Here is a 56,245-nt window from a genome sequence, read left to right as displayed (position 1 = left end):
AGCGACCGGTTCCGCTCACCCTCGCCGGCCGTGGTCACCCGCTGAACCTCGCGGTTCACGGCCGCACGAACGTAGGCGCCGGTGCGGTCGGTGGGCAGGTCGACCACCACCACCGGCCGCTGCGGTGGCAGCGGTGCCGGCGTCAACCGGTCTGCCAGCCACCGGGGCAGCGGCGCCGTATCGGTGTCCAGGTCGACCATGTACGGCCGTCCGGCGATAGTCGAGCCGGCGGCGACGACGTAGCCGCCGTGGGCGCGCGTGTCGACCATCGGCCCGAGGGTGCCGGCTGTGTTGCGCAGGTCGCGGCCGCCGGTCGGGTGGCGGTAGTAGAGGTGGGTGCCGCCTCGGCCGGTGGTCACGGTGTAGGTGGTCTCGATGCTGGTCCCGTGCCGGGCGGCGAGGTCGGCGAGGGTGTCCAGCCCGGTTGGGCCGGTGGTGTCGTCCTTGGGCACGTCTAGGTCGACCACCACCAGCCGCGATGGTCCGCAGGCGATGCCGATCCCGTAGGGGCGGGTCGACCATGCGCGGCGGATGCGGTCGGGGTCGGTGGTGGCGCGCGCCTCCCACCCCAGGTGGTGACCGGCGTTGCGGCACCGGGGGTCGCGGCCGGCGCAGCTGTCGGCGGGGTGGTCGGGGAACGCGGGTCGCTTGTCGTCGGGGCGCAGAGGGAAGACGTGCCATCCGCGTTCGGCTTGGGCGAGCGCGGTGGCGAGTCGGTCGGTGGTCGGCACGGGGTGCCTCTCTTCCGTGGAGATCAGCGGGTGAATCGGTGTTGACGGGGGTTCGGGCCGCCCCGCCACTGCGGCGGGCGTGTGGGCGGGGCAGCGCAGCCCTTGCAGGTAGGGGCGGAGGTTGTCCGGGGTGTGGCAGTAGCGGCCGGCGGTGCCGTCCCAGTGGCCGCACCACCGGGCGGTCAACGCCCGGCCCGCCTCGGCCGGGGCCTGGCCGCGATCGCGGCAGCGGTGACGGCGTGGCGCATGTCGCCGAGCAACCCCACCAACTGACGGCGCGCCGCCAACTCGGTCGGGGCGAGCGCCACGCGCACTCGCACCTCGGCGTGTTCGCGCCCGGCAGCGGTGCGCACCCTGACGAGGACGGCGCGGGCGTGGCCGGCGTCGACCACGATTTCGTCGGATCGGTGCTCGCCGAGGTTGCAGCGGTGGTCCCGCCCGCACCACGCGGTGTGCCCGGTGCGGCGGGTCATCGGTTGGCCTCAGCGCGCAGCCGGTGGAAGTAGTTGGCGATGCGCCGCCCAGTGCGCAGCCTGAGTCCCCGGTCGCAGCGGCGGCAGGCACGCGGCCGACGTAGGACGCGGGTAGTGGTGTGGCCGCTCCCGGCGCACCGCTGGCACTTCTTGAACGGGCTGATCCAGCACAGCCCCGCGTAACCGAGGGTGATCGTGGCGGGGATGCCGGTGAGGACGATAGCGGCGGTGAGGTGGGGGTTCACAAGGGCCTCCCAAGCCGGTTTTCGGGTGCACGAGGCCGTGAGCTGCTAGCTACTAGCGCGCAGCTCAGGTTTCGGATGGGGTGCTAGCGAGGGTGCTAGCGCTAGCAGATCGGGCCGCTCGCGCTAGCACCCTCCGGGTTGTCAGCCGGCGGACCGCTTGCGGTCACGCTCCGCGATCGCCGACAGGAGGTCGGCGTGCTTGATGCCCCGCCGGGTGGTGGCCTTGCCGTCGATCCGCCGACCCACGTCGCCGACCTTCACCGCCGGGTGCGGCTTGAGGGCGGTGGTGAGCTGCGCGGCCTCCCACCCGCCGTACAGGTCGGGCCGCAGCTCGGCCAGCAGCGCGCACAGCGTCTCGTTCCACGCCGCCTTCTCGTCACCCGGCCACACGCGCGCCAGGTCCCCGAGGACGTCGGCGACCGGGGCCACGTCGCGGGTCTGCTCGTCCAGCTTCGGCAGGGTTCCCGCCGTGGTCCGCAGCGCCACCGCGCGGGCCACGATGCGGCCGGCGGCGGTCGTGTCGACGTAGAACGACCGCACCGCCGACGCCTTCGGCCCGAAGCCGCGCAGGATGCCCCACCCGGCCTCCACCACCGGCTGAAAGACGGTCGCCCGGTAGCCGTTCTTGTACGCCGACGTCCCGAGGATCATGTCGTTCGCCGTCTGGTCAGCGACGCTGAGGCAGAAGCGACTGTTGACGTTGCGGGTGATGCCGGTCGGCAAGCTGTCCTTGTCGGGGATCTGCGTACCGATCAGGATGATCACCCCGAGCGCTCGGCCGAGCTTGATGACCTTTTCCAGGATTTCGCCGGCTTCCTTGCCGTACTTGCTGGTCATCAGCTCTTGCAGCTCATCGAACCAGGCAACGAGGGGATGCAGGCCGGACCCCTTGAGCGACGCCAGTTCCGGCGTGACCTTGTTCTCCGGAGCCTTGCCCAACCTCGCGTAGTGCTCGATCCGCTTGGACCGGCGGCGGCACTCCTCGTACAGCCACTCGATGAACGCGAAGCACCGGGCAAGGGTGTCGTCATCGAAGCCGTTGCCGTACTCGGCCATCACCGGCTCAAGGACGGCGAAGTCCCCGACACCCTTGAGCTCATACCCGCGGATCTCGGCGCGGGCGTCCAGGGCAGCGGCCAGGATTAGATCCCGCAACGCGAACGTCTTCCCCGAGCCAGGCTGACCACCGAACAGGTAGTTCCGGAACATCAGGTCAACGCTCACGGTGTCGAGCCGGGGGGTGGTGGCGAACGGCAACGGCTTGAACACGTCCACCTTCGCGGCGCTGCCCAGCAGCGGCCACGCGGGTTGCTTCATCTGCCCCGCCGGCTCATACCCCACCCACAACGCGAGGCGTCCGGTGTGGCCGGGGGCGGGCTCGGGCCACACCTGATCCAGCGGCAGCCGCATCGCCGAGGCCAGCTTGCCCCGCCGGGCCACAACGTCGGCGGCCTCCACCCCGTACGGGAGGTCGACCACGGCCAGGTGGCCGGGGCCGTCGCGGTGAATGTCGACCGGGAAGCTGATCGCCTTCGGGTCCTTGGCAACCGCGCTGTTGATGCCGGCCATTTGCAGCGAGGTCAGCGCCCGGCGCACGAGGTCGGCGGTGAGCTTGCGGTAGCGGGTGCCCTCCGACACCCGGTCGGTGATCGGCTTGTCCGCCGGTCGGCCGAGCGTGGCCAGCAGCGGCACCGCGACGGCGAACGTGGCGTAGCGCCACCACACCGGGCCGGCGGCCAGCACGATCAGGCCCGCCACGGTGCCGGCCGCGCCCGCTCCGAGGACCCACCACCGCCACACGCTCTGGCGCTGGCGGCGAGCGTCGAGCTTGAGCCAGGTGTCGGCGTCACCACGGGAGGCGGCGGCCTGCCGCAAGTGCCAGTTGCCCTCTTCGGCAGTGGCCCAGTGCAGCGACCGGCCGAGCCCGCGGAACAGACCGACCGGAGCCCACACGGCCGTCTTCGCGGCGTACTTCGGCAGGCGCACGCCGTGGTAGGCGAGCACATAGCCGAGGTCCTTGCACTGGTGCCGCACGGCGGCGTTGAGGCCGCGCCACGACCGCGCCCACTCGGCCAGAATCGGCCGACGCTCCCGCTGCCGCGCGAGCACGTCACGCGGAATCTCGTCGGCGGTGTCGACGGGGCCGCCGAGGCGTCCCGGCCCGTCCTCGATGCTCTCGGCGTCGCCGGTGTCGTCGTCCTCGGCCGTGTCGTCGACGTTGGCGGGGCGGGGGCGGGGCACGCGGCGGGCGCGGGCGTCGTCCAGGTCGACCACCTCGGCATCCGGGCCGCCGGTGGTGGGGTCGGTCAGGTCGCGCTCGGCGGCCTGCCAGTCGAAACGGTCATCGTCTCGGGGGGACGTCATGATGGGGGTTCCTCCAACGGTCGGCAGATCGGATGGGGACCGGCGGCACGGCGCAGGTTGGGAAGCCAGGGGCCGTGCCGCCGGGCGGGGCTAGTCGTGCGAGCGGACGAGGTGCGCGAGAGCGGCGCCCATGCCGAGCACCGCCACCGGGAGGCAGGCCACGGCGGTGGTGATCCACCACGGGGCCGAGGCCACCCCGGCGGCTTCCAACAGGTGGTAGGCGACCTGACCGAGCGCGCCGACCAGCAGCGACGCGATCGCGGACCACTTGGCGAACCGGCGTGCCCGCTCCGGCATTCGACCGGACAGCCACACGTAGAGCGCGTACGCGCCGTAGGTCTCCACCCCGATCGGCAGGGTGATCGCGCTGTTGATGGAGAAGCTGTCCCAGATCCCCGGTAGCGGGTGGACCACGCCGAATCCGGTGAGTCCGCCGAGTCCGACCCACCCGGACCAGATAGCCACGAACGCCGGCAGCGCGAGCAGCACGACCGGCCACACCACCGCCGGACGGTCCGGCGCGGCCAGCGTGGGCAGGGTGGGCGTGTCCGGGTGACCGACCATGCTGGCCTCGGCAGGCGGGTCGGCCGGAGTGATCTCCGGTTCGGGCGTCGGGTCCGCGATGACCGGCGGCGTGGGCTCGGGTACGACCGGGGCCGGCAGCGGGTTCGGGTCGATCGGCTCGGCGTAGTCCAGCCGAGGCGCTACCGGCTTGGCGGGGGTGGGCAGCAGCAGTGCTCGCAGTTCGGTTGCCTTCGGCGCGCCGATGCGGAACTCGGTCATCAGCTTGTTCCGCGACGGGACCGCGCCGAGGTCGGCGGTGAGCTTGCGGGCGGCGGGCAACAGGTCCTCGACCGGTTGGGGGTAGCGGGTGCCGTTGATGGTGGGGGCAGTCATGTTGCGTCCTCCTGGGGGAAGGCGCACGCGAGGCATTCGCCCAGCGAGCGCGGGATGTAGTAGGGCCGGACCGTGCCGCACGTGGGGCAGGTGCGGCGGGCGGTCAGCGCGGTGGCGATGGCGCGCCGTTGAGCGGGGGTGGCGGTGCGCTTCGAGCGGGCCAGGTCGACCCGGTACAGGTAGGCGGCGCGGGTGCCGCCGACGCCGCGCCAGAGCACCTGAGCGGCGATCGGCTGACCACCGGGCCGTAGGCCGGCGGCGGTCAGTTGGCGGCGGGTGGCGTAGCCGGGCGGGGCACCTCGCCACCAGTAGGTGGGGATGCCGTACCGCGCCCCGTCCGGGTCCCAGTAGGCGGCGCGGATGCGCGACATCAGGCCGCGCGGTGCGGGGTCAGGTGGGCGGCCAGCTCGGCGGCGGCGCGGGTGACTCGGGCCTCGGCCCGGCGCAGCCTCCGCCAGTCCAGCACGGTCGGGCCGCCGTGGTCCTCGGCGTAGATCAGGGTGATTTCGGCGTCGAGTACGTCCAGCTCGGCCGCGATCAGCGGCCACTCCGCCTCGATGGCCGCCAAGTCGGCGGCGGTCGGCTCGGCGGTGACGGGGGCGAGGTGCTTCCGCACGGGGAACCTCCGGGGGAGTCGTTGAAGTCGGAAGCCCCGGGGTGCGACCAGACCGGCCGTACCCGGGACGAACAAGGAAAGGCAGAAGCCCAAGCCGCGCGCCAAGATCCGGCCCGCTCGCCCCGCTCGCCCGGGATCTACCGGGGTCGGCCACCGTGTGGCTCAAGGCGGGGTTGCCGCAGACGGATCTACGCGGCGCTTCTGCTGTGAAGTTCTGAATGAACGACCACACGACCGGCCCGTGGGCGTGCAGCGCATGCGCCACCTTCCCCGGCTTCCGCTCGGCTTGTCGTTCCTGGCTAGCCAGGTTCGACGCCATGAAGGTAGGCCGGCTTGGCTAGTCAGGTCAAGAGAGCGCGGCGAACTTTCCTAACTTGGCTAGTCAGCGCTACCGTGAGCGGGTGAGCGAGAACCTTGACTTCCTCGGTCAGCTAGATCCCGACGACCCCAAACAGGCTTCGCAGCAGATCGCGAACAAGCTGCGGGCGGCCATCCTCACGCGCCGGCTTCTGCCAGGCGACAAGCTGCCCTCACAGCCCGAGCTAGCCGCCCGCTACGGCGTGGCGCGGGAGACGGTCAAGCGGGCATTGGAGCTGCTACGGACAGAGCGGCTGATCGTGACCCGGCAGGGCAGCGGCGCGTTCGTACGGGCGCAGACGCAGCGAGCCGTTGAGCTGCGTCCACACATTGAAGCCGCGTTCGAGCGGCCGCACGTCACGATCGACTTCGCCGGGTTCTCCGGCGAGACACTGCGCGATGCGCTCGCCGAAGCGCTCGACAAGGTGCGCGTCGGCCGCCTCGCGCCGGAGACGATCGCGGTGCGCGTCCTGATCTCCGACATGACGGTCCCGATGGCGCTGCCGTCGCGGGCCGAGACACAGGCCGATGACCCGGCGGTACGCGAGCGTGCGGAGCGCATCACGCGGCGGGCGGCAGACGGCATCATCGACCAGGTCGCCGAGCTGGGCGACCTCGGCCTCATTCGGTCGGCCACGGTTGAGGTGCGGGTGCACCGAGCGTCCCCGCTGTTCAAGCTCTACATCCTGAACAACGAGGAGGTCTTCTACGGCTTCTACCCGGTCGTGGAGCGCACCGTCTCGATCAAGGGCGAGCCCATGGCGATCTACGACCTGATGGGCAAGGACGTGCCGCTGTTCCACTACGCGGTGACCGACGATGACGCCTCGCACGGCACGCAGTTCCTGGAGGCGTCCCGCCAATGGTTCGACTCCGTGTGGTCGACCATCGCCTACCGGTACGACGGATGAGCGCCGACCTCGGCCGGCTGCTCGGCGAGGTGGGCGCGGTGTTGCTCGACTTCGACGGCCCGGTGTGCAGCATCTTCGCCGGATACCCGGCGCCGCAGGTTGCGGCTGAGCTGGTCGACGTGCTGCGGCGGTGCGGGGTCGATGTACCGCCGGACCTCGCCAGCGAGCCGGACCCGCTTGAGGTGCTACGCCGTACCGGGGCGACCGGCGACCAGGGCGTCACTCGGGCGGTAGAGGCTGCTCTTTGTGCGGCCGAGCGCCGCGCCGTCGAGACTGCTGAACCGACGCCGTATGGCCGAGAGGCGGTCGTGGCGGCCCGGCAGGCCGGCTTACCGGTGGCGATGGTCAGCAACAACTCGGCGGGCGCGGTAGATGCCTACTTGTCAGCACGCCGGCTCGCCGCGCATGTGTCTCTGGTAGTTGGCCGGGCTTACGCCGATCCGGCCCGTATGAAGCCGAACCCTGCGCCGATCCTGGAAGCTGTGCAAGCCCTCGCGGAGCCGCCGCACCGGTGCCTCTTAGTTGGTGACTCGATGTCGGACATCGAGGGGGCGCGGGCGGCCGGGACGCGGGTAATTGGATACGCCAACCGGCCGGCCAAGCTTGCCGCATTCCAGGCGGCCGGAGCGGACGTAGTCATTACTAGCATGGGCGAGCTCGCACGCCTGCTGATTGAACGCCCGGGGGGTTAGTGGCAGAACGGTCCAAGGGCAAACGGCATCGCGGGTTACCGGTTGATGACGGCTGGGCGGCGGAGTCGTTCAGGCAGCTGAATCGCCTCGCAAGTAGGAGATACTGCATCACTCTTTAATCAAAGGTCGCCGGGCCGCAAGTTAGAGGCTGATGCATCAATATCCGCAATGGCTGCCTGCTCCTGCGCTTGCTCCTGAAGCTGCTCTCGCCTTTGCCTCGCCCTCGCCTTATCCGAACGAAGGTACTGACCACCTTCAAAAACCCTCAGGTATGCCGAGTACATCCGACGAATTGCCATGATGAACAAGACTAGGACGTAGCTACCAAGCGCCAAAACGACACAGGTTGCGACGCGGTCCAACTTGGCGTCCGGGTTGGGCCTGATGCCCGAGGCGACTACCAGCACGGCAGCCTCTAGTGCTGACGCTAGGGCCCCCGCCATCAGGTGAGCGGCCGTTTCGCGGAAGTGCCTCCTCGTTGTCGCGTCGAACGGCCGTCGACCCTCGATTCGATCACGGAAAGCAGCAAGCTGCGTAAATGCGCCGAACATAATTCCTGCAATCAACGCACTTGCCCCTGAAATGGCGCTCGGGTCCGTGAGACGCCACCCTCTGAGATACGACAGAACACCCACGACTACGGGCACGAGAACCACGATCGACCGTGCTGCCCAGTCGGGCGAAGCATTGGGTAGCTGCATCGATCGGAAATGATCGCGAATTAGCGGGCGAAGGTCGAATCGGTCGAGAATGCTCTCTCGCATGGCGTACCTCCCCAGTGGCCTTCTAGAGCCTACTCTGGGGGTACGACACCTGAGCCCAATGCTAGGTTCGGAAGCAACACTTCGGCCGTATCAATCACTTGCCGATAAAAGTTATCGTCCGATACCGGCGACGCACCTAGATCGTAGATCCACTCCGTGATGTCCTGCGCTGGGCGAAGGCTTTTGCTCCTCTGATTGGCGCCCTCCACTCGTAGGACGCTGTCCTCAAATTCGACCGGTATCCTTCTCCCGACAGCGATTGCCGCTAATTCGTTGGCGAGCTGACCGAGGTCAGATGCTTCGCTGTCTTGGTTTCTACGGCGCTGCCACCAGTCCAAGGCTCTCTGCTGCAAGCTTGTCTGCAGCGACGAGCCTCCAGAAATGCCGACTTTCAGTGTGATGTCTTCCACTACGGGGTCGTCATCGCTTGCCCGCGAGTAGCGGACAACTTCAAGTTCCTTGACGATTCCGTTGCGGATAAAGTCCGCCACGGCGGCTTGATCCGCGATGCCCTCCTCTACCTTGAGCCGGTATCGTCCTTCTCCGATGACGTCGAAACCCTTGATGACCCGCCTGTACGGGCAGGTGCGCCCCCGCACCTCGACCGCGAGCAACGCGACGAAACCAGAATCGGGCGTGACTAGCACGCTGCGATAAGGGTTAGTGACCGCAAGGTTGGTGATGTCTTGATCGCCGTTAACCCCGTCAGGGTCAATTAGGGTGCCGTCCTCGCCATAGGTTCCGTACAGGAACTTAAATTTCAAATTGTTGGACACCCTGTCGACCTGTGTATAACGGATCACATTTCCGCTCGGCGGGACCTGGCTGCCGTCCTCAGTGATTTTGGGCGGATCTGGCAACTTGACGTTCTCACTGAGGCGCGAAGTAAGGTCGGGCTTCAGCACGTCAAGGAAGTGCGATTCTTCCAGGTTACCGAAGTCAAGATCGGCGTGGCGGCTGCCAGCACGTAGCCTGACAGTGAAGAGCCTGTAGCCGTAGCGGGGCACAACAACTCCGATCAAGGCGAGCAGCATCGAGGCCGCGAGGGCATCTACCTTGGGTCTTCGATACGTTACCGGTTGGAGTCAAGAAGGCACTACACCTAGGACGGTCAGCAACGCGTCCAGCCGGGCCAGCGGGAAACGGGGCGGCAAGCGAGCCCGGTTCCGTCTCAACCTCCGTCTCGTTCGGCGCCCTGTGCAGCGACGTCCGCAGCAGACGGCTCAGAGGCCATCCATCCTGTTCACGCCCGCTCTGGAACTGGACTGAACGGACAGGAGCAGACTTGGAAACCGGGTTGGTCCAGCTAGGACCGAGACGCAGAGTGGTGGCGGCCGGCGAGCCAGGCCGGCCGCTCCTAATCGTCCGCCTCGCATATCTCCGCTTGGTCAGTGCCCGTCCGGCCGGTGCTGGCTCCAGTGCTTCTCGATCCAGGCCACTTGTCCGCGGTCCAGCTTCGTCGCGAGCGACTGGCCGTGCAGAGGCGCGTAGCCCGGATAGCTGAGTAGTTCATCCCGCAGGCTGATCGTCAGGGTGCGCGGGTCCACTGCAATGTCCCCTTGGTCAAAAAGCCGGTGGACGTCTCGTCTCAGCAGCAGGCCACCGTCGTCGTGGTGCTGGCCGACGGCTGCGTAGCTGTACAGATGAGCTGCTTCCAGTGCAGCGGCGGGGCCTGGCCCGGTGAATGCACATACCGTCCCCTGCACCGCAAGCAGGCGTTCCCTGAATCCGCCTTGGCCGACGCGGACACGCACCCTGGCCTGTCGGTGCCCGCCTGGCTGCGACTGCACCCAAGGCGCTGCCTCATCGAGGAACGCCGCCCCTCGCGCCCTGCCGACGCTGCGCAGTGCCTCAGAGAATGCGTCCCATCGCAGTGGCCGCATGCTGAGCTGGGACTTCGGGGAGACGCAGAGGCTGCGCAGGGTTGGTCCGTCGAGGCAGCGCCCGAGGTCAACCCAGTTGGCGTCGTGGCGTGACCTGAAGGTCTCAACCCGTTCCACCCGGGTCGAGGCTATGGGGAACGTGTCCGAGCACGGGAAGCACCGGAACGGGGGTGATTCGCGCTTGCGTCTCTTGATGTTCGCCCCGTTGCAGCGTGGGCACCGGTAGAGGATCTTCTCCGCTTGGCCCGTCTCGATTCCCTCGATGACGGATGCGCCGATGACCGCTTCTTTGTCCCACAGGACGATCCGGTCGCCGACAGCTACGGCTCGGGCGTTCGGAACGGTGGCGTCCCAGCTGTAGTGAGCGTCCGGGTCGTCGTCGTACCCGTCGTTACCACCGTGCTGTCGATCCGCACCCACGGCGAGCATCAGCCACGCCTTCGGCTGACCATCAGAGACAGCCACCCTCGGTCACCCCTCCCCGTCCCTAGGAGAGCAATCTAGCGGGAGGGTGCGTCGGAGACATGCCCCGCCGGCGGTCTGCAGGGCCCCGCGCGAGCGGGGCCCTGCAATCAGTGGTGCAGTTACCGGCTGCGCCTGGTCGCCGGCACCAAGTCGGGGTCGACGCCGGCTCGGCGCAACAGCTCCCGCAGGCGCTGCTCGACGTCGACCGTGGCGTCCAGGGACTTCAAGATGGACGTGGACGCCCCGTCCATGAGCTGGTCGAGTTTCTGCTCCTTGTCATGGTCCATGGGTTGCCTCCCTCCGGGGCGACTCACGCTCCATCATGCGGACGAGCTTCTGACGGGCATGGCGCACGTTCGAGCGCACCGTCTCGCGCTGCTGCCCGGTGATCTCCGAGATCTCGGCGTAGCCGTAGCCGTCGTGGTGCAGCTCGAACACCACACGCTGGGCGTGTGGCAGTACCCGCATCATGCGCTGGTACTCCGCCAGGTCCTCGTTGGCATCGAACGCCTCCACGATGGCGTCCTGCGCGACGCGCCTCGCCGCACAGTCCTCACGCTCAGAGACCTTCCAGCTACGGAGCAGGATGCGGTAAGCGGCTTTGCGAGCGAACGCCTTCGGTGACTGGATGGTCAGCCAGCTCGTGAACGTAGCGAGCATCGCCTCCTGGGCGACGTCCTCGGCCTCATGCTGAGAGGCACCCCAACGAATCAGCAGCCCGACCAGGGGCTTGTAGTCGCCCTCGTAGTAGACGGGGAAGTCGGCCAACTGCTGCAGGGTGTGCTGGATGTCGGTCTGCGACGGCATGTCTCGCTCCTCCGTTCTCTCTGGCGAGTCCAGAGAGTTTGCTCCGCTTTGCGCATATAGATCACCTTTCATTTCTGCGACCGGGCCATCCGGTCGCGCAAGCGCCCAGGTCGGCGCCCATCGGTCGTCGTGCGCGACGACGGCCAATGGCCAGCTACCTGGTCTTCGTCAGTTGAGTACCGCGCGAGGGCTCAGCGTGCAACGGCTCGACAAGAAATCTTGGCCGCACTGGAGGTCACCGGACTCGGACCGCGAGCGCGATGACCATGACGACTGCCAACACGGCGGCAACGGCGGTGACGGCCAGCGAGTTCGACACCGCGTAGGCGGACGGCACTCCGACCAACGCCGCGTTCATCACCACCACGAGCTTGCCGGTATCGTCGCGCCCCTCGCGCTGCGACTCGGCCGGCTCGCCCGCCGTCTCCCTGTTGACGAGATCCGTGGAGCCGTTCACCGTCTCGGGCACCTGATTCTCCTACCTGCCACCCGCGCGGGAGGCTCGTAAGTGAAGTGCCAAGTGAGGTCATGACGTGCAACCGCCAAGCGCCCGATCACTAATCGTGGCTCAGAAGCCGCCGAGATGGGCGGTCTCAGCTGCGGTCTCATTCGTTGCCGTACACGGGCGTTCACGACAGTCCGACGGGCGGCCGAACTGCTGGTCATGTGCGCTGTCGAACTGGTCCGGACGTGTGGTCGCAGATCTCGAAAGCGTGTGAGGGTTTACGCCCTCCGCGGGTTCAAATCCCGCCGCCACCGCTCGTGAACGGCGAGAACGCCCGGTGCGATCCGTGAGGATCGCACCGGGCGTTCCGCGTTCCGGGTCAGCTCCCGGTGAAGTCGTCGCCGAGCAGTGTGCGGATCCGTCCCAGTGCCCGGGCGTCGCGCATCTTCACCGCCGAGGCGGAGATCCCCAGGATCCTGGCGACGGTGGCGACGCTCTGGTCCTCCCAGTGCCGCAGCACCACGATCGCCTGGTCCCGGATCGGCAGTGTCGCCAGTGCGGACATCAATGCGACGTGCAGGTCGGTCGTCGCTACGGGTTGCGGCCGTTCGGGCAGGTCGGCGCAGACCACCTCGGTGTCGCTGCGCCGGCTTCGCTGGTCGAAGACGGCGTTCATGAGCACCCGACGGCTGTACGCGTCGAGGTTCGCGGCGTGCCGGATCCGGCCCCAGGAGGCGTACATCTTGACAAACGTGATCTGGGTCAGGTCCTGGGCGAGGTGCCAGTCCCGGCACATGAGGTAGGCGGTCCGTCTCAGCCGGGGTGCGGTCGCGGCGACGAACGCGCTGAAGTCCTCGTCCCGGGTGCTGCGCTCACGACGGCGGGCGGCGCTCCACCGGGCCAGCGGACCGGCCGGCCGTTCGGTGGGTGGCGTGGCGCACACGTCGATGTGCCCGCTGCTCACTCACCCTCCCCGGAACCGGAGCGCCTGGGGCACGGACCGCCCAGGATCTGGTCGACGCCGCCGGTCTCGCGGAAGTTCGCCACGAGCCGGGGGAAGTCCGCGGCTCTGGCCAAGGTGACCTGGAACGACTCAGGTATCTGCTCCGGTTTGACCGCGTTGACGAGGTCCGGACTGTCCTTGTAGATCTCCTTGAACCTGGCGTAGGCCTCGTCGTGGCTCTGGAACGTCACGCTCCGCACGAGCGGATCCGCGCGGAGCGCCTCCTGCAGGTCGATGCGTTGCTGATCGGTGATCTCCTGCCGCAGGAAAACGCGGACGTCGGCCGCCTCGTACCCCCATCGCCGGTCACAGGTGGGCCCCGTGGAGGGCATCAGTGCGCCCGCCGCGACCACCGGCGACACCGGCTCCGTCGACGAGGGCGCAAGGTTCAGGGCGACCAGGGTCGCGGCGACCGCGACGAAGCCGGCTGCCGCACCGCCCGCGAGCAGACCACGCCTGCGCCGCAGCGCGGTTCCCGCCACCATGACCTCCCGGGCCAGTTCCCCGGTCGGGGGCGCGGGTTCGACGCCGAGTGCCCGCTCGAAGAGCACGTGCAGGTTCTGGTCCACAGCTCGCTCCTGGTGTCCGATGGCTTCCCTCTCAAAGGACTGGTCGGGATGCCGAATCGGTCACATCCGGGTCAGCAGGGGCCGTAGCCCTCGTCGAAGAGGCGGCGCGCCCAGTCCGCGTACCCGGCGATGATCTTTCGGACCGTGACGCCGTCGTGCAGGAACAGGTACGCGCGATCGCCGTCGCGGGCGAGCAGCCCGGCGAAGCGGTGACTGCCGGGCGGCGCCGGCAGCGCGTTCGCGCCGGGGTACGCGGACCGGACGTCGGCGACTGGTGTGCCGGCGCTGATCCCCTCCGGCGTGCTCATCGGGTCGTCGAGCCAGAGCAGGACGAGCCGGTCGTCGACGAAGATCGGGCTGACCGAGCCGAGCCCGGTGAGCGTGGGCCCGCAGGCCTCCTCGTCGGTGTGCAGGAGGCCGCGCCGGGTGAGGTCCTCCTCGGTGTCGCCGAACTCCGCGTTGCGCAGGCCGTCCAGGCTGACCACCTCGGTGGCGCCGACCGGCCGGACCGGCCACTGTGGATGGACACCGCTGCCGGCGATGGACGCGGCTGCCGTCAGTGTGGCAATAAAGCCGAATTGTCGTAGTTTCATGCAATCCCCCAGTCCACAACGGGACCGGGGCGTCGAGGTTGCTGGTGCGGGTCGGATTGGCGCAGTTCCCACTCCTCGGCAAGCTCGTCCCAGTAGTCGGCGGAGAGCCCGCGCCGGCCGTGCGCCAGCCAGCCCTCGGTGTCGCGCTCCAGGTGCAGGCCCAGCTCGGCGAACGGGTCGATCCACGCGCCCGGCTCGGCGCCCAGCCGGGCCAGCGCCGTGTTGATCGGCCACTCGACGCGCGGCCGGTCCAGCGCCTGGTCGTAGCGCGGCCCCCAGCTCACGTCGCCGCCCAGCCAGACCACCGCGGACTGGTGGCCGAGCCCGCCGGCGAACTCCGCCTCCAGGTAGGCCACCGGCCCGTTGTTCGACCAGCCGGCCAGCAGTTCCGCCAGCGCGGGCGAGAGGACCAGCCGGAACGGGCGTTCGGCGCACGGGTCGTCGGCGGCGAAGTCCGGCAGCCGGCCGGTCAGCTCCTCGACCAGCTGCGGAGTGACCGGCAGCAGCGCGAAGTCCTGGCGGAGCGCGGCGAGCACCGCGTGGTCCAGGTCGGCGGTCCGCTCGCGGAGCAGCTCGACGTCGGCGACCACGGCGCTGAGCTGGTAACTCATCCGATCCCCTCGGCATCCACAGCCTGTGGATAGAACATGTGTACGACCGCCTCCTTCCGCGTGTCCCGAGACGTTACCGGGGGCGGGGGGTGGAAAACCCCCGGACGGAGTCGGATGGTTTCCGCCTTCTGGCGACCGATGGCGCTGCCTAGCGTCAATGACATGATCGAACTACGTGAGTTGACCAAACGCTACGGGGGCCGGGTCGCCGTGGACGGGCTGACCGTCGAGGTTCGACCGGGGGTCGTCACCGGCTTCCTCGGCCCGAACGGCTCCGGCAAGTCGACGACGATGCGCATGATCCTCGGCCTGGACTCCCCGGACCACGGCGAGGCGTTGATCGGCGGCGTCCGGTACGCGGACCTCACCTGGCCTCTGAGGACCGTCGGTGCGCTGCTCGACGCCGGGGCGTTCCACCCCGGCCGCAGCGGCCGGGCACACCTGGCCGCGCTGGCCGCGAGCAACGACATCCCCGGATCCCGGGTCGAGCGGGTGCTCCGCACGGTCGGTCTGTCCGATGCGGCGGCGCGGCGCACCGGGACGTACTCGCTCGGTATGCGCCAGCGTCTCGGCGTGGCGGTGGCCCTGCTCGGCGACCCGGGTGTGCTCCTGCTCGACGAACCGGTCAACGGGCTGGACCCGGAGGGCATCCGGTGGATCCGGGACCTGCTGCGCGGGCTCGCCGCCGAGGGTCGGACGGTGTTCGTGTCCAGTCACCTGATCGCCGAGATGGCACTGACCGCGGACCGGCTGGTGGTCATCGGCCAGGGCCGGCTGCTGGCCGAGACCACCGTCGCCGCCCTCGCGGCCGGGCACGACAACCTGGAGGACGCGTTCCTCCGGCTCACCTCGCAGACCACCGACTACCGCGGAACGGAGGTGTCATGACCGGCTACGGATTCCGGCACGTGGCCCGGATGGAATGGGTCAAGCTGCGCAGCGTCCGGTCCACGTGGTGGCTGGCGGCGGTGACCGTCGTGGCGATGGCCGCGACCGGGATCGGGGTGGGAGTCGGCTACCGGTCGCACACCCCGGTTGCCACCGCCGCCCAGATCCTGAACAACAGCCTGAGCGGGGCGATCCTGGCCCAACTCCTCCTCGGCGCGCTCGGCGTGCTGACGGTCACCGGTGAATACGGCACCGGGCAGATCCGGTCGACGTTCGCCGCCGTACCCCGGCGTCGGACCGTGCTGGCCGCGAAGGCCGCGGTGTCCGGCGGGGCGGCTCTCGCGGTCGGACTCGCGGCCAGCTTCGCCGGCTACCTGGGCGGGCAACTCGCGATCCGCGGCACCGCCATCCCCGGCGCCCCGCTCAGCGACCCCGACATCCTGGGCGCGGTCCTGCTGACCGGCGGCTACCTGGCCGCCACCGCGCTGATCGGCGTCGGCGTCGGAGCGGTCCTCCGGCACTCCGGCGCGGCGATCGGCGTACTGTTCGGCCTGGTCTTCGTACCGTCGTTCGCGGTCGGGCTGTTCGGCGAGAGCGGGATCGCGGTCGGCAGGTTCGTGCCGCTGCTGATGCTGCTCAACTCCGTCGCGGTCACCTCGCCGACCCCCGGGCTGTTCGCGGGGTGGGTCAGCGTGCTGCTCATGGGCGGCTACGCGGTGGCGGCGGTCGTCTGCGGCGGCGTCGTGCTCCGCCGGCGCGACTCGTGACAGGCGACAATGGGCCGATGACCGCGCTGCGAGCCCCGTTCACCACGCTGGCGCTGCGCCACGCGGTGTTCTGCGTGACCGGCGTGGTCAGCGCGGTCGCGATCCTGGCCGCGCCGGCGCTCGTGCCGGCCCTGGGCGCCCTCGTCCTCTGGGCGACCGGCGGCATGTCCCAGCAGCCCGCACCCACGGTCGCGCCGCTGTTCCTGGTCCTGTTCCCGCTCACCGTCGCGCTCCTGGTCGTGCTGGCCGCCCCGATCGGACGCGCGGCGGGAAACGTGCACCGACGGCTCGCGTACCGGCTGCTCGGCGTGCGGGTGGACGCCCCGCCGCCGCGGCCCTCGAACCGGATCGGCGCCCTGGTCGCCGACGGGCCCGGCTGGCGCGCTGTCGGATACGGCCTGCTCAAGGTGCCGCTGGCCGTCCCCCAGGGGTACGGGGCGTTCTGCTATCTGGTCGGCCCGGTCAACCTCAGCTACCCGCTGTGGTGGCCGCTGTTCCGCAACCACCCGCCCGGCACCCGGCTCGGGCCGGTGTGGGCGCTGACCCCGTTCGGTCCCCTGGGTGCGCGCACGTTCGCCGGCTCGTTCCTCATCGCCGCCGCCGGCCTCGCCATGCTGCTCGTCGCGCCCTGGCTGATGCGGGCGGGCACGGCGGCGGACGTGGCCGCGATGCGGTGGCTGCTCGGCCCGCGCCGGCTCGCCGAGCGGGTACGCGAACTCCAGGCCAGCCGGGCCCGCGCGATCGACGACGCGGCCACGATGATGCGCCGGCTGGAACGCGACCTGCACGACGGCGCGCAGGTCCGGCTGGCCACGCTGGCGATGAACCTCGGCATGGCGACCGAGAAGCTCGGCGCCGACGGCCCACCCCCCGACCTGGCGCAGGCCCGGGAACTGGTCGCGCTGGCCCACCGGGGCGCCAAGGAGGCGCTCGTGGACCTGCGCGACCTGGTACGCGGGATCCACCCGCCGGTGCTCGACAACGGTCTCGGCGACGCGTTGGCGACGCTCGCCACGGGCAGCGCCGTCCCGGTCGAGACGACGGTCGACCTGCCCGAGCGCCCGGCGCCCGCGATCGAGACGATCGCCTACTTCTGCGCCGCCGAACTGCTCGCCAACGCGACCAAGCACAGCCGGGCCAGCCGGGTCGGCCTCGGCGTCGCCGGCTCCGAGGAGCGCCTGCGGCTGACCGTCGTCGACGACGGGGTGGGCGGCGCGGACCCGGAGGGCCCCGGCCTGACCGGCCTGACCCGCCGCATCGCGGTGGTCGACGGCCGGATGCGCGTGCACAGCCCGGCCGGCGGCCCCACCCGGGTCGAGATCGACCTGCCCACACACGCGTGAACGGAGGCGACGGCATGCGGGTGGTGATCGCGGAGGACGCCGCGATGATGCGCGAGGGACTGGTCCGGCTGCTCACCGACCGCGGCTTCGAGGTGTGCGCGGCGGTGGCCGACGCGGAGACGCTGCGGTCCGCGGTCGCCGCGTTCGAGCCGGACGTGGCCGTCGTCGACATCCGGATGCCGCCGACGCACACCGACGAGGGGCTGCGCGCCGCGATCGACGTCCGACGCGACCATCCCCGGGTCGGTGTGCTGGTGTTCTCGCAGTACGTGGAGACGCGGTACGCGACCCGTCTGCTCGCCGACCGGCCGACCGGCGTCGGATACCTGCTCAAGGACCGCGTGGCCGACGTCGCCGACTTCGTCGAGGCGCTGACCCGGGTGGCGTCCGGCGGGACCGCGCTGGACCCGGAGGTGGTCGGCCACCTGATGCGGGCCGGACGGGACACCGTCGGGCTGGCGTCGCTGACCGCGCGCGAACGGGAGGTGCTGTCGCTGATGGCCGAGGGGCGCTCGAATGCCGGGATCGCGGCGGCGCTCGTCATCACGCCGGGCGTGGTGGAGAAACACGTGGCGAACATCTTCGCCAAGCTCGGGCTGCCGTCCTCGGAAGGCGACAACCGCCGGGTCCTGGCCGTCCTCCGCCACCTCGGCGGCTGACGTCACGTCACGTACCCGAGCAGGGGGGCCGGACCCTCGACGGGCCGGCCCCCTGCCGGTCAGGTCGTCACCACGCGGACATGTCGGGAAGCTGGTCGATGGAGATGGTCCTCGGGTTGGCCATCGCGGTGCGCCACAGCCCGGCCACGTCCTTGCCGCTGCCGTTCCAGTCGCGCGAGGCCCAGACCACGAAGTACGGCCACGCCGGGTCGGAGTTCGGGTTGAGCGGGCTGAACGTCTCGGCGACGCCGGTGGTCTTGGCGCCGCTGACCGCCCTGGTGGTGGCGAAGTCGGAGGCGCTCTGGAAGTAGTCGGAGGTGACCAGGTCGACGTAGCCGTCGCCCGGGTACCAGGACGCCAGCGAGGTGCCCTGGCCGCTGGCCATGCCGTTGAACACCCAGACGATGTTGTGCGCGCCGGCGAGCTGGGCCCGCTGGTAGATCAGCCGCCAGAGCTGCTTGTAGGCGTCCTGACCCTTCTTCGCCCACCACATGTAGTTGTTGTTCGCCTCGTGCAGCGGGCGGAACAGCACCGGCACCCCGGCGTCACCCATCTTCTTCAGCTCGCGGACCACCAGGTCGATGTCCTGGTAGAGCTTCGACGACGGGTTGTTCAGGTCGGGCTGGAAGTCGCAGGGCGCGGAGTAGTTGCCGCCGCGCGGGCAGTACCAGTGCCACTGGAACGCGACGATGCCGTTGCGCGTCTTCGCCCAGTCGATGACCTGCTGGGTCTGGATGCTGCCCCGGGTGTACTCCATGAAGTCGAACGCCACCATCGCCGGGTAGCGGCCGGTCAGCTGCTGCACCCGGTCCGCGTCCGGCAGGTCGGTCTGGCCGCTGACGTAGGTGTGCGTCCGCAGGTAGCAGATCAGGTTGCGGGCCTTCGAGTTCGCCTGCGGGTCGGCCGGCGCCTGGCCGCAGTCCGGGCCGGGCGGGGCGGGCGGCTTCACCGCGTAGACCTCGAACTCGTAGAGCGAGTAGCCCCAGGCGGTGCCGCGTGCGGTGCCGGACATCCGGACGTACCGGCCGCTGGCCCCGGCGGGCGTGACGTCGTCGGTGCCGCCGTCGCCCGTCGTGGTGCTGAACACCGGGGTCCAGGTGGCGCCGTCGGTCGAGGTCTGGATCTGGTACGCCCTGCCGTACGCCGCCTCCCAGCGCAGCCGCACCGTGGTGATCGGGTACGTGGCGCCGAGGTCGACCTGGATCCACTGCGGGTCGGCGTAGAGGCTGGACCAGCGGGTGCCGCCGTTGCCGTCGACCGCCTGGCCGGCGGCGTTCGGGCTCTCCGTCGACGAGACGGTGACCGGCCGGTTCAGCGCGAGGTTGCCGGTGGGGGTGGTGGTCGGGTCCGGGTCCACCGTCGGGCTCGGGGTCGGGCCGTCGGTGGGACTCGGCGTGGGGCTGCCGGTCGGGCTGGGCGGCGCGGTGCCGCCGCAGGCCGCGCCGTTGAACGTGAACGCGGTCGGGGTCGGGTTCGACCCGGTGTAGGTGACGTTGAGGCCGAAGCTGACCGTGCCGCCGGCCGGAACGGCCGCGTTGTAGGAGACGTTCGTGGCGGTGGCGTTCGCGCCGGACTGCGTCTTCGTCGCGTTCCACATGTCGCCGATCACCTGGTTGCCGGGGAACGCCCAGCCCAGCGTCCAGCCGTTCACGGCGGCACCGGTGTTGGTGATCGTGACGTTGGTGGTGGCGCCGCCGCCCCAGTCGTTGGTGACCTGCCAGGTCACCGAGCAGGCGCCGGCGGCGGCCCGGGCGGGTGGCGTGGTGACGAGGGCGGTGGCCAGCGCGGTGACGGCTGCCGCCGCCCCGGCCAGGCACGCCCGCGTGCGGGTGCGCTGGTTCATGAGGAACTCCCGTACGGGTGGTGGGTGCGGGGAGTCCTCGCCGCCCGGACGGGCCGGACCGTCGGTTGCCCTTCCGGCGGTCGACCCGGCGAAGATATCAACGATGGTCTTCTTAACCGGTTAATTTTGTCAATGCCTGTCGAACGGTCGTCGAACGGGAAGGTTTGTGAACCGGTCAAGACGCCGTCGCACGGTGGCCGCGCCCGGATACGACGAAGGGCCGGCACCCGAGGTGCCGGCCCTTCGTCGACGGCGGAGGATACGAGATTCGAACTCGTGAGGGTGTGAACCCAACACGCTTTCCAAGCGTGCGCCCTAGGCCTCTAGGCGAATCCTCCGCGAGCCAGGATACAGGTCCCCCGACGGCGGGCCACCCCACCCTCCCGGAAGATCCACACGGCGTCGGGTAGGCTGGTCCCACCTCCCGTGCGGCGGTATCTCGTGAACCTCCCCAGGGCCGGAAGGCAGCAAGGATAAGCGAGCTCTGCCGGGTGCACGGGAGGCCTTTCTGTCTCCGGGTCCCGGTAACGTCGCCTCGGGTCGAGTCACGGGGTGGTGGGTGGTCACCCGGAGCCGACCGGCGCAGAATGGCTCGGTCGAGAGGAGGCGGGACGGGTGGCACTGGCCCTTTACCGCAAGTACCGGCCGCGCACGTTCGCCGAGATGATCGGCCAGGAGCAGGTCACCGAGCCGCTGTCCCAGGCGTTGCGCAGCGGCCGGCTCAACCACGCCTATCTCTTCTCCGGCCCCCGCGGCTGCGGCAAGACCTCCAGCGCCCGGATCCTGGCCCGCTCGCTCAACTGTGAGCAGGGTCCCACACCCGAGCCGTGCGGGCAGTGCGACTCGTGCCGCGGGCTGGCCCCCGACGGCGGCGGGTCGATCGACGTGATCGAGATCGACGCGGCCAGCCACGGCGGTGTCGACGACGCCCGCGAGCTGCGCGAGAAGGCGTTCTTCGCGCCGGCCCGCAGCCGCTTCAAGATCTACATCATCGACGAGGCGCACATGGTCTCGTCGGCCGGCTTCAACGCCCTGCTCAAGCTGGTCGAGGAGCCGCCGGAATACGTCAAGTTCATCTTCGCCACCACCGAGCCGGAGAAGGTCCTCGGCACGATCAGGTCGCGGACGCACCACTACCCGTTCCGGCTCTACCCGCCGAAGGTGGTCCGGCCCTACCTGGAGCAGCTCTGCGAGGCGGAGGGGGTGACCGTCGAGCCGGCGGTCTTCCCCCTGGTGGTGCGCGCCGGTGGCGGCAGCATGCGGGACAGCCTCTCCGTGCTCGATCAGCTCATCGCCGGCGCCGGTCCGGAGGGGGTCGGCTACGCCCGGGCCGCCGCGCTGCTCGGCGTCACCGACTCCGCGCTGATCGACGAGATGTGCGACGCGCTCGCCGCCGGGGACGGCGCGGCCGCGTACGCCACCGTCGACCGGGTCGCCGAGGCCGGCCACGACTCGCGCCGGTTCGCCACCGACCTGCTGGAGCGGCTGCGCGACCTGATCGTGCTCCAGCAGGTGCCGGACGCCGCAGCCAAGGGCCTCATCGACGGCCCGGCCGACCAGATCGAGCGGATGGCCGCGCAGGCCCAACAGCTCGGTCCGGCCACGCTGTCCCGCTGCGCCGACATCGTGCACAACGGCCTGGTCGAGATGCGCGGCACCACCGCGCCCCGGCTGCTGCTGGAGCTGATCTGCGCCCGGATGCTCCTGCCCGGCGTCGACGACTCGTCCGGCGGCCTGCTCCAGCGCCTGGAGCGGATGGAGCGCCGGCTCACCCTGGGCGGCGCCGAGCCGGCCGCCGCGCACGCCACCGGAACCCCGGAGGTACGCCCGGCGACGCCCGCCCCGGGCGCGGCTGCCGCCGCGGTCCACCCGGAGACCGCCGGCGCGCCGGCGGCTGCCGACGCCCCGACCGGTGCGGCCGCCGCCCGTGCCGCCGCCCTGGCCGCCGGCTCCACCCGTGGTGCCGCCGCGGGCGGTGGCCTTCCCGGCGCCTCCGGTGCTCCCTCCGGTGCCGCGGCGGGTGCCCCGGCGGCCGGTGCCGCATCCGGTGGCCCGACGGCCGATGCCGGTGCGCCGGCCGCCCCGGCCCGCCGCCCGGTGCCGCCCTCGTCGGTGATGCCCGACCCGGCCACCCCCGAGCCGCCCCGGCCGGGCGCGGCGAACCCCGGCGCGCTGGACGCGGTCGCGGTGCGCCGGGTCTGGCCGGAGGTCGTCGGCAAGGTCAACCGGAGCAACAAGCGGATCGCCGCGCTGATGCGCGACGCGGTGGTGCGTGACCTGGACGGCGACACGCTGGTGCTGACCGTGAAGTCGACGGTGCTGGCGAAGATGATGGCCGACCACGCCGCCGTGCTCACCGACGCGCTCTACGAGGAGTTGGGCGGCCGCTGGCAGATCCGGTGCGAGGTGGCCGGCGAGCGGGGCGCGTCCTCGCTGGGCGGCCCGTCCCGACCGTCCGGTGCGAGCCGCGCCCCCGCCGACGCCGTCCCGGCCCCCGCCACCTCCGGTCCGGATGACGCCGCCCGCCGGCGCCCCGACTCCGGGACGCCGGACGCCGCCGACGGGCGTCCGGGCCCGGGTGGCCCGCACGGTGCCGGTGGACGTTCCGACTCCGGTGGGTCCGACGGTGCCGGCGGCCGTCCGGACTCCGGAAACGGCGGGGCCGCGCGTCCGGCGTCCGGGCCGGGCGGGGCCGCACCGGCCGGCTCGACCGGTGACTCGGGCACCCGGTCCGCGCACGGCAACCGTGCCGACGACCATGGCACCCGCGCCGGCGGGCCGGCGGGTGCGCCGGGCGCCGGAAAGCAGGACGACGAGGAGGACTGGCCGGAGCCGGTGCGCCCCGGTGGCGCCACCGGGCCGGCGCGTACCCCCGCCGCAACGCCCGCCGTCGACGGGGAGGACTGGCCGGCGGCGGCCCGTCCGGGCGGGGTGACGGCGACCGCGACCGCCGCTCCGGCCGTACCGAAGCCGGCCGCGCCCCCGGCGGCGCCGGCCGGCGGCGGTGGGCCGAAGAACAGCGCCATCGCGGCGGCCCGGGCGGCCGCGGCGGCCGCGGCGGCCGGCGGTGGGCCCGGCAAGGGGACGCGGGCCGCGCAGCCGGCGCGGAAGACCGCAGACGCGGAGTGGGCCGGTGAGCCGCCCTACGACCCGGACTTCGACGGGCCGGTCCGGGGTGGTCGGGCGCCGGCGGCCGCGGCACCGGCGTACGAGGGCTTCGACCCGGGCGACGAGCCGCTGGACGAGGTGATCGACGAGCGGACCGCCCGGCAGTCCAGCGAGGAGCAGGCGGTGCAGCTGCTGCGCGAGACGTTCGGGGCCGAGAAGATCAACGAGGTGGACGCGCGCTGAGCGCGGGTCGACCCGGAGGAGCGGTGCCGTGGCCCGACTAGGCTGGGCGCGGCCGAGCAGACGAGTGCGAGAAGGAGCGGTCCGTGCGCCCAGGTGGACAGCCGAACATGCAGCAGATGCTGAAGCAGGCGCAGAAGATGCAGCAGCAGATCGCCCAGGCCCAGGCCGAGTTGGCCGAGGCGGAGCTGGAGGGCACCGCGGGCGGTGGCCTGGTCACCGCCACCGTCGCCGGCACCGGTGAGCTGAAGGCGATCAAGATCGACCCGAAGGCGGTCGACCCGGAGGACGTGGAGACCCTGGAGGACCTGGTCGTCGCGGCCGTGCACAACGCCGCCGAGGCGGCCCGCGAGCTGACCGAGAAGAAGATGGGCCCGGTCGCGGGTGGGATGGGCGGCCTCGGCCTGCCCGGGTTCTGAGTCGGCAGATGTACGAGGGTGCCATCCAGGACCTGATCGACGAGTTGGGCCGGTTGCCGGGCGTGGGCCCGAAGAGCGCCCAACGGATCGCGTTCCACGTGCTGTCGGCGGATCCGGCCGACGTCAACCGGCTGGCCGGCGCGCTGCGCAAGGTCAAGGACCTGGTCCGGTTCTGCACGACCTGCTACAACGTGGCCGAGTCCGAGCAGTGCCGGATCTGCCGCGACCCCCGGCGCACCGACGAGGTGCTCTGCGTGGTCGAGGAGCCGAAGGACGTGGTGGCGATCGAGCGGACCGGCGAGTTCCGCGGCCGCTACCACGTGCTCGGCGGCGCGATCAATCCGCTGGAGGGCATCGGCCCGGACAACCTGCGGATCCGTGAGCTGATGACCCGTCTGGGCAGCGGTACGGTCCGCGAGCTGATCCTCGCCACGGACCCGAACACCGAGGGCGAGGCGACGGCGACCTACCTGGCGCTGATGGTCAAGCCGATGGGGATCGCGGTCACCCGGCTGGCCAGTGGCCTGCCGGTCGGCGGCGACCTGGAGTACGCCGACGAGATCACGCTGGGTCGTGCCTTCGAGGGCCGTCGAGCGGTCTGAGAACTGTCGTGTCGCCTCCGGCGGGTGCCCTTCGGGTGCCCGCCGGCGGTGTCTCCGGACCAGATTCCCGACGCTCGTCGATCTGACAGGTACGAGCCTCCGGGACCGGATCGACGTAACAAATTCGGCTCTTAGGCCGACGAACATTCGGTGAACGGCAGCGATCTCCTTCGAATCCAATGCCTCGCTGCGGAAAAGACACGATCCGATACCAACCCGCCCCCCTGGCGTTTCCGCATGCTCCGCCCTGGGGCTAAGGTCACCGCACATCGGTGACCCCTGTCACCACGTTGTCCGTACCCCCAAGGACGAGGTGAAGCACCATGCGTGCACCCAGGCCGAAGGTCGCGATCGCGGCCGTCGCGGTCGCGGCCCTCGCGGTAGCAGGCTGCGCCGAGAGCGACCGCGACAGTGGCTCCGGAGGTAGCAAGAAGGACACCCTCGTCTTCGGCGTCGCCGGAGACCCGAAGGTGCTCGACCCCAGCTTCGCCAGCGACGGTGAGTCGCTGCGCGTGGCCCGCCAGGTCTTCGAGACCCTGGTCCGCCCCGAGGAGGGTGGCACCAAGGTGACGCCGGGCCTCGCCGAGTCCTGGACCCCGGACGCGGCGGGCACGACCTGGACCTTCAAGCTCCGCTCGGGCGTCAAGTTCCACGACGGCTCCGACTTCAACGCGGAAGCCGTCTGCGTCAACTTCAACCGCTGGTACAACGCCAAGGGCCTCATGCAGAGCCCGGACGTGACCGCGTACTGGCAGGACGTCATGGGCGGGTTCGCCAAGAACGAGAACCCGGACCTGCCGCCGAGCCTCTTCAAGTCCTGCACCGCCAAGGACGCCACCACCGTCGACCTGGCGTTCACCCGGGTCTCCAGCAAGATCCCGGCCGCGCTGATGCTGCCGTCGTTCTCGATCCAGAGCCCGAAGGCGCTGGAGCAGTACGACGCCAGCAACGTCACCGGCACCGCCGAGGACATCAAGTACCCGTCGTACGCGATGGAGCACCCCACCGGCACCGGGCCGTTCAAGTTCAAGTCGTGGGACGTCGCCAACAAGACGCTCACCATCGAGCGCAACGACGACTACTACGGCGACAAGGCCAAGCTGAAGACCATCATCTTCAAGACCATCTCCGACGAGAACGCCCGCAAGCAGGCGCTCCGCTCGGGTGACATCCAGGGCTACGACCTGGTCGGTCCGGCGGACGTGGAGCCGCTGAAGAAGGAGGGCTTCAACGTCCTCACCCGCCCGGCCTTCAACATCCTCTACCTGGCGATCAACCAGAAGGGGAACCCGAAGCTGGCCGACATCAAGGTCCGGCAGGCCATCGCGTACGCGTTGAACCGGCAGGCGCTGGTCGACTCGAAGCTGCCCCCGGGCGCCAAGGTCGCGATGAACTTCATGCCCGACACCGTCGAGGGCTGGAACGGCGACGTCACCAAGTACGACTACAACCCGGAGAAGGCCAAGCAGCTGCTGGCCGAGGCCGGCGCGACGAACCTGACGCTGAAGTTCCACTACCCGACCGAGGTCACCCGGCCGTACATGCCGAACCCGAAGGACATCTTCGAGCTGCTCTCGGCGGACCTCAAGGCGGTCGGCATCAACGTCCAGGCCATCCCGCTCAAGTGGAGCCCGGACTACCTCAACGCCACCACCTCCGGCAGCAAGCACGACCTGCACTTCCTCGGCTGGACCGGTGACTACGGCGACGCGTACAACTTCATCGGCACCTTCTTCGACCGGCCGAAGGACGAGTGGGGCTTCAACAACCCCGCGCTCTTCGCCCAGTTCAAGGACGCCGACACCACCGCCGACGCGGCGGCTCGGACGGAGAAGTACAAGGCCCTCAACAAGGCGATCATGGACTTCCTGCCGGGTGTGCCGATCTCGCACTCCCCGCCGGCGATCGTGTTCGGCAAGGACGTGACCGGGATCAAGGCGAGCCCGCTCACCGACGAGCGGTACGCGACCGCAGAGTTCAAGTGATCTGAAGGCACTGACGCGGGCGGGCGCTGTGACCACAGCGCCCGCCCGCACCCCTCCGCACCCCCTCCGAGGCGCCCGTGTTCCGGTTCATCGTCAGACGCCTGCTACAGCTGATACCCACGCTGTTCGGGCTCTCCGTCCTGCTGTTCATCTGGCTCCACCGACTTCCCGGCGGGCCCGAGACCGCGATCCTCGGTGAACGGGGCACGCCCGAGACGCGCGCCGCCATCCGGCGCAACCTCGGCCTCGACGAGCCGATCCTGGTCCAGTACGCCCGCTTCCTGCGGCGGATGATCCGGCTCGACCTGGGCACCTCGACCGGTACGAAGCGAGCGGTCACCACGGAGTTCGTGGAACGGTTCCCCGGCACCGTCGAGCTGACGATCATGGCCATGATCCTCGCGGTCGGCATCGGCATCCCGCTCGGCTACCTGGCCGCCCGCCGGCGCGGCCGGTTCCTCGACCACGCCTCCGTCGGCGGGTCGCTGATCGGCATCTGCATCCCGGTCTTCTTCCTGGCCTACGTGCTCAAGGCGATCTTCGCGGAGAACCTGGGCTGGTTCCCGTCCAGCGGCCGGCAGGACCCGACCATCGGGGCGACCCGGGTCACCAACTTCTTCGTCCTCGACGGGCTGATGACCCGCGAGTGGGACGCCGCCGCCGACGCGCTCTGGCACCTCGTGCTGCCGGGCATCGCGCTCGCGAGCATCCCGCTCGCGATCATCGTCCGGATCACCCGGGCCAGCGTGCTGGAGGTGCTCAACGAGGACTTCGTGCGGACCGCCGAGGCCAAGGGCCTGACCGAGCGGACCGTCCGCCGCCGGCACGTGCTGCGCAACGCCATGCTTCCGGTGGCCACCTCGATCGGTCTGCAGACCGGTCTCCTGCTCTCCGGCGCGGTGCTCACCGAGACCGTGTTCGCGTTCAGCGGCATCGGCGCGTTCGTCGCGGAGTCGATCAGCCAGCGTGACTATCCGGTGCTGATGGGCTTCATCATGATCATTGCGGTGGTGTACGTGCTGGTGAATCTCCTGGTCGACCTCTCCTACAGCGTGATCGACCCGAGGGTGAGGGTGCGATGACCATCACCACAGGCAAGAAGCGCGAGAAGATCGACCGGCTCGCCGAGCTGGCCGCCCGCGACGACGAGCAGGGGGTGAGCCTCTGGAAGGAGGCGTTCCGCCGGCTCCGGCGCAACCCGGCCGCCGTCATCGGCGTGGTGATCCTGGCGGTCTTCGTGCTGGTCGCCGTCATCGGGCCGTTCCTCGTCCCGTACAGCCCGACGGACTCCATCGGCATCCGCGAGGGGCTGGTCAAGTCCGGCCAGGGCATCATCCCGGGCGCCTCCGCCGACCACTGGCTCGGCTTCGACCACCAGGGCCGGGACGAGTTCAGCCGGCTGATCGTCGGCGCCCGGCAGACACTGCTGGTCGGCGTGGTCTCCACCCTGATCGGCCTCGCGGTCGGCGCGTTCATCGGCGGCGTCGCCGGCGCCGCGGCCGGCCTCGGCGGGCGCTGGGGACGCTGGATCGACACCACCCTGATGCGCTTCATCGACATGCTGCTGGCCATGCCGAGCCTGCTCCTCGCGGTGAGCATCGCGGCGCTGCTCGGCGCCAGCCTGACCACCGTGATGATCGCGGTCGGCGTGGTGTCGGTGCCGATCTTCGCCCGGCTGCTGCGCGGCTCGATGATCGCCCAGGCCAACAGCGACTACGTGCTGGCCGCGACGTCGCTCGGGGTGAAGCGGTCGAAGATCGCCCTCACCCACGTGGTGCCGAACTCGATCGCCCCGGTCATCGTGCAGGCCACCCTGACGTTGGCCACCGCGATCATCGAGGCGGCCGCGCTGTCCTTCCTCGGCCTCGGCAACCCCGACTCGGCCATTCCGGAGTGGGGCGTCATGCTCGCCGACGCGCAGCCCTACCTGGGCATCCGCCCCGGGCTGGCGGTCTATCCGGCGCTCGGCATCATCATCACCGCGCTCGGATTCACCCTGCTCGGTGAGGCGATGCGCGAGGCCCTCGACCCGAAGCTGCGGAAGTAGGTACCCGTGAGCGCGAGGAGTGAGCTTGCGAGCCCCGCAGTCGCGAACGAAAGGTCGGCACAGCATGGCGCTTCTTGAAGTCAACGACCTCTCCGTCACGTTCGCCCGGCGCGGGCAGCGCACCGTGCACGCGGTGGACGGGGTGTCCTTCTCGGTCGACGCCGGTGAGGTCGTCGGCCTGGTCGGTGAGTCCGGCTGCGGCAAGAGCGTCACGTCGCTGGCCATCATGGGCCTGCTGCCCAAGCAGCCGGGCCTGCGGGTGGGCGGCAAGGCGGTCTTCGACGGCACCGACCTGCTCCAGCTCGACGACCGGTCCCGCCGCGACATCCGCGGCCGGGACGTCGCGATGATCTTCCAGGACCCGCTCTCCTCGCTGAACCCGGTCATCCCGATCGGGCTCCAGGTGACCGAGGTGCTCACTCGGCACCGGGGGATGAAGGGCGAGGCGGCCACCAGGGAGGCCGCCGAGCTGCTCGACCGGGTCGGCATCCCGGACCCGCGCCGCCGGCTCAAGGAGTATCCGCACCAGCTCTCCGGCGGCATGCGGCAGCGCGCGCTGATCGCCATGGCGGTCGCCTGCCAGCCCCGGCTGCTGATCGCCGACGAGCCGACCACCGCGCTGGACGTCACCATCCAGGCGCAGATCCTGGAACTGCTCAAGGACCTGGTCCGCGACTCGGGCACCGCACTCGTGATGATCACGCACGACCTCGGCGTGGTGGCCGGCATGTGCGACACCGTCAACGTGCTCTACGGCGGTCGGGTGGTGGAGACGGCCACCCGCCGTCCGCTGTTCCGCCAGCCCCGGCACCCGTACACCGAAGGTCTGCTCGCTTCGGTGCCCCGCCTGGACGCCGGCCGGGGCGAACGGCTGAACCCCATCCCCGGCTCGGTGCGCGACCTGCTGCCCTGGCCGGACGGCTGCGCGTTCGCCCCGCGCTGCCCGCGCCGGGTCGACGACTGCGTGGGTGAGCCGCCGGAGCTGGTGATCGCCCACGACGGGCGGGGCTACCGGTGCGTCAACCCGGTGCCGGTGCCCGGCCTGACCCCCGGTGCGGACGTCGCGGCCACCGTGCCGACCGAGGCCGCGCCCGGCGCGGTGCCGGCCCAGGCCGAACCCGCCGACCCGCCGGCCGTGCCGGGCTTCGGACCGGCCGCGCGCGAGGAGGAGACACCCCATGAGTGACAACGAGATCCTCGTCGAGGTCCGCGACCTGAAGGTGCACTTCCCGATCCGGCGGGGGCTGCTGTTCGACCGGACCGTCGGCCACGTCAAGGCGGTCGACGGCGTCGACCTGAGCATCCCGCGCGGGAAGACGTACGGCCTGGTCGGCGAGTCGGGCTGCGGCAAGTCCACGCTCGGTCGGGCGCTGCTCCAGCTCACCCCGCCCACCGCAGGCGAGGTGACGTTCGACGGCGTCGAGCTGACCACGCTGCCCGCCGGCAAGCTGCGGTCGATGCGGCGCCGGATGCAGATGATCTTCCAGGACCCGATGTCCAGCCTGGACCCCCGGCAGAACGTCGAGTCGATCCTCACCGAGGGCCTGCAGACGCACGGCATCGGCGCCGACCGCGACGAGCGGCGCCGGATCATCGGCGAGACGCTGGACGCGGTCGGCCTGCCGAAGTGGGCGCTCTCCCGCTACCCGCACGAGTTCTCCGGCGGCCAGCGGCAGCGCATCGGCATCGCCCGGGCGCTGGTCCTCGGGCCGGAGCTGATCGTCGCCGACGAACCGGTCTCCGCGCTGGACGTGTCGATCCAGGCCCAGGTGGTCAACCTGCTGGACGAACTCCAGGAGAGCCTCGGCCTGACCTACCTGGTGATCGCGCACGACCTGGCCGTGGTGCGGCACATCTCCGACATGGTCGGGGTGATGTACCTGGGCGCGCTGGTCGAGGAGGCGCCGAGCGAGCGGCTCTACACCGAGCCGCTGCACCCGTACACCCGGGCGCTGATGTCGGCCGTGCCGGTCCCGGACCCGGACGTCGAGGACCGACGCGAGCGCATCCTGCTCGCCGGGGACCTGCCGTCGCCGGCCAACCCGCCGTCGGGCTGCCGGTTCCACACCCGCTGCCCCTGGGCCCAGCCGACCCGGTGCGCCGACGAACGACCCGAACTGCGGCCGATCGGCGGAAGCCGGGTGGCCTGCCACTGGGCCGAGCAGATCGCCGCCGGCGAGCTGCGCCCGCACGAGGTGACCGCGACGATCAGTCGGCCCGAGGGCGAGGGCGAGGAGCCGGGCGTGGTCTCCGCGCCCAGCGAGCCCGGCTCGTACGTCTGACCGCGCGGCGGCGCGTCCCCACCCGGATCCGGACGGGGACGCGCCGCCCGCTCAGCCCTCGGGGCGGTTGAGCAGGCCCACCGCGATCGTGTGCACCGCGTCCACCGAGGCCGGGTCGGCCAGCGGGGCGCTGCCGCCGGTCACCGCGTACCACTCGTCGGCGTCCTTGTACTGCACCCGCAGCGTCACCCGGCCGTCGGCGTGCTCGGTGCGCAGGGTCAGCTCGCCGGTCACCACGCCGACCTCGTCGGTCATCACCCCGCCCGGACCGGCGGTGATGTCGGCCGTCCGGGCGGCCGGCCCGGCCGGGGCGCCCCCGGCCGGCGCGCCCGGCACGGCGTCCGCGGACATGCCCGCCCCGGAGACGTCGGCGGGCTCCGGCTGCCGACCGTCCGCCGTCATCCCGGCCGAGGCCGGCCCGGTCGCGCTGGTGTCGCCGCCGGCCGCCGCGGCGTCGTCGCCGGTGGCGTCCGGCGTCCTCTCCGGCGCCGGTGTGCCACCCGCCCCGGTCACGGCTTGCTCGCCCATGTGCAGCCCTCCAGCATGTCGGTGAGGGCGGCCTTCTCGGCACTGGTCACCGTCAGCCGCCAGTAGTGCTTGACCGTCACCCAGTCCGCCGCGTACTGGCACCAGTACGACCGGTTCGCCGGCTTCCACTGGGACGGGTCCTGGTCACCCTTTGCCCGGTTGGAGCGCAGAGAAACCGCGATGAGCTGCGGCCGGGTCTGGTCGTTGGCGAAGTCACCGCGCTTCGAGTCGTCCCACTCGTCCGCGCCGGAACGCCACGCGTTGGCCAGCGGCACGATGTGGTCGATGTCCACGTCCGAGGGATCGGTCAGCACCACCCCGTCGTAGGCACTCTCCCACCGCCCGCCGACCACGTTGCAACCGGAGAGCTTGATGCCCTCGCCGTCGCGCTGCAACACGGTGTCCCGGACGTCGCAGTTCTTGCCGGTGTCCCGCCAGTGCGGGAAGTGGGATCGGCTGTAGCCCTTCATCGACCCCGCGGCGGCCACGGTCAGCTCGCCGAGCTGCTGGTTCACGTTCCCGGCGGCGCTGGGTGGCGCGTCCGGCTCGGTGACGGCGGGGTCACAACCGGCCGCGCCGAGGGCGAGCACCGCGGCGAGCGCGGCGGTCAGCCCGGCTCGGAATCCTGATCTCGTACGCACAGACGACACCTCTCCAGCTTGCGGGCTCCGGGCGAGTCCGCACAGTACCCGGCGGCGGTTTCCGTGATTCGTGGCGTCGAGGGTGCGGCGCCGGGCAGAGTGGAGAGCCGTGACCGCACCCGCTCCCGCACTGCGTACCGGCTCGGCCGCCGGGCGTGGCACCCTGCTCGCCGCGATCCTCGCCTCCGGCATGGTGTTCCTGGACAGCACCGTGGTCAACGTCGCGCTGCCGCGTCTCGGCGCGGAGCTGGACGCCACGGTGGCCAGTCTCCAGTGGACCGTCAACGGCTACCTGCTGATGCTGGCCGCGTTCGTCCTGCTCGGCGGCGCGCTGGGCGACCGGTTCGGCCGGCGACGAGTCTTCCTGATCGGGGTGGCCTGGTTCGCCGTCGCGTCGGTGCTCTGCGGGCTGGCCCAGGGCACCGGCTGGCTCGTCGCCGCCCGGTTCCTCCAGGGCGCGGGCGGGGCGCTGCTCACCCCCGGGTCGCTCTCCGTGCTCCAGGCCAGCTTCCATCCCGACGACCGGGGCAAGGCGATCGGCACCTGGTCCGGCCTGTCCGGTGTGTCCACCGCGCTCGGGCCGCTGCTCGGCGGCTGGCTGATCGACACGCTCTCCTGGCGGTGGATCTTCTTCGTCAACCTGCCACTGGCCGTGGGTGTGGTGCTCGCCGCGATGCGCTGGGTGCCGGAGAGCCGGGACGAGGCGGCCTCGCGTACCGGGGGAGGGCGGGGGTTCGACGTGGCCGGCGCGCTGCTCGGCGCGCTGGCGCTCGGCGGCGTCACGTACGCGCTGATCGACGCCCCGGCGCAGGGCGCCTCCCCGGCGGTGCTGGCCGCCGCGGTGGTCGGGGTGGTCGCGGTGGTGGTCTTCGTGCTCGTCGAGCGGCGGCGCGGAGACACCGCGATGCTGCCCACCGGGCTGTTCTCCAGCCGGCTCTTCTCGGTGCTCAACGTCTTCACCGTGGTGGTGTACGCGGCGCTCGGCGGGTTCACCTTCTTCCTCGCCGTCTACCTGCAGAACGTGGTCGGCTGGTCGGCGCTGCTCACCGGCCTGGCCACGGTGCCGATGACGCTTCTGCTGCTGGTCGGCTCGCCCCGGGCCGGCGCGCTGTCCGCCCGGATCGGCCCCCGGCTGCCGCTCACCGTCGGCCCGGTGGTCGCCGCGGCGGGCCTGCTGCTGCTGCGCCGGGTCGGGCCGGGCGCCTCGTACTGGGTGGACGTGCTGCCCGGCGTGGCGCTGTTCGGCGCCGGGCTCACGCTGGTGGTCGCCCCGCTCACCACGTCGGTGCTCGGTGCCGTGGCGGACCGGTTCGCCGGGGTGGCCAGCGGCTTCAACAACGCCGCCTCCCGCGCCGGCGGCCTGCTCGCGGTGGCCGCGTTGCCGCTGCTGGTCGGGCTCTCCGGCACCGGGTACGAGCAGAAGGGCGCGTTGGCCGACGCGTACCGGGGGGCGATGGCGTGGTGCGCGGGGCTGCTGCTCGCCGGCGCCCTGCTCGCCGTGGTGCTCATCCACCGCCCGGTGAAAGGAGGGGCCCCCTCTTAACGCCTCCGGTAGAGGAGGGGCCCCTTGTTAACGCCGACGCCCAAAGGGCGCGGGGGTGTTAATAAGGGCCCCTTCCTCTGCGCGAAGCGTTAAGAAGGGGCCCTTCCTTGCACCTCAGGCGCGGGTGCGGTTGACGGCGCTGGTGACCGCCTTGATCGAGGCGGTGACGATGTTGGCGTCCACCCCGACACCCCACACCGTGCGGCCGTCCACCTCGCACTCCACGTACGCGGCGGCCTGCGCGTCACCGCCGGAGGACAGCGCGTGCTCGTGGTAGTCGAGCACGCGTACCGCCACGCCCAGCGACTGCAACGCGTTGACGTACGCGTCGATCGGGCCGTTGCCGACGGCGGTGAGCGGTCGGGTCTCGCCGTCGACGCCGACCCGGGCGTCGATCTCGACCTTGCCGTCGACGGTGCCGATCGTGTAGCCGGTCAGCGTGACCGCCGGGTCGACCTGGTGGTCGACCAGGTAGTTGCGGGCGAAGATCTCCCACATGGTGCCCGGCTCGACCTCGCCGCCGTCGTGGTCGGTGACCTCCTGGACCACGCCGGAGAACTCGATCTGGAGGCGGCGCGGCAGGTCGAGCTGGTGCTCGCTCTTCATGATGTACGCGACGCCGCCCTTGCCGGACTGCGAGTTGACCCGGATGACCGCCTCGTAGGTGCGGCCCAGGTCCTTCGGGTCGATCGGCAGGTAGGGCACGGCCCAGGTGAACTCGTCCACCGCCACCCCGGCCGCCGCCGCGTCGGCGTGCAGCGCGGCGAAGCCCTTGTTGATCGCGTCCTGGTGGGAGCCGGAGAACGCGGTGTAGACCAGGTCGCCCGCGTACGGGTGGCGCTCGTGCACCGGCAGCTGGTTGCAGTATTCGACGGCGCGCTTGACCTCGTCGATGTTCGAGAAGTCGATCATCGGGTCGATGCCCTGGGAGAACATGTTCAGGCCGAGCGTCACCAGGTCGACGTTGCCGGTGCGCTCGCCGTTGCCGAACAGGCAGCCCTCGATCCGGTCGGCGCCGGCCAGCAGGCCCAGCTCGGCGGCGGCCACGCCGGTGCCCCGGTCGTTGTGCGGGTGCAGGCTCAGCGACAGGCTGTCCCGCCGGGGCAGGTGCCGGTGCATCCACTCGATCGAGTCGGCGTAGACGTTGGGCATCGCCATCTCGACGGTGGCCGGCAGGTTGACGATCAGCTTCCGGTCCGGGGTGGGATCGACGACCTCGATCACCGCCGCGCAGACCTCCAGCGCGTACTCCAGCTCGGTGCCCGTGTAGGACTCCGGCGAGTACTCGTAGTGGATGTCGGTGTCCGGGGTGTGGATCTCCGCGTACTTCTGGCAGAGCCGCGCGCCCTGGGTGGCGATGTCGGCGATGCCGTCGCGGTCCAGGCCGAAGACCACCCGGCGCTGGAGCGTCGAGGTCGAGTTGTAGAAGTGCACGATGGCCCGGCGGGCGCCGCGCAGCGACTCGAACGTCCGCTCGATCAGGTGCTCCCGGCACTGGGTCAGCACCTGGATGGTGACGTCCTCGGGAATCAGGTCCTGCTCGATCAGCTGGCGCACGAAGTCGTAGTCGGTCTGGCTGGCCGACGGGAAGCCGACCTCGATCTCCTTGTAGCCCATCTGCACCAGGAGCTGGAACATCCGGCGCTTGCGCTCCGGCGACATCGGGTCGATCAGCGCCTGGTTGCCGTCGCGGAGGTCCACCGCGCACCAGCGGGGCGCGGTCTCGACGCGGCGGGTGGGCCAGGCGCGGTCGGGCAGGTCGACCCGGAACTGCCGGTCGTACGGGAGGTAACGGTGGACCGGCATCCGGCTGGGCCGCTGGCGGGCGAACGGATCGGTCTCGGTGACAGGTTGAGCCATCTCGGAGTGCTCCCTGGAACATGTGGCGTCAGCAGATCGGACGGTGTCGGCGAGATGCCGGGCGACGGTGCGCGGCGATGCCGAGAAGAAGATCGGATGTGCTGGACGGCGCGGTTCAACTCCGCGACGAGGTGCCGGCCGGTCAGGCCTCGTCGCGGCAGCCAAGGAGAAGGTACGCCTGCCACATGACAGGGTCACCCTACGTGGTGGGACGGGTGGTGGGAAGGCTGGTCCGGACTATGGGACCGGAGTCACCGCTTCGGTGGACTCCGGCACTCCGCCCAGCCGGGGCGTCCGCTCCGCCCAGGCCACCGCCGGCACGATCGCCGACCCGACCAGCACGAAGATCGCCGCCGTCGGATACCAGCCCCAGCCGCCGGTCGTCACACCGAGCGCGGTCAGCCCCGCCGGGGCGATCAGGTACTGCACCTGCTCACCGAGCCGCAGCGCCCCCACGTACGCGCCGCGCTGGTCGTCCGGCGGAAGCGTGGCGGTGAGCCCCCAGGTGCCCGCCGACTCGATCAGCTCGGCCAGGATCAGCAGCGTCGCGGCGGCCACCAGCACCACCACGGTGAGTGCGCCCCGGGTGACCCCGGAGATCGGCAGGACCAGACAGAAGAGCGCGATCAGCAGGCCCCCGCGGCGGGAGGCCCGCGCCGCGCCCGCGGCCGTGTCGGCACCTCGGCTGACGCGTACCTGGAGCAGCACGATCAGGACCGTGTTGAGCAGCACCAGGGCGGCGATCACGGTCTTCGGGGCGTCGGTGTGGGTGAGGATCCAGAGCGGCATGACCGTCAGGTAGAGCACCCCGTGCGCGGTGAGCAGCCCGGACAGCAGGGACACCGCCATGAACGGCCGGTCCCGCAGTACGGCGAGCCGACCCACCGGCTCCACCGGCCGGGTCACCTGCGGCAGTCGGGGCAGCCGTCGAATGAAGAGGGCCGTGACCAGGAAGACCGTCGCGATGAACCAGACCATTCCCCGGTACGCCTCGATCGTGTCCACCGCCAGCACCAGGCCGCTGATCACCGCGCCCAGCCCGAAGCCGACGTTCAACGACGACCGCTGGTACGCCATCGCGGTGACCCGTTCGGCCGGCGGGAGCGCGTTGATCGAGTAGACCTGACGGGCCACCCCGGTCGACGCGTCCACCGCCGCCAGCGCCACCACCACGGCGAGGAAGCCCGCGAAGCCGCCCACGAACGGGTACGTCGCGAAGAGCGCGGCGTTCAGCACCAGCCCGACCACCCAGACCCGCTGCGGCCCGTACCGGTCGGTGAGCCCGCCGAGCGGCACCGTGCCGAGCAGTGACACGCCTGCCGCGATGGACAGACCCAGCCCGACCTGGGCGGCGCTGAGCCCGAGGGCCCGGGTGAAGAAGACGGCGCTGCCGGCGTGGAACAGGCCGCTGCCGACGGCTCCGACCATGGCCTGCACGGCCAGCGCGCGGGTCAGCCCGGCCGGCGGTACGACGTTTCGGACAGCGGTACGGATGGTGTCTCTGGCCCCCATGGCTCGGAAGTGAACCGTCCCCCACGGGATCGGTCGAGCCTTTTAGGCTGGGCCGAATCCTGCTCCGGGGGTGCCTGTGTCCGAGTTGCGCTTCAGCCTGGCGGACGTGGCGGGCGTGCGGCTCGCCGTGTCGCCGGTCAACGAGACGGTCATGAGCATGTGGGCGCTGGCCGACCCGCTCCGCTATCCGGTGCACCTGCCCTGGATCGACCGCGCGCGGGTGACCCTGCGCCGTCCCGAGGTCGCCACCCGGGTCCGACCGCTGACGGAGCTGACCTGGCGGGGTTGCCCGTTGCCCGACTTCCTCACCCCGGCGGCCCGCCCGAACGTGGAGATGGCCGAGCAGCTCGACCAGATCGCGGCGACGCCGCCGGCCGTGGTGGTCCAGGACCTGATGGCGACCACCCCGCGCCGGCCGCTGAGTCCGTTCGGGCTGGCGCTGCTCGCCGACCCCCGTGGGCTGCTGCCGCAGCTCGTCGACGCGGTGCGGGTCTGGTACGACGAGGCGATCGCCCCGGACTGGCCGCGGATGCGCGCGCTGCTCGACGCCGACGTGACGTACCGCGCGGCCCAGCTCGCCGAGAGCGGCGCCGGCCGGTTCTTCGAGCAGCTCCACCCGAGCCTGCGCTGGCTCGGCGATCGGTTGGTCAGCGACGATCCGTTCGAGCGGGACTTCGACCTGCGCGGTCGCGGGTTGGCGCTCAACCCGACGGTGTTCACCGACCGGCGGGTGCTGTGGAACCTGCTGGAAGACTCGTTGCCGGCCGGGGCGTATCCGGTCCGGGCGGTCGGGACGCTCTGGGAGGTGGCCACACCGCCGCCCGGCGACCCGCTGGCCAGGGTCCTGGGCCCCGGCCGGGCCGCGTTGCTGCACCTGCTCGACTCGGCGGTGACCACGACCGATTTGGCCCGGCTGACCGGGATGTCGGCGGGAAACGTCTCCCAGCACCTCACCGCGCTGCACGCGGCCGGGCTGGTCGCCCGCTCCCGGGCTGGGCGGCACGTGCTCTACCGCAACACCGACGTCGGCGCCGCTCTGCTTCGGGCTGCCCGCGGCACCTGACCGGGCCGCCTTCGGTGGCGGACGCGGTCGATCGTCGGAGGCTCAGCGCAGCAGCAGGGCGGGCAGGGGGCGCCGGCGGCGCAGCGCGGTCTCCCGGGCGTACAGGTCGGGCGGGAGCGTGGCCGGGTCGCCGAGGCGGCCGACGGCGACCACCACCAGCGGCCGGACGTCGTCGGAGAGGTCCAGCTCGGTGGCGAGGCGGGGCCGGTCGAGCCGGGTGAGCTGGCGTACGTGCAGGCCCAGCGCGGTGGCCTGCACGGTGAGGTGGGCGACCGCCTGGCCCAGGTCGTAGGCGCTCCGCTCGGGGTCGTCACCGGCGTGCGCGGCGAGCAGCAGGGCGGCGGCGTGCCGGGCCCAGCCCTGGTCGGCGTCGGGCAGGCCGACCAGGATGCGCTTCCAGGTCTCGTCCTGCCGGTGCCCGAGGGCGAACCGCCACGGCTGGGCGTTGCCCGCGGAGGGGGCCCACCGGGCGGCCTCCAGCAGGGTGGCTTCCTCGTCGGTGCTGAGCCGCGCGTCGGGGTCGAAGGCGCGCGGGCTCCACCGGAAGGCGAGCAGCGGGGTCAGGTCGGCCATGGGGGACAGACTTCCCCAGGGGTGTGTCATCGGGCCGCCCCGGGGTCGTCAGATGTGGTCAAGGGCACCCGTAACGGACAAAGCGCTATGACGTTGTCGGCTCCGGCGCGTCCCGGCCGACCGGTTCGCCGTCACCCACCGCACCGGCCAGCTCCACCGTCGCCGGCGCGGGGCCCGGCTCACCGGTCAGCGTGAGCATGCCGAACGCGGCGCGGACCGCCACCGGGGTGCCGTCCTCCCGGTAGCAGTAGATGCCGACGTCCAGCGGGGCGTTCATCGAGGCCGAGGTCGAGTCGACGGCGTAGCACCTGCCGGTGACGCCGGTCGGCGCGGCGGCGGGGGAGACCGCCAGCGGCGCCCGCCGGTCGGTGAGCACCTCCAGCCAGTCGGTGAACGGGTGCTGCACCCGGGGGTCCAGCCGACGGGGCACCGCGTCGTCGGCGTCGCCGAGGCGGGCGCAGGAGGCCGGCTCCGCCCGGCCGGCGGAGGGGAGGGCGCACTGGAACAGCCCGTCGGAGGTGGCGGCGAGCGAGACGTCCACCGTGCCGTCGTGCCCCCAGCCGGGCACGTCGACCCGCCAGCTGCCGTCGTCGGCGCTGGTCACCGCGACGGTGCGGGGAGTGCCGCCGGTGGGGGTGAAGGCGTAGGTGGCGGTGAAGTGTCGGTCCTGCGCGGCGGCGGCCACCCCGGCCAGCTCGTCGCGGGCGGCGTCGACCTGCACCGGAACCGGGTCGGCGCCGCCCGCCGGAATCACCGCCGGCGGGTCGGCGCCGCAGCCGGCCAGCACCGTCGGCAGGAGGAGCGCGAGTACGCCGGTCCGCCTCGGAACCGCGCGTCGATGAGCGTGCACCGGCTCATTCTGCTGGCTGGTGGTGGCCCGGGTCAGCCCACCGTACGGCTGTACCGCTTGGCGTGTCCGTGGTCCGCGGGGCTGGTGAGCCGCCCCACGCCGGGGCCGGATGGTGGGATCACCCGACCCGGCGTCGTGGCCCGCCCGATACCCTGAGGAGGTCTGACACACGCCGCCGGACGAAACGCCCGGCGGCGTCGGCACGCTCAGGGTCGTCGCTGGGAGGGAGTGCACCGTCGTGGCACTCGTGGTGCAGAAGTACGGCGGGTCCTCCGTCGCCAACGCCGAGCGGATCAAGCGGGTGGCCGAGCGCATCGTGGCGGCCCGCAAGGCGGGCGACGACGTGGTGGTGGTGGTCTCCGCCATGGGCGACACCACCGACGAGCTGCTCGACCTGGCCAACCAGGTCAGCCCGTTGCCGCCCGGCCGCGAGCTGGACATGCTGCTCACCGCCGGGGAGCGGATCTCCATGGCGCTGCTCGCCATGGCCATCCACAACCTGGGGTACGAGGCCCGCTCGTTCACCGGTTCCCAGGCCGGCGTGATCACCACCTCGGTGCACGGCCGGGCCCGGATCATCGATGTGACCCCGGGGCGGCTCAAGGGCGCGCTGGACGAGGGCGCGGTGGTCATCGTCGCCGGCTTCCAGGGCGTCTCGCAGGACACCAAGGACGTCACCACGCTCGGTCGGGGCGGCTCCGACACCACCGCCGTGGCGCTCGCCGCGGCGCTGCACGCCGACGTCTGCGAGATCTACACCGACGTGGACGGCATCTTCTCCGCCGACCCGCGGATCGTGCCGAACGCCCGGCACATCAAGCAGATCACCTACGAGGAGATGCTGGAGCTGGCCGCCTGCGGCGCGAAGGTGCTGCACCTGCGCAGCGTCGAGTACGCCCGGCGCGCGGGCTTGCCGATCCACGTCCGTTCGTCATACTCGACCAACACCGGCACGATGGTCACCGGATCGATGGAGGACCTTCCTGTGGAACAGGCACTGATCACCGGGGTCGCCCACGACCGCAGCGAGGCGAAGATCACCATCGTCGGGGTGCCGGACGAGCCGGGCGCCGCCGCGCGGATCTTCGACACCGTGGCCGGCGCCGAGATCAACATCGACATGATCGTGCAGAACGTGTCCACCGAGGGCACCGGCCGCACCGACATCTCGTTCACGCTGCCCAAGGCGGACGGCCCGACCGCGATGGCCGCGCTCAGCAAGATCCAGGAGTCGGTCAAGTTCAAGGGCCTGCTCTACGACGACCACGTCGGCAAGGTCTCGCTGATCGGAGCCGGCATGCGCTCGCACCCGGGTGTCGCCGCCGGGTTCTTCGCCGCGCTCGGCGCCGCCGGGGTGAACATCGAGATGATCTCCACCTCGGAGATCCGGGTCTCCGTGGTCTGCCGGGACACCGACCTCGACAAGGCGGTCCGGGCCATCCACGACGCCTTCGAGCTGGGTGGTGACACCGAAGCCGTCGTCTACGCCGGCACCGGGCGGTAGCGCGGATGGCGTCGCTACCCACCCTCGCCGTGGTCGGGGCGACAGGTGCCGTCGGCACGGTGATGTGCCAGATCCTCTCCTCCCGCCGCAACGTGTGGGGTGAGATCCGGTTGCTCGCCTCCGAGCGGTCGGCCGGTCGGCGCATCCTGTGCCGGGGTGAGGAGCTGACTGTCCAGGCGCTCACCGCCGACGCGTTCGACGGTGTCGACGTGGCGATGTTCGACGTGCCGGACGACGTGGCGGCCGAGTGGGCGCCGGTCGCGGTGGCGCGCGGCGCGGTGGTGGTGGACAACTCCGGCGCGTTCCGGATGGACCGGGACGTGCCGCTGGTGGTCCCCGAGATCAACCCCGAGCAGGTGTGCAACCGGCCGAAGGGGATCATCGCCAACGCCAACTGCACCACCCTGGCGATGATCGTGGCGATCGCCCCGCTGCACCGCGAGTACGGCCTGCGCGAGCTGGTCCTCGCCTCCTACCAGGCGGTGTCCGGGGCGGGGCAGGCCGGGGTGGACGCGCTGCACCTCCAGCTCGGCAAGATCGCCGGGGACCGGGTGCTCGGGTCCCGCGCCGGCGACGTGCGCCAGGCGGTCGGCGACGAGCTGGGCCCGTTCCCGGCGCCGTTGGCGCTGAACGTGGTGCCGTGGGCCGGCTCGCTGGCCGACGGCGGCTGGTCCTCCGAGGAGATGAAGCTCCGCAACGAGTCGCGCAAGATCCTCGGGTTGCCCGACCTGAAGATCTCCGCCACCTGCGTCCGGGTGCCCGTGGTGACCGGTCACTCGGTCGCCGTGCACGCGGTCTTCGCCACCGAGGTGGACGCCGAGGGCGCCCGCGAGGTGCTGCGCAACGCGCCGGGCGTGATCCTGGTCGACGACCCGGCGGCCGGGGAGTTCCCGATGCCGATCGACGCGGTCGGCACCGACCCGTCCTGGGTCGGTCGCATCCGCCGCGCCGTGGACGACCCGAGAGCCCTGGACCTCTTCGTAACGGGCGACAACCTCCGCAAGGGCGCCGCCCTCAACACCGCCCAGATCGCCGAACTCCTCGCCAAGGCCCTGACCTCCTGACCTGCCCCCGCTTCCTGCGCGATCTTGCACTTCGTGCCCGGGCATCGTGGACATATGCCGCGCATCAGGGGCCGGAACTGCAAGATCGACGGCGGGTGGGGGATGGGGGTGGGGGTGGTCAGGCGGCGGAGAGGTGGATGCCGTCTCGGCCGTGGCGTTTGACCGCGTAGAGGGCCTGGTCGGCGCGGTGGAGGGTGCGCTCGGGGGTCTCGCCGGGGCGGGGCAGTGCGACGCCGACGCTGATGGTCCGGCCGGTGCGGCGGGCCGCCTCGGTCAGGCGCTCGGCGATCCGGACGGCCTCCTCCGGGCGGCTCACCTCGATCACCGCGACGAACTCGTCGCCCCCGGTCCGGTACAGCTCGTCGCCCTGTCGCAGCGCGCCCTCCAGCGCCCGGGCCAACCCCACCAGCAGTCGGTCGCCGGCCTGGTGGCCGTACGTGTCGTTGACGTCCTTGAACCCGTCCACGTCGATCGCCAGCAGGGCGGTACGCCCCGGCGTGGCGCTGGCGATCCGCCGCCCGAACGGGCCGGTGTGCCGGAGGCCGGTGAGCGGGTCGGAGTTGGCCTGCTCGCGCAGCCGCGCCACCGTACGCAGCCGGTCCCGGCAGGTCCACGCCTGCCCGGCCAGCAACTCGATCAGGTTGACGGTGGTCGGGTCGGGGCGCAGCAGCCGCTCGTCGGCGACCAGCAGCACCCCGCCGGCGGTCGGCGTGCCGACCGGCACCGCCACCAGCGTGCGCGCGCCGGCCCGGGTCAGCGGCAGATACTCCCCGGTCGGCGGGTGCCCCGCCTCGCCCAGCGTGTACGCCGAGCCGTACCGGTGGGCGCGGTCGATCATCCGGTCCAGCGCGACCGGCCCGGCCTCACCCAACTCGGCCCGGATCCGCGCCTCCAACTCACCCGGGGTGTCGGTGGGCGCGTTCAACCGGGGCCCGCGCCGGCCGGTGAGCACCAGCACGGCCGCGGCGAGCGCGGACACGTCCCGGGCGGCGGCGATCGCGGCGGTCGTCAGGTCCCAGTCCGTCGGCGCGGCGGTGAACGCGGCCGCGTGCCGGAGCAGCTTCTCGCTGCGGCTCTCGGCCGGCGGGCCGCCGAGCGCCGCGATCCGGGCGCCGAGCCGGTCGGCCAGGTGCTCGGCGGTCTCCCGCCACGGCGTGAGCCCGACCGGCTCGCTCCACTGCAGGTCGAGTACGCCGATCGGGTGGCCGTCCGGGTCGCGCACCGGCACGCAGAGCTCCGCGGTGACGTCCGGCCGGACCGGCAGGTAGTCCGGGTCGGCGGCCACGTCGGGCACGGCGGCGGTCTCCCCGGTGGCGTAGACCCGTCGCACCACTGACGGCTCGGGCCGGTGGTGGGCCGGCGTGCCGTCGGTCGTGGCCGGGACGTGCGAGAAGACCTGCCAGGCGCCGGTCGCCGCGACGCACCGGAGCCGGTCGTGGACCCGGAGCAGGATCGTCGCGGTCGCCGGGGTGTGCCGGGCGAGCGCGCCGACCGTCCACTGGCACGCCTCCGGCACGGTCGACGCTGTGGGAAGGCGTGCCGTGACGTCGCGGAGAACTCGCTCGTGATCCACGTCGTTCCTGCTCGGAGGGGGTCGGGTGCGATCAAATGTACTCAGCGCGGCGGCCGTCGACCTTCGTACACATGTGCTATCCACAGGCTGTGGACGCGGCCTGTGGGTATCCGCGGGCCTGCGCGGCGCGGCCCGGCGGCGATAGCGTGGAGACCCCGGGCCCCCGAGGAGGCGCCGATGCTCATCGCCCAGCTCAGCGACCCGCACGTGACCACCGGTCCGCTCGCCGCCGAGCCGGCCTCCGGACTGCACCGGGCGCTCGGGTCGGTGCTCGCCCTGCGTCCCCGGCCCGACTGCGTGGTGATCACCGGCGACCTCACCAACAACGGTCGGCCGGACGAATACCTCGCCCTCCGCGAGATCGTCGGGCGCTTCCCCCTGCCCGTCCACCTGGCCACCGGCAACCACGACGACCGTGAGTCACTGCTTGACACGTTCGGCGGCACCCCCCACCTGGCCGGCGGGTTCTCCGCGCACTACCACGTCGACCATCCGGACGCCACGCTCGTGGTGCTCGACTCGCTCACCGCGGGCAGCTCCGATGGGCGGCTCGGCGACGAGCAGCTCGACTGGCTCGACGGCGTGCTCGCCGGCCGCCCGGAGGCGCCCGCCGTCGTGTGCCTGCACCACCCGCCGATCGCGGTGGGCATCCCGGCCGCCGACGCGATCCGGCTCGCCGACGGGGACGCGCTCGCCGCCGTGGTCGCGCGGCACCCCCACGTCGTACGCGTCGCCGCGGGTCACCTGCACCGCCCGGTGGCCAGCGCGTTCGCCGGCACGGTGCTGACCACCGCGCCGAGCACCTGGGTGCAGGCGAGCCTGACCATGACCGACGAGGAGGAGATCGGCCTGGTCGCCGAGCCGACCGCGTTCCTGCTGCACCGGGTGGCCGACGGCGGCTGCGTCACGCACACCGTCCAGGTGAGCCACGCCGCGGGGCGGACCTGCTGGTTCTAACCGCAGTGCCGCTCCTCTGGTATGTCGCGTACGGCTCCAACCTGCACGCGGCGCGGCTCGACTGGTATCTGCGCGGCGGGCGTCCGCCGGGCGGGCTGCGCACGTACCCGGGCTGCCGGGACTGCCGACCACCGGAGCGGACGGTCGCGGCGCTGATCCCCGGCGGCGTCTACTTCGCCGGTGAGTCCCGGGCCTGGACCGGCGGGATGGCGTTCTACGACCCGGGGTTGCCCGGCCGGGCGGCGGCGCGGGGCTACCTGGTGACGGTCGAACAGTTCGCCGACATCGCGGCGCAGGAGATGTACCGGCCACCGGGCGCGGACCTGGGCGGCATCCGCGCGGCGATCACCACCGGCCGGGCCACGCTCGGGGCGGGCCGTTACGAGACGCTGCTGCGGGTCGGCACCCACGACGGCCTGCCGATGCTCACGTTCACCGCCCCGCACCGGGCCGTGGACGTGCCGTGGACCCGGCCGGCGCCGGTCTACCTCGGCATGCTGGCGCGGGGGCTGCGGGAGGCGCACGGCTGGGACGTCGCGCGGACCGTCGACTACCTGGCGGGCCGGCCCGGGGTCGCCGGTCGGTGGAGCCGGTCGGCGCTGCGCGTGGTGGCCGGCGGAGGACCTCCCTCCGACGGTGAGTCGAGTTCGGACAGTTCGGTTCGGGTGCCGGTCCGTCCGGTGTGAACGACCGTTCGGCTCGCGACGGGTGGTCCGCCGGGAGTTTTTCCGGTTAGGAAGGTTGCCAGCGCAACGGTTTCCGCGTGACATGAGCGACGGCGCCGGCTCCCTGGTCCCTGGGGGCCGGCGCCCTGGGTGCCACCGCGGAACGACAGCGTGCCCCGTGCGGGAATTCACCTGACCGTCATGTCGGACTCGTCGGGCAGACCGGCACGGGTCGCCCAGCGGGGCGAGGATTCCGGATGCCGCCCCGGTCGACCTGCGGGCCGGTGGATGAGAAGCTACCCCCGGCGGGGCGGCGTTCCCCCGAGTGCCGCCTTCCGCGATCGACCCCTGTCACGGCACGGATCAGGGTCACCGGGCGAACCATCGTCCGGACACCACGCGCCGGTATCTCACGAGGAGTTCCATGTCCGTCCCCGGGATGCGCCGCCGGGCCGCCGTCGGCCTGGCCGCACTCGCCGTGACCGCCTTCAGCGCGGTCGCCGTCACCCCCGACCAGGCCGAGGCCCACTCGAAGCCGGTCGACGTCCAGCTGCTCGCGATCAACGACTTCCACGGCAACCTGGAGCCGCCGAGCGGGTCCAGCGGCACCATCGACGGTCAGCCCGCCGGTGGCGCGGAATACCTGGCCAGCCACCTGAAGGCCATGCGCGCGGCCGCCCAGCAGCAGGGCAAGGGCACGGTCACGGTCGCCGCCGGTGACCTGATCGGCGCCTCGCCGCTGCTCTCCGCCGCGTTCCACGACGAGCCCACCATCGAGGAGATGAACCTCGCCGGGCTCGAGTTCGCCAGCGTCGGCAACCACGAGTTCGACGAGGGCGCGGCCGAGCTGCTGCGGATGCAGCGCGGTGGCTGCCACCCGGTGGACGGCTGCGCCGACGGCACCCCGTTCGAGGGCGCCACGTTCAAGTACCTCTCGGCGAACGCCTTCAAGACCAAGACCGGCCTGCCGCTGATGCAGCCGTTCGGCATCAAGATCGTCAAGGGTGTGCCGATCGGTTTCATCGGGATGACCCTGGAGGGCACCCCGAACATCGTCAGCCAGCAGGGCGTCGCCGGCCTGCGCTTCACCGACGAGGCCGACACCGCCAACAAGTACGCCAGGATCCTGCGGCTGCTCGGCGTCAAGAGCATCGTCGTGCTGCTGCACGAGGGCGGTGTGCAGAACGGTGGCGGCATCAACGACTGCACCGGGTTCAGCGGCCCGATCGTCGACATCGCCAACCGGATGGACCCGTCCATCGACGTGATCGTCAGCGGGCACACCCACGCCGCGTACAACTGCAACATCAACGGCAAGCTGGTCACCAGCGCCAGCTCGTTCGGCCGCCTGGTCACCGACATCAACCTGAAGATCGACCCGCGTACCCGGGACGTCATCAGCGCGTCGGCCAACAACGTCGTGGTCACCCGGACCGTCGAGAAGGACCCGGCCTCGACCGAGCTGATCAACCGGTACAAGACCGCCCTCGGCCCGGTGGCCGACCGGGTGGTCGGCGAGACCGCCACCGCGATCACCAAGACCCAGGAGAACCTGTACCAGACCGGGGTCGACGCGAACGGCAAGCCGACGTACCAGACCGGTGAGTCGCCGCTGGGCAACCTGATCGCGGACGCCCAGCTCGCCGCGACCGACACCGAGCAGAACGCGGTCGCCGCGTTCATGAACCCCGGTGGTGTCCGCGCCGACCTCGACGCCGGCCCGGTCACCTACGCCGAGGCGTTCACCGTCCAGCCGTTCGCCAACAACCTGGTGACGCTGGACCTGACCGGCGCCCAGCTCTACTGCATGCTGGAGCAGCAGTTCACCGTGGCCCGGGTGCTCTACGCGTCCTCGACCGTGAACTACGTCGTCGACGTCAACGGCGCCACCGCGCCGGCTGGCACCCCGTGCGCCGGCACCCGGGTGGTCCGGGGCAGCCTCACCATCAACGGCACCCCGGTGACCGACACCGCGACCTACCGCGTCACGGTGAACAACTTCCTCGCCGGTGGTGGCGACGGCTTCAGCGTCCTGACCGGAGGCACCAACGCGGTGACCGGCCAGATCGACCTGGACGCCTTCACCGCGTACCTGACCGAGAAGTCGCCGGTGTCCGCGCCGGCGCTGGACCGGATCCGGACCACCGCGGAGGTTCCCGCCGCCTGACGGCACCGCACCGCCAACGGGCCCCGGAGCGCTGCTCCGGGGCCCGTTGCTCGTCCGGGTCGGGCGTCAGGCCGCTGTGGGCAGGGACTCCGGCGCGGGGGTGGGGCGGCCGTCCTGCGCGGCGGTGAGCAGGGGGCGCAGTGACAGGGCGAGCAGTGAGGCGGCCAGGCATCCGCCCACCACCACGGCCACCCACACCCGCCCGTCGGCCGCGCCGATCAGGGGCCCGGCGGTGACCGGGCCGACCACCCCGCTGATCCCGAAGATCATCGAACTCATGGCATTGTACCGACCGCGCAGCTCGTCGGTGGCCAGCGCGTTGGTCAGGGCCGGCATCACCGGCGACAGCATCGTCTCGCCGAACCCGAAGATCGCCGAGCAGGCCACCACGCCGAGCGCCGCGAGCACCGCGTTGCCACCGCCGACGACACCGGCCGCACCGAGCACCAGCCAGGCGCCCGCGAAGACCGCGCCGACCGTCGCCAGCGCGCCGGTGCGGCTGCGCCCCTCCAGCCGGCGGAGCACCAGCAGTTGGGAGAGCACGATCATCACGGTGTTCGCGGCCAGCGCCCATGCCACCACGCGGGGCGTCACCTCCACCACCCGCACCGAGTACGCGGCGAAGCCCACCTCGATCTGCGCGTACCCGCAGGTGGTGAGCACCAGGCCGAAGACGACCAGCCGGCGGAACGGCCGATCCCGCAACACCGTCAGGTAGCCACCGCTGACCGGGGTGACGCCGCCCTCCGGGGCCGCGGTCGCGGCCGGGCGACGCCCGACGTGGGGCAGGGTGAGCAGGATCAGGGCGGGGGTCAGATAGCTCACCGCGTCCAGCAGGTAGATCGCCTGGAACGTGGCCGGCCGGGCCACGTCGACCACCGCGCCGGAGATCAGGCCGCCGACGCCGATGCCGAGGTTGAGCAGGGCGAAGTTCAACCCGAAGACACGCTGTCGCTCGCCGTCGCCGGTGAGCGACGCGAGGATGGTGTTCTGCCCGGCCCAGATCGCCGAGCTGCCGACCGCCACCAGGGTCATCACCCCGAACGCCGACGCGGTCGAGTCGACCAGCGCCAGCGACCCGGTGCCGACCGCCTCGACCACCAGGCACGGCAGCACCACCCGCCGGGCACCGAACCGGTCGATCAGCGTCCCGCCCAGCGGAGAGAGCGCCAACGTCACCGCGCCGAACCAGCCGATCACCAGACCTGCCCGGGCGTCGGTCAGCCCGCGTACGTCCGTCAGGTAGATGAACAGGAACGGCAGGGTGAGGCCGCGCCCGACCGCGGAGAGCAGCGTGCCGATGAGGATCCGGCGGGCTTCGGGACGGGCGGGCAGGGCGCGGCGCAGCATGGCTGGATTCTGTGCGGCGGGTACGACGGCCGCGACCCGTTTACCCCGCGCCCGCCACGGGCGCGGAGCCGGAAGGTGAGCAAGCACACCCGGTCTGCCATGCTGGCCCGGTGAGCACGACCTGGCGTCACCTGCCCGCCCCGGCCCGCGAGATCGCCGAGACCGCCACGGGCGCGGTCGCCGCCGCCCGGGACCGGGACGGGGCCGCGTACCGCCCGGCCGTCGAACGGCTCGCCGTGGCCGACCGGGCCGGGCTGGTGCTCGGCGGCGCGGTGCGCCTGCTGCTGGAGGACGGGCACCCGGACGGGTTGGACGGCGACGACGTGCGTCAGGTCCTGGAGCGCTGCGCCCGGTCGGCCGCCACGTGGTGGCCCGAGGTCGACCCGCACGTGCTGCTGGTGCTGTTGGCCGGCGCGCTCGGCGTCTACGACCCGGGCGACGACGAGAACCCGCCCGACCCGGCGGCCGTCGCCCGGCACGCCCCGCTGCTCGTGGCCGACCTGCTCGCGGTCACCGGACGGCCGTTCGCCGACTACCTGAACGCGGCGTTCGCCGAAGTGGCCCGCACCGAGCTGCACGACTGACCGGCCGAGCCGGTCACGGGCTGGCGGCCAGGAAGACGAACGCGGCGAGCAGCACCAGGTGCACCCCGCCCTGGAGCACGGTGGCGCGCCCGGGCACCACGGTCAGCACGCCGGTCACCGCGGTCAGCGCGAGCAACGTCATCTGGGTGCCGCCCAGACCCAGCAGCAGCGGGCCGTCCAGCCAGATCGACGCGATCGCGATGGCCGGGATGGTCAGGCCGATGCTGGCCATGGCCGAACCGAGGGCGAGGTTGAGGCTGATCTGCACCCGGTCCCGTCGGGCCGCCCGGGCGGCGGCCAGCGTCTCCGGCGCCAGCACCAGCAGGGCGATGACCACGCCGACGAACGCCTGCGGCAGGTTGGCCGCCTGGACGGCGGACTCGATCGCCGGGGAGATGGTCTTCGCGTCGCCGACCACCGCGACCAACGCCACGACCAGCAGCGCCAGGCTGACCAGGGCGGTACGCGTGGACGGCGGTTCGGCGTGCCCGTCGCCGTCGCGGTCCTCGGCCATGATGCTGCCCTCCTGGGTGACCGGGAGGAAGTAGTCGCGGTGCCGGCCGGTCTGCACCATCACGAAGAGCAGGTAGAGAGCCAACGAGGCGACCGCCGCGAAGGCGAGCTGAGCGGGGGAGAACTCCGGACCGGGGCGGCTCGTGGTGAACGTCGGCACCACCAGGCTGAGCGTGGCGAGGGTGGCCACCGTCGCCAGGGCCCCGCCGGTGCCCTCCGGGTTGAACACCGCCACCTGACGGCGCAGCGCGCCGAGCAGCAGGGCCAGACCGAGGATGCCGTTGCAGGTGATCATCACGGCGGCGAAGACGGTGTCCCGGGCCAGCGCCTGCGTCTTGTCCCCACCGCTGATCATCAGGGTGACGATCAGACCGACCTCGATCACGGTGACCGCGACCGCCAGCACCAGTGAGCCGTACGGCTCACCGACCTTGTGGGCCACCACCTCCGCGTGGTGCACGGCCGCCAGCACGGCGGCCGCGAGCAGTGCGGCCACCACGGCGATGAGCACACCGGGCAGCTCCCGGCCCCACGTGACCACGAGCAGGAGCACGGCGACCAGGGGTACGACAGTGGTCCAATCGGTCAGGCGGGATCGGATCATCGCTGGCATGCGTCAACCATGCCAGGTGAATCGATCAACCGCCCGTGGCCGGACGCCTTCGCACCGCTTGTTCCCGTCCCGCTCGACGCCGCGAGCGCCCGCCGCCGTGGCGGTGCGACAGTCCACACCGCTCGGGCGCCCCGGTGGCAGGAGGTGGCCGATGGCTGGTGCCGAACCGGCGTTCGAGGAGTTCGTCCGGGCACGTCGGGCGGCGCTCGCCCGGCTCGGTGCGGCGTGGCCCGGCCGGGGTGCACCCCCGAGGTTGCTCACCCTGCGTACGACGGAGGCGGAGCTGGTCGTGCTCGACCTGGGAGCGAACCGTTGAGCAGGGCGGGCAGTTCGGTCAGGCTCGCGAACGAGGGCCCGTCCCAAACCGGGTCGGTGTCCTGGTGCTCCGTGGTCCGCAGCACGGTCATCCCGACCGCGGTTGCCCCGGCCAGCTCGCCGTCCGCGCCGTCACCGACGTAGAAGCAGTCGCCGGGTGCGACGCCCAGCCGCTCGGCCGCGTGGCGGTAGATCGCCGGGTCGGGCTTGGCCAGCCCGACGTCGCTGGAGAAGACCGTGACGTCGAAGCGGTGGGCCAGGGCGGTCCCGGGCCACGCCTCGGCGGTCTCGGCGGTCGCGTTGCTGATCAGGGCCAGCGGCCGCCCGCCCGCGCGCAGCGCGTCGAGCACGTCCAGGACGGCGGGCGAGACGCTGCCCAGCACCCGGCGCGCGAGCGCCCGGCGGTGCTCGGCGGCCCGGCTCACCTGCTCGTCGGTCGGCGTGCCGCCGAGCCTGCCGGCGAGGATCCGGATCGTCTCCTCGACGTCCCAGCGGACCAGCCGGTCACGCCACGTCGCGTGGTACGCGGCGACCAGCGCGTCCGGCGGCACCCCGACGACGAGCGCCATCTCGCCGACCACCCGGTCGCGCTCGGCGTCGGCCCCGTGGACCAGGGTGTGGAACAGATCGAAGATCACCGGCCGGGCCATGCGGGCATCCTACTGAGACGGCGACCGCCGTCACTCCGGCCCTTCTCCGGAGACGCGGAACGTGCTTGCCGCAGACGGTTCGGGGAGGGAAGGGTGCTGCGCGTGACGCACTCTCCCCTCGGCCTGACCATCCCGTCAGGTCTCTCCCCTCAGCGCCGCCGCCTGCTGACCGAGCTGGCGGCCCGGAACGACGCGGATCACGGCGCGGACCTGCTGGGCCTGGTCCTCTCCGGTTCGGTGGGCCGGGGTGTCGCCACCGAGCGCTCGGACCTGGACGTCTACGTCGTGCTCACCGACGAGGGCATGGGCGGCCGCAGGACGACCCGATCCCCTGACGTCGACGAGATTCCGGTCCCGCTGTCCCAGCTGGAAGAGGTGCCGCCGTTCGGGAGCGGGGGCTGGTGGTTCCGCTGGTCGTTCGCCTGGGTCCCGATCCTCCTTGACCGCACCGAGGGCCGGTTGCCGGTAGCGCTTCATCGAGCGGCCACGGTCACGCCCGACGAGGCGGAGGCGATCCTGGTCGAGCACGACCGCCTGGACGGGTGGCTGAACTATGCCTACCGCGCCCTCAAGAGCGATCGGGACGGGCGCGGACTGGAATGCCGGCTCGATGCCGCCGAGTCGGTGCCCTGGTTGCTGGACGTCATCTTCACGTTGGCCGGACGGGTGCGCCCCTACCACAAGTACCTGCCCTGGGAACTGGGTGAACACCCACTGCCCGGGTGGGAGGCGGGCGAACTCCTGCCCCTGGTGGAGGCCACCCTGGACGGCGATCCGGCCGCCATCCGGACCACCTTCGCGCGGGTCGAGAGGCTCTGCGCGACCTTCGACGACGAGCGTTCCGGGCCGGTGCTGACCCCCGTCTTCGACGGCTGGGGAGACGAGCTGCAGATCTTCCGGAAGTGAACGGGCGGGGATGCACCAGAGGGCACATCCATGGATCGGATGTGCCCTCTGACCTCTGGTCGGGGTGGCCGGATTCGAACCGACGACCTCTTCGTCCCGAACGAAGCGCGCTACCAAGCTGCGCCACACCCCGAGGCGTGCCGACAAATAGTAGCCCACCCGCCTCCGAGGTCAAACTCGGTACCCCTGCCTCGCCGCCGGCGTCCGATCCTGGTACGCGGCCGCCCTCCCACGGGCCGGCGCGTACCAAGATCTGCCGAGCGATCCGTCAGCGGGAGATCAGGGTCAGGATGCTCGCCTCGGGCGGGCAGGCGAAGCGGACCGGGGCGGTGGGGTGGGTGCCCAGGCCGGCGGAGACGTGCAGCCACGAGTCCGAGCCGGGCCAGCGGTGCAGCCCGCGCGCCATCGACCGGGGCAGCCCGCAGTTGGTCACCAGCGCGCCGTACCCGGGCACGCAGACCTGCCCGCCGTGGGTGTGCCCGGCGAGCAGCAGCCCGAAGCCGTCGGCGGCCATCCGGTCCAGCACCGCCGGTTCCGGCGAGTGCGCCAGGGCGATCGACAGCGCGGCGGAGTCGCCGACCGGACCGGCCACGGCGTCGTAGTCGTCCCGCTCGATGTGCGGGTCGTCCACCCCGACCAGTTCGATCTCCCGGCCGCCGGCCTTGAGCGTGGTGCGGGCGTTGTTCAGGTCGGCCCAGCCGGCGCCGGTGAGGATGTCGCGCAGTTCCTCGTACGGCAGCGCCACGCCCTCGGTGTACTCCCGGTCGGGCAGGAAGTAGGCGAACGGGTTCTTCAGGACCGGCCCGGTGTAGTCGTTGGAGCCGAAGACGAAGGCGCCGGGCAGGTCGAGCAGCGGTTGCAGGGCGCGCAGCACGCCGGGCACCGCCTCCGGGTCGGCCATGTTGTCGCCGGTCACCACCACCAGGTCCGGGTCGAGCGCGGCCAGCGAGGCCACCCAGTCCTGCTTGCGGCGCTGGCCGGGCATCATGTGCAGGTCCGACAGGTGGAGCACGCGCAGCGGTTCGGCGTCGGTCGGGAGCGCCGGCACGTCGTACCGGCGGAGGGTGAACAGATTGCGTTCGAGGAGCGACGCGTATGCCAGGGTGGCCGCGCCGACGGCGGCGGTCCCGGCCGCGAGCCGGAATAGTGTGCGCTTTCGCATGGCGTTCAGGGTAGTTTCACCGTCCATGAGCACGCTGAAGGACCGTCTCACCGCCGACATGCGCGCCGCCCTGAAGGCGCGCGACGAGCTGACCACCTCCACGCTGCGGATGGCCCTCGCGGCCGTCGGCACCGCCGAGGTCGCCGGCCGGGAAAAGCGCGAGCTCAGCGACGACGAGGTGCTCGCGGTGCTGACCAAGGAAGCGAAGAAGCGGCGTGAGGCGGCGACCGCCTTCGCCGACGCCGGGCGCGCCGAGCAGGCCGGCAAGGAGACCGCCGAGGGTGAGGTGCTGGAGCGCTACCTGCCGAAGCAGCTCTCCGACGAGGAGCTGGCCGAGCTGGTCGCGGGGGCGCTCGCCGCGGGCGGCTTCACCGGCAAGGCGCAGATGGGCCCGGCCATGAAGGCGGCCCAGGGTGCGGTGGCCGGCCGGGCCGAGGGCGGCCGGGTCGCCGCCGAGGTGCGCCGCCAGCTCGGCCTCTGACCGCCTCCGACCGCCGCCGACCGACGAAACGGGCGGGCACCCCCTGGGGTGCCCGCCCGTCGTCGCTCTCCGGTCAGCCGCGTGGACGCCCCGGCCGGCCGTTGCCGTTGCCCGGGGGAGCCGGGGGCCCGCCCGGACCGGCGCTGTTGCCGGGCGCCGGCCCGCCCGGGCCGGAGCTGACCTCGATCATGACCACGCCGCCCTTGATGGTGCGCCCGTCCGGGCTGGTGCCGGCCGCGGTGCCGGCCGGGCACTCCGACGGCACCTTGTTGCTGGAGACGACCGGCTCGAAGCCGGCACCCTTCAGCCGGGACTTCGCGGTCTCGACGGACTCGCACTTCACGCCGGGGATCGAGCGCTGGTCACCCAGGACGATCTTGCCGCTGGGCGGGGTGAAGTCCTTCCGCTCCTTGCCCCTCATGGCGTCCCGCAGCGTCTCGTAGACCGCCGGGTTGATGCCGTTCGGCACGTCGTGGCCCATCTTCTGGGTGGTCTGGGCCCAGTCCGGGTCGGCCATGATGCCGGCCACCGCGTACTGCTTGGTCATGGCGACCAGCGAGGAGGTCTTCTCCGAGTCGGTGGTGCCGGACTTGCCGGCCACCGGCGCCTTCACGATGCCGCGGACGTTGCCGGCGGTGGCGGTGCCGCACTTCGAGGTGGAGGAGCGGTCGCCGACCGGGCAGCGGGCGGCGTCGACGGCGGCGCGGGCCACCTCGGTGCTGATCCGCTGCTCGCACTGCGGCTTGGCGATGTCGAGCTTCTCGCCGTCCGGCCCGCGGATCTCCTGCACCGGGATCGGCTCGCAGTATTTTCCGTCGGCGGCCAGCGTGGCGTAGGCGTTGGCCAGCTCCAGCGGGGTGGTCTGCGAGACGCCGAGGCTGAACGCGCCCCACTGGTGCGGGTTGGCGGCGAGCTGTGCGTCGCTGGACGAGCGGAACGAGATGCCCATCTTCTGCGCCGCCTTGACCGCGTTCTCCGCGCCGACCCGCTGCTGGAGGTCGATGAAGAACGTGTTCACCGAGAAGCCGAAGCCGCTCCACATGGTGTGCGTGCCGGCCATCGACTTGTTGGCGTTGGTCGGGCAGTACTTGCTGGTGCCCTTGCAGGCGGCCGGTGAGTTGAACTCGACCGGGTAGTCGGACTTGAACTGATCCGGCGCGTTGATGGTGTAGCTGAGCGGGTAGCCCTTCTCCAGCGCGGCCACCAGCGTGAAGATCTTGAAGGTCGAGCCGGCCTGATAGCCGGCGATGCCCGGGCCGCCGGTGATCAGCGGGTTCACCGTGTTCGGGTAGTTGCCCCGGATCTTCTTCTTGGCCTTGCGCGGGTCGCTGGAGATCTTGTTCTGCGGGTTGGCCGGGTCGTCGAGCTTGAAGTTCCGGTTCACCGCCACGGCCCGCACCCGGCCGGTGCCGGGCTCGATCACGGCCACCATCCGGGCCGCCTTGCTGCTCTCGCTCAGGTGGTTGCGCACCGCCTTGTCGGCGGCCTTCTGGGCCTGCACGTCGAGGCTGGTGACGATGCTGTAGCCGCCGCTCTTCAGCCGCCGCTCGCGGTCGTACGAGGTGCCGCCGAACGTCTCCTGCTGGAGCCACCAGCGGTAGAAGTAGTCGCAGAAGAAGCCCCAGGAACGGGTGGTGGTCTGCACGCAGCCGTTCGGGGTGCGCTTGCCCTTGACCACGAGCTTGACCTTCTTGGCGGCGTCCGCCTCGGCCTGGGTGATCGCGCCGATCTGCGCCATGTTGTCGATGACGTAGTCACGCCGGCCGACCGCGTCCGGGTAGCCGGCCTTGGTGGTGGGGTTGAAGTCGGTCGGCGCCTTCACCAGGCCGGCGAGCATGGCCGACTCCTGGATGTCGAGCTTGCTCGGCGGCTTGCCGAAGTAGACCTGGCTGGCGGCGTAGATGCCGTAGGCGCCGTTGCCGAACGCGGCGATGTTCAGGTAGCGCTCCAGGATCTCGTCCTTGGAGAGCTCCTTGTCGACCTGGAGCGCCAGGCTCATCTCGCGCAGCTTGCGGGTGCTGGTGTCCTCGGTGGCGGCGACCACGTCGGCCGGGTGGGTGGCCGAGTAGGAGATGGCCAGCCGGACGTACTGCATGGTGAGCGTCGACGCGCCCTGCCGGGACGAGCCGGCGGACTGGTTGTTGACGAACGCCCGGGCCACGCCGTTGAGGTCCACACCGTTGTGCTTGTAGAAGTCGTGGTCCTCGGCCGCGACGATGGCCTTCTGCATGTACGGCGAGATGTCCTTGAGCTTGACGTCCTTGCGGTTCTCGTCGTACATGGTGGCCAGCGGCGTCTTGCCGTCCGAGGCCAGCAGGTAGGTGATCTGCGGGGCCCGGGCCACCGTCAGTTCCTTGGGCAGCGCGCCGAATGTCTCGGCACCCGCCTTGGCGGCAAGTCCGGACATCGCCACTGCGGGGAAGGCCGCCGCGGCGACCACCACGCCGGCCAGTAGGCCACAGATCAGTAGCGATGCGGCGTTGGTAAACACGTTGTGGTCACGTTTCCGCATCCAGGTCACCTCGACAGGGTACGCGAGCAGGGATCGGCGGGCGCGCGGGG

Annotated in this window: 52 protein-coding genes, 2 tRNA genes, 1 other RNA gene and 1 pseudogene (1 of these 56 cut by a window edge); 25 read left to right on the top strand and 31 right to left on the bottom strand. The window is 71.5% G+C overall.

Features of this window, described 5'->3' with window-relative positions; genetic code table 11:
- The 6 genes from O7600_RS17505 to O7600_RS17480 all read right to left on the bottom strand — a co-directional run.
- A protein-coding gene (locus tag O7600_RS17505; RefSeq protein ID WP_281588718.1) for a bifunctional DNA primase/polymerase crosses the window boundary here: on the bottom strand, positions 1-731 show its 5' portion. It extends 181 nt beyond the left edge of the window; only the first 731 of its 912 coding nucleotides appear in the window; it begins with the start codon at positions 729-731; the stop codon falls past the left edge of the window.
- A 182-nt stretch (positions 732-913) separates the two neighbouring features.
- Positions 914-1,204, bottom strand: coding sequence for a hypothetical protein (locus tag O7600_RS17500; protein WP_281588716.1), 291 nt, complete (start codon positions 1,202-1,204; stop codon positions 914-916).
- A 386-nt stretch (positions 1,205-1,590) separates the two neighbouring features.
- Positions 1,591-3,813, bottom strand: a complete 2,223-nt coding sequence (locus O7600_RS17495) for a cell division protein FtsK (RefSeq protein ID WP_281588714.1) — start codon at positions 3,811-3,813, stop codon at positions 1,591-1,593.
- A gap of 90 nt (positions 3,814-3,903) precedes the next feature.
- Positions 3,904-4,710, bottom strand: coding sequence for an ABC transporter permease (locus tag O7600_RS17490; RefSeq protein WP_281588712.1), 807 nt, complete (start codon positions 4,708-4,710; stop codon positions 3,904-3,906).
- On the bottom strand, positions 4,707-5,081 hold the full coding sequence (locus O7600_RS17485; RefSeq protein WP_281588710.1) for an RRQRL motif-containing zinc-binding protein: 375 nt from the start codon (positions 5,079-5,081) through the stop codon (positions 4,707-4,709). The genes O7600_RS17490 and O7600_RS17485 overlap by 4 nt, the downstream gene beginning before the upstream one ends.
- Complete coding sequence (locus O7600_RS17480; protein ID WP_281588708.1) at positions 5,081-5,326, bottom strand: DUF6284 family protein; 246 nt, start codon at positions 5,324-5,326, stop codon at positions 5,081-5,083. Before O7600_RS17480 ends, O7600_RS17485 begins: the two co-directional genes overlap by 1 nt.
- Positions 5,327-5,727: 401 nt before the next feature.
- Between O7600_RS17480 and O7600_RS17475 the strand changes: the two genes are divergently transcribed.
- Entirely contained in the window at positions 5,728-6,594 is an 867-nt protein-coding gene (locus tag O7600_RS17475; RefSeq protein ID WP_281588706.1) for a GntR family transcriptional regulator, read from the top strand.
- Positions 6,591-7,286, top strand: coding sequence for an HAD family phosphatase (locus O7600_RS17470; RefSeq protein ID WP_281588704.1), 696 nt, complete (start codon positions 6,591-6,593; stop codon positions 7,284-7,286). Before O7600_RS17475 ends, O7600_RS17470 begins: the two co-directional genes overlap by 4 nt.
- Positions 7,287-7,405: 119 nt before the next feature.
- Here the strand turns inward: O7600_RS17470 and O7600_RS17465 are convergent, their stop codons facing one another.
- The 10 genes from O7600_RS17465 to O7600_RS17420 form a co-directional block, all read right to left on the bottom strand.
- On the bottom strand, positions 7,406-8,050 hold the full coding sequence (locus tag O7600_RS17465) for a hypothetical protein (RefSeq protein WP_281588701.1): 645 nt from the start codon (positions 8,048-8,050) through the stop codon (positions 7,406-7,408).
- 29 nt (positions 8,051-8,079) lie between these two features.
- Positions 8,080-9,084 (bottom strand): hypothetical protein, encoded by a 1,005-nt coding sequence (locus tag O7600_RS17460; protein ID WP_281588699.1) that lies wholly within the window; start codon positions 9,082-9,084, stop codon positions 8,080-8,082.
- A 354-nt stretch (positions 9,085-9,438) separates the two neighbouring features.
- Complete coding sequence (locus O7600_RS17455) at positions 9,439-10,398, bottom strand: HNH endonuclease signature motif containing protein (RefSeq protein WP_281588697.1); 960 nt, start codon at positions 10,396-10,398, stop codon at positions 9,439-9,441.
- 119 nt (positions 10,399-10,517) lie between these two features.
- Positions 10,518-10,685 carry a hypothetical protein gene (locus O7600_RS17450; protein WP_281588695.1) on the bottom strand — a complete coding sequence of 56 codons (168 nt, stop codon included), beginning with the start codon at positions 10,683-10,685 and terminating at the stop codon, positions 10,518-10,520.
- The gene (locus O7600_RS17445; protein WP_281588693.1) at positions 10,675-11,205 is read right to left on the bottom strand and encodes an RNA polymerase sigma factor; all 531 of its coding nucleotides are present in this window, start codon (positions 11,203-11,205) and stop codon (positions 10,675-10,677) included. Before O7600_RS17445 ends, O7600_RS17450 begins: the two co-directional genes overlap by 11 nt.
- 235 nt (positions 11,206-11,440) lie before the next feature.
- The gene (locus O7600_RS17440; RefSeq protein ID WP_281588691.1) at positions 11,441-11,674 is read right to left on the bottom strand and encodes a hypothetical protein; all 234 of its coding nucleotides are present in this window, start codon (positions 11,672-11,674) and stop codon (positions 11,441-11,443) included.
- Positions 11,675-12,029: 355 nt separating this feature from the next.
- A complete protein-coding gene (locus tag O7600_RS17435) occupies positions 12,030-12,614 on the bottom strand; it encodes a SigE family RNA polymerase sigma factor (protein WP_281588689.1) in 585 nt (194 codons plus the stop codon).
- Positions 12,611-13,222 (bottom strand): permease-like cell division protein FtsX, encoded by a 612-nt coding sequence (locus O7600_RS17430; protein WP_281588687.1) that lies wholly within the window; start codon positions 13,220-13,222, stop codon positions 12,611-12,613. The genes O7600_RS17435 and O7600_RS17430 overlap by 4 nt, the downstream gene beginning before the upstream one ends.
- Positions 13,223-13,293: 71 nt before the next feature.
- Positions 13,294-13,815 carry a hypothetical protein gene (locus O7600_RS17425; protein ID WP_281588685.1) on the bottom strand — a complete coding sequence of 174 codons (522 nt, stop codon included), beginning with the start codon at positions 13,813-13,815 and terminating at the stop codon, positions 13,294-13,296.
- Positions 13,812-14,426: a hypothetical protein gene (locus O7600_RS17420; protein WP_281588683.1), complete on the bottom strand. Its 615-nt coding sequence runs from the start codon at positions 14,424-14,426 to the stop codon at positions 13,812-13,814. The genes O7600_RS17425 and O7600_RS17420 overlap by 4 nt, the downstream gene beginning before the upstream one ends.
- Before the next feature lie 162 nt (positions 14,427-14,588).
- Here O7600_RS17420 and O7600_RS17415 point away from each other — a divergent pair.
- The 4 genes and pseudogenes from O7600_RS17415 to O7600_RS17400 all read left to right on the top strand — a co-directional run.
- Positions 14,589-15,212, top strand: a pseudogene (locus O7600_RS17415) (ATP-binding cassette domain-containing protein); the annotation flags it as partial.
- A gap of 98 nt (positions 15,213-15,310) precedes the next feature.
- Positions 15,311-16,081, top strand: coding sequence for an ABC transporter permease subunit (locus tag O7600_RS17410; RefSeq protein ID WP_281588679.1), 771 nt, complete (start codon positions 15,311-15,313; stop codon positions 16,079-16,081).
- 17 nt (positions 16,082-16,098) lie between these two features.
- On the top strand, positions 16,099-17,424 hold the full coding sequence (locus O7600_RS17405; RefSeq protein WP_281588677.1) for a sensor histidine kinase: 1,326 nt from the start codon (positions 16,099-16,101) through the stop codon (positions 17,422-17,424).
- A gap of 14 nt (positions 17,425-17,438) precedes the next feature.
- Positions 17,439-18,083: a response regulator transcription factor gene (locus O7600_RS17400; protein ID WP_281588675.1), complete on the top strand. Its 645-nt coding sequence runs from the start codon at positions 17,439-17,441 to the stop codon at positions 18,081-18,083.
- A gap of 67 nt (positions 18,084-18,150) precedes the next feature.
- Here the strand turns inward: O7600_RS17400 and O7600_RS17395 are convergent, their stop codons facing one another.
- Positions 18,151-19,926, bottom strand: coding sequence for a glycosyl hydrolase (locus O7600_RS17395; RefSeq protein ID WP_281588673.1), 1,776 nt, complete (start codon positions 19,924-19,926; stop codon positions 18,151-18,153).
- Between the two features lie 253 nt (positions 19,927-20,179).
- Positions 20,180-20,264 (bottom strand) — tRNA-Ser (locus tag O7600_RS17390).
- Between the two features lie 80 nt (positions 20,265-20,344).
- Between O7600_RS17390 and ffs the strand changes: the two genes are divergently transcribed.
- From ffs to O7600_RS17345, 9 genes are all read left to right on the top strand, one after another.
- An RNA gene (gene ffs / locus O7600_RS17385) (signal recognition particle sRNA small type) lies at positions 20,345-20,434 on the top strand.
- Between the two features lie 107 nt (positions 20,435-20,541).
- Positions 20,542-23,277: a DNA polymerase III subunit gamma and tau gene (locus O7600_RS17380; protein WP_281588671.1), complete on the top strand. Its 2,736-nt coding sequence runs from the start codon at positions 20,542-20,544 to the stop codon at positions 23,275-23,277.
- Between the two features lie 107 nt (positions 23,278-23,384).
- Positions 23,385-23,693, top strand: a complete 309-nt coding sequence (locus O7600_RS17375; protein WP_281594185.1) for a YbaB/EbfC family nucleoid-associated protein — start codon at positions 23,385-23,387, stop codon at positions 23,691-23,693.
- An 8-nt stretch (positions 23,694-23,701) separates the two neighbouring features.
- Positions 23,702-24,295, top strand: a complete 594-nt coding sequence (gene recR, locus O7600_RS17370; RefSeq protein ID WP_099163331.1) for a recombination mediator RecR — start codon at positions 23,702-23,704, stop codon at positions 24,293-24,295.
- 323 nt (positions 24,296-24,618) lie between these two features.
- A complete protein-coding gene (locus O7600_RS17365; RefSeq protein WP_281588668.1) occupies positions 24,619-26,280 on the top strand; it encodes an ABC transporter substrate-binding protein in 1,662 nt (553 codons plus the stop codon).
- Between the two features lie 77 nt (positions 26,281-26,357).
- Positions 26,358-27,362, top strand: a complete 1,005-nt coding sequence (locus tag O7600_RS17360) for an ABC transporter permease (protein WP_091568422.1) — start codon at positions 26,358-26,360, stop codon at positions 27,360-27,362.
- A complete protein-coding gene (locus tag O7600_RS17355; protein WP_281588665.1) occupies positions 27,359-28,327 on the top strand; it encodes an ABC transporter permease in 969 nt (322 codons plus the stop codon). The genes O7600_RS17360 and O7600_RS17355 overlap by 4 nt, the downstream gene beginning before the upstream one ends.
- A 64-nt stretch (positions 28,328-28,391) precedes the next feature.
- Positions 28,392-29,513, top strand: a complete 1,122-nt coding sequence (locus tag O7600_RS17350; protein ID WP_281588663.1) for an ABC transporter ATP-binding protein — start codon at positions 28,392-28,394, stop codon at positions 29,511-29,513.
- Entirely contained in the window at positions 29,506-30,609 is a 1,104-nt protein-coding gene (locus tag O7600_RS17345) for an oligopeptide/dipeptide ABC transporter ATP-binding protein (protein WP_281588660.1), read from the top strand. Before O7600_RS17350 ends, O7600_RS17345 begins: the two co-directional genes overlap by 8 nt.
- A 51-nt stretch (positions 30,610-30,660) precedes the next feature.
- On the opposite strand, the gene O7600_RS17340 is transcribed toward O7600_RS17345, so the two are convergent.
- The gene (locus tag O7600_RS17340; protein ID WP_281588658.1) at positions 30,661-31,137 is read right to left on the bottom strand and encodes a hypothetical protein; all 477 of its coding nucleotides are present in this window, start codon (positions 31,135-31,137) and stop codon (positions 30,661-30,663) included.
- The gene (locus O7600_RS17335) at positions 31,119-31,778 is read right to left on the bottom strand and encodes an HNH endonuclease family protein (RefSeq protein ID WP_281588656.1); all 660 of its coding nucleotides are present in this window, start codon (positions 31,776-31,778) and stop codon (positions 31,119-31,121) included. The genes O7600_RS17340 and O7600_RS17335 overlap by 19 nt, the downstream gene beginning before the upstream one ends.
- A gap of 109 nt (positions 31,779-31,887) precedes the next feature.
- Between O7600_RS17335 and O7600_RS17330 the strand changes: the two genes are divergently transcribed.
- The gene (locus O7600_RS17330; protein WP_281588654.1) at positions 31,888-33,321 is read left to right on the top strand and encodes an MFS transporter; all 1,434 of its coding nucleotides are present in this window, start codon (positions 31,888-31,890) and stop codon (positions 33,319-33,321) included.
- A 114-nt stretch (positions 33,322-33,435) separates the two neighbouring features.
- Here the strand turns inward: O7600_RS17330 and leuA are convergent, their stop codons facing one another.
- Both leuA and O7600_RS17320 read right to left on the bottom strand, forming a co-directional pair.
- Positions 33,436-35,181: a 2-isopropylmalate synthase gene (gene leuA / locus O7600_RS17325; protein WP_281588652.1), complete on the bottom strand. Its 1,746-nt coding sequence runs from the start codon at positions 35,179-35,181 to the stop codon at positions 33,436-33,438.
- A gap of 237 nt (positions 35,182-35,418) precedes the next feature.
- Positions 35,419-36,693, bottom strand: coding sequence for an MFS transporter (locus O7600_RS17320; protein ID WP_281588650.1), 1,275 nt, complete (start codon positions 36,691-36,693; stop codon positions 35,419-35,421).
- 76 nt (positions 36,694-36,769) lie between these two features.
- Between O7600_RS17320 and O7600_RS17315 the strand changes: the two genes are divergently transcribed.
- Positions 36,770-37,756, top strand: coding sequence for an ArsR family transcriptional regulator (locus O7600_RS17315; protein ID WP_281588648.1), 987 nt, complete (start codon positions 36,770-36,772; stop codon positions 37,754-37,756).
- 42 nt (positions 37,757-37,798) lie between these two features.
- Here O7600_RS17315 and O7600_RS17310 read toward each other — a convergent pair whose 3' ends face one another.
- Both O7600_RS17310 and O7600_RS17305 read right to left on the bottom strand, forming a co-directional pair.
- Complete coding sequence (locus O7600_RS17310) at positions 37,799-38,329, bottom strand: nitroreductase family protein (protein WP_281588646.1); 531 nt, start codon at positions 38,327-38,329, stop codon at positions 37,799-37,801.
- An 85-nt stretch (positions 38,330-38,414) separates the two neighbouring features.
- Positions 38,415-39,179, bottom strand: a complete 765-nt coding sequence (locus O7600_RS17305) for a hypothetical protein (RefSeq protein ID WP_281588644.1) — start codon at positions 39,177-39,179, stop codon at positions 38,415-38,417.
- Positions 39,180-39,417: 238 nt separating this feature from the next.
- Between O7600_RS17305 and O7600_RS17300 the strand changes: the two genes are divergently transcribed.
- Positions 39,418-40,683, top strand: a complete 1,266-nt coding sequence (locus tag O7600_RS17300) for an aspartate kinase (RefSeq protein ID WP_281588642.1) — start codon at positions 39,418-39,420, stop codon at positions 40,681-40,683.
- A 5-nt stretch (positions 40,684-40,688) separates the two neighbouring features.
- Positions 40,689-41,747, top strand: coding sequence for an aspartate-semialdehyde dehydrogenase (locus tag O7600_RS17295; RefSeq protein ID WP_281588639.1), 1,059 nt, complete (start codon positions 40,689-40,691; stop codon positions 41,745-41,747).
- Positions 41,748-41,865: 118 nt separating this feature from the next.
- On the opposite strand, the gene O7600_RS17290 is transcribed toward O7600_RS17295, so the two are convergent.
- Positions 41,866-43,320, bottom strand: a complete 1,455-nt coding sequence (locus O7600_RS17290) for a sensor domain-containing diguanylate cyclase (RefSeq protein WP_281588637.1) — start codon at positions 43,318-43,320, stop codon at positions 41,866-41,868.
- Between the two features lie 177 nt (positions 43,321-43,497).
- On the opposite strand from O7600_RS17290, the gene O7600_RS17285 reads away from it, so the two are divergent.
- The 3 genes from O7600_RS17285 to O7600_RS17275 all read left to right on the top strand — a co-directional run bounded on the left by O7600_RS17285 (position 43,498) and on the right by O7600_RS17275 (position 47,109).
- A complete protein-coding gene (locus O7600_RS17285) occupies positions 43,498-44,277 on the top strand; it encodes a phosphodiesterase (RefSeq protein ID WP_281588635.1) in 780 nt (259 codons plus the stop codon).
- A gap of 5 nt (positions 44,278-44,282) precedes the next feature.
- A complete protein-coding gene (locus tag O7600_RS17280) occupies positions 44,283-44,963 on the top strand; it encodes a histone deacetylase (RefSeq protein ID WP_281588633.1) in 681 nt (226 codons plus the stop codon).
- Between the two features lie 403 nt (positions 44,964-45,366).
- Positions 45,367-47,109 (top strand): bifunctional metallophosphatase/5'-nucleotidase, encoded by a 1,743-nt coding sequence (locus O7600_RS17275; protein WP_281588631.1) that lies wholly within the window; start codon positions 45,367-45,369, stop codon positions 47,107-47,109.
- Between the two features lie 66 nt (positions 47,110-47,175).
- Here O7600_RS17275 and O7600_RS17270 read toward each other — a convergent pair whose 3' ends face one another.
- Entirely contained in the window at positions 47,176-48,459 is a 1,284-nt protein-coding gene (locus O7600_RS17270; protein ID WP_281588629.1) for an MFS transporter, read from the bottom strand.
- A 110-nt stretch (positions 48,460-48,569) separates the two neighbouring features.
- Here O7600_RS17270 and O7600_RS17265 point away from each other — a divergent pair, with 110 nt between their 5' ends.
- Positions 48,570-49,043 carry a hypothetical protein gene (locus O7600_RS17265; protein ID WP_281588627.1) on the top strand — a complete coding sequence of 158 codons (474 nt, stop codon included), beginning with the start codon at positions 48,570-48,572 and terminating at the stop codon, positions 49,041-49,043.
- Positions 49,044-49,056: 13 nt separating this feature from the next.
- Here O7600_RS17265 and O7600_RS17260 read toward each other — a convergent pair whose 3' ends face one another.
- Together O7600_RS17260 and O7600_RS17255 are read right to left on the bottom strand one after the other, a co-directional pair.
- Positions 49,057-50,160, bottom strand: coding sequence for an ionic transporter y4hA (locus tag O7600_RS17260; RefSeq protein ID WP_281594184.1), 1,104 nt, complete (start codon positions 50,158-50,160; stop codon positions 49,057-49,059).
- 266 nt (positions 50,161-50,426) lie between these two features.
- Positions 50,427-51,134, bottom strand: a complete 708-nt coding sequence (locus O7600_RS17255) for an HAD family hydrolase (protein WP_281588626.1) — start codon at positions 51,132-51,134, stop codon at positions 50,427-50,429.
- Positions 51,135-51,227: 93 nt separating this feature from the next.
- Here O7600_RS17255 and O7600_RS17250 point away from each other — a divergent pair, with 93 nt between their 5' ends.
- Positions 51,228-52,040 carry a nucleotidyltransferase domain-containing protein gene (locus O7600_RS17250; protein ID WP_281588625.1) on the top strand — a complete coding sequence of 271 codons (813 nt, stop codon included), beginning with the start codon at positions 51,228-51,230 and terminating at the stop codon, positions 52,038-52,040.
- 56 nt (positions 52,041-52,096) lie between these two features.
- Here the strand turns inward: O7600_RS17250 and O7600_RS17245 are convergent.
- Positions 52,097-52,173: transfer RNA gene (locus tag O7600_RS17245), tRNA-Pro, on the bottom strand.
- Between the two features lie 135 nt (positions 52,174-52,308).
- Complete coding sequence (locus O7600_RS17240; protein WP_281588624.1) at positions 52,309-53,202, bottom strand: metallophosphoesterase; 894 nt, start codon at positions 53,200-53,202, stop codon at positions 52,309-52,311.
- Between the two features lie 25 nt (positions 53,203-53,227).
- Between O7600_RS17240 and O7600_RS17235 the strand changes: the two genes are divergently transcribed.
- A complete protein-coding gene (locus O7600_RS17235; RefSeq protein WP_281588623.1) occupies positions 53,228-53,683 on the top strand; it encodes a GatB/YqeY domain-containing protein in 456 nt (151 codons plus the stop codon).
- A 73-nt stretch (positions 53,684-53,756) separates the two neighbouring features.
- On the opposite strand, the gene O7600_RS17230 is transcribed toward O7600_RS17235, so the two are convergent.
- On the bottom strand, positions 53,757-56,195 hold the full coding sequence (locus tag O7600_RS17230) for a transglycosylase domain-containing protein (protein ID WP_281588622.1): 2,439 nt from the start codon (positions 56,193-56,195) through the stop codon (positions 53,757-53,759).
- Positions 56,196-56,245 lie beyond the last annotated feature (50 nt).

The sequence above is a fragment of the Micromonospora sp. WMMA1998 genome, from assembly GCF_027497375.1.
In the GTDB taxonomy this organism is placed as follows: Bacteria; Actinomycetota; Actinomycetes; order Mycobacteriales; family Micromonosporaceae; genus Micromonospora; species Micromonospora sediminicola.
This window is presented reverse-complemented; position numbering and strand designations above follow the sequence as displayed.

Excerpts from the sequence above, each read along its gene's own strand:
- O7600_RS17500 (WP_281588716.1), bottom strand. The coding sequence starts at position 1,204 with ATGACCCGCCGCACCGGGCACACCGCGTGGTGCGGGCGGGACCACCGC.
- O7600_RS17495 (WP_281588714.1), bottom strand. The coding sequence starts at position 3,813 with ATGACGTCCCCCCGAGACGATGACCGTTTCGACTGGCAGGCCGCCGAG.
- O7600_RS17490 (WP_281588712.1), bottom strand. The coding sequence starts at position 4,710 with ATGACTGCCCCCACCATCAACGGCACCCGCTACCCCCAACCGGTCGAG.
- O7600_RS17485 (WP_281588710.1), bottom strand. The coding sequence starts at position 5,081 with ATGTCGCGCATCCGCGCCGCCTACTGGGACCCGGACGGGGCGCGGTAC.
- O7600_RS17470 (WP_281588704.1), top strand. The coding sequence starts at position 6,591 with ATGAGCGCCGACCTCGGCCGGCTGCTCGGCGAGGTGGGCGCGGTGTTG.
- O7600_RS17465 (WP_281588701.1), bottom strand. The coding sequence starts at position 8,050 with ATGCGAGAGAGCATTCTCGACCGATTCGACCTTCGCCCGCTAATTCGC.
- O7600_RS17460 (WP_281588699.1), bottom strand. The coding sequence starts at position 9,084 with ATGCTGCTCGCCTTGATCGGAGTTGTTGTGCCCCGCTACGGCTACAGG.
- O7600_RS17450 (WP_281588695.1), bottom strand. The coding sequence starts at position 10,685 with ATGGACCATGACAAGGAGCAGAAACTCGACCAGCTCATGGACGGGGCG.
- O7600_RS17445 (WP_281588693.1), bottom strand. The coding sequence starts at position 11,205 with ATGCCGTCGCAGACCGACATCCAGCACACCCTGCAGCAGTTGGCCGAC.
- O7600_RS17425 (WP_281588685.1), bottom strand. The coding sequence starts at position 13,815 with ATGAAACTACGACAATTCGGCTTTATTGCCACACTGACGGCAGCCGCG.
- O7600_RS17420 (WP_281588683.1), bottom strand. The coding sequence starts at position 14,426 with ATGAGTTACCAGCTCAGCGCCGTGGTCGCCGACGTCGAGCTGCTCCGC.
- O7600_RS17410 (WP_281588679.1), top strand. The coding sequence starts at position 15,311 with ATGACCGGCTACGGATTCCGGCACGTGGCCCGGATGGAATGGGTCAAG.
- O7600_RS17405 (WP_281588677.1), top strand. The coding sequence starts at position 16,099 with ATGACCGCGCTGCGAGCCCCGTTCACCACGCTGGCGCTGCGCCACGCG.
- O7600_RS17400 (WP_281588675.1), top strand. The coding sequence starts at position 17,439 with ATGCGGGTGGTGATCGCGGAGGACGCCGCGATGATGCGCGAGGGACTG.
- O7600_RS17395 (WP_281588673.1), bottom strand. The coding sequence starts at position 19,926 with ATGAACCAGCGCACCCGCACGCGGGCGTGCCTGGCCGGGGCGGCGGCA.
- O7600_RS17375 (WP_281594185.1), top strand. The coding sequence starts at position 23,385 with ATGCAGCAGATGCTGAAGCAGGCGCAGAAGATGCAGCAGCAGATCGCC.
- recR (WP_099163331.1), top strand. The coding sequence starts at position 23,702 with ATGTACGAGGGTGCCATCCAGGACCTGATCGACGAGTTGGGCCGGTTG.
- O7600_RS17365 (WP_281588668.1), top strand. The coding sequence starts at position 24,619 with ATGCGTGCACCCAGGCCGAAGGTCGCGATCGCGGCCGTCGCGGTCGCG.
- O7600_RS17355 (WP_281588665.1), top strand. The coding sequence starts at position 27,359 with ATGACCATCACCACAGGCAAGAAGCGCGAGAAGATCGACCGGCTCGCC.
- O7600_RS17350 (WP_281588663.1), top strand. The coding sequence starts at position 28,392 with ATGGCGCTTCTTGAAGTCAACGACCTCTCCGTCACGTTCGCCCGGCGC.
- O7600_RS17345 (WP_281588660.1), top strand. The coding sequence starts at position 29,506 with ATGAGTGACAACGAGATCCTCGTCGAGGTCCGCGACCTGAAGGTGCAC.
- O7600_RS17340 (WP_281588658.1), bottom strand. The coding sequence starts at position 31,137 with ATGGGCGAGCAAGCCGTGACCGGGGCGGGTGGCACACCGGCGCCGGAG.
- leuA (WP_281588652.1), bottom strand. The coding sequence starts at position 35,181 with ATGGCTCAACCTGTCACCGAGACCGATCCGTTCGCCCGCCAGCGGCCC.
- O7600_RS17320 (WP_281588650.1), bottom strand. The coding sequence starts at position 36,693 with ATGGGGGCCAGAGACACCATCCGTACCGCTGTCCGAAACGTCGTACCG.
- O7600_RS17310 (WP_281588646.1), bottom strand. The coding sequence starts at position 38,329 with ATGGCCGACCTGACCCCGCTGCTCGCCTTCCGGTGGAGCCCGCGCGCC.
- O7600_RS17295 (WP_281588639.1), top strand. The coding sequence starts at position 40,689 with ATGGCGTCGCTACCCACCCTCGCCGTGGTCGGGGCGACAGGTGCCGTC.
- O7600_RS17285 (WP_281588635.1), top strand. The coding sequence starts at position 43,498 with ATGCTCATCGCCCAGCTCAGCGACCCGCACGTGACCACCGGTCCGCTC.
- O7600_RS17275 (WP_281588631.1), top strand. The coding sequence starts at position 45,367 with ATGTCCGTCCCCGGGATGCGCCGCCGGGCCGCCGTCGGCCTGGCCGCA.
- O7600_RS17270 (WP_281588629.1), bottom strand. The coding sequence starts at position 48,459 with ATGCTGCGCCGCGCCCTGCCCGCCCGTCCCGAAGCCCGCCGGATCCTC.
- O7600_RS17260 (WP_281594184.1), bottom strand. The coding sequence starts at position 50,160 with ATGATCCGATCCCGCCTGACCGATTGGACCACTGTCGTACCCCTGGTC.
- O7600_RS17255 (WP_281588626.1), bottom strand. The coding sequence starts at position 51,134 with ATGGCCCGGCCGGTGATCTTCGATCTGTTCCACACCCTGGTCCACGGG.
- O7600_RS17240 (WP_281588624.1), bottom strand. The coding sequence starts at position 53,202 with ATGCGAAAGCGCACACTATTCCGGCTCGCGGCCGGGACCGCCGCCGTC.
- O7600_RS17235 (WP_281588623.1), top strand. The coding sequence starts at position 53,228 with ATGAGCACGCTGAAGGACCGTCTCACCGCCGACATGCGCGCCGCCCTG.
- O7600_RS17230 (WP_281588622.1), bottom strand. The coding sequence starts at position 56,195 with ATGCGGAAACGTGACCACAACGTGTTTACCAACGCCGCATCGCTACTG.